Here is a 57528-nt window from a genome sequence, read left to right on the forward strand (position 1 = left end):
CGACTCCCGGGGCCGGGTCCGCTACCGGGTGCACACCCCGTCCGGCCCGCTCGACTTCGTCGCGTTCTCCTTCACACCCAAGCTGGAGGGCCGGACCAGCCGGATCGTCGGCACCGACTGGGACATGACCGGCGCGCTGTTCGACGGCACCGCCGACGACGCCGACCTCGACGTCACCCGGGCCGAGCTGCCCAAGCTGTACGGCGGCCGGGCCACGTCGCACACCCTGGTGTGGTGCCGGTCCAACCGGAGCCTGCGGCTGTTCGAGCACGTCGTCGAGAGCCTCGCCGCGGGCCGCCAGCCCGACGCAGGGCGGCTGTGGGACGTCGGCTACCTGATGCGCAACACCGGCCTGGACGGCAACGGCACCTTCGGCACCCGCTCCTACGCCGCGCTCCCCGACCGGCATCCGCTCGCCGCGCCGCTGCACGCGCAGATGCTGGCCGCCTACCTGATGCGCGAGTTCGCGGCGGACCTCGCCGAGCACCTGGCGCGCCACCGCGACCCGCGCGCCGTACGCCTGGATCCCGAGCTGCGCCGCTGCCTCGGGCTGGGCAACGCCTCGGCGCTGGGACTGGTGTTCTTCACCAACAACCATCCCCGGCTGATCGACCGCTGGCTGGAGCTGCGCGAGCAGGCCCTGGCGCGGGCCCTGGACGCGCGCCGCGGCGCCGGGCACCTGGCGGCGATCCGCGAACGGCTGCTGCGCACCGTCCGGTTCCACGAACAGGACCCCACCGTCTACGGCGTGTTCGACGCCCCGGAGCTGCTCGCCGGGTCGCTGCGGCAGGCGCTCGCGCTGCTCGACGAGGTGCCGGACCCGGACCGCGACGGGGCGCTGCCGCGGCTGTGGGCGCGCTGGAACGCGGAACTGGACGCCGCCGCCGTGGAGGCGCTGGCCGCCGTGCTGATCGACAGCGTGCCGGACCTCACCGACCCGCTGGTGGACCGGCAGCGCGTCGACGAGTACCTGCGCATCCGGCCCGAGGCGACGGCCGGCGAGCTGCTGGCGCATCTGGAGGACGCCTACGCCTGGGCCCTGGCGGTCGACCTGACCGCGCCGGACGCGCTGCGGCACGTCTGGTACAAGTCGCGGGCGGCCGAGGAGCCCCGGCGCGGCCCGCGCGAGGAGGTCGCCGAGGGCCTGGACTGGCAGGTGAACGTCCCGCGGTCGGTGCAGGCACTGGCCCGCGACCTGCGGGCGGTCGGCGATCCGGAGCTGCCCGTGGGCGTGTTCTGCGTGATCCGCCCCGAGCACCGCGACACCGTCGCCCGGGTGCAGGGACTGTCCGACCTCGCCCTGCACAGCCCGCACATGAACATCGCCGACGACCGGTTCGTGCCCGTGCACATCGTGCGGTTCATGAACTCGGCCGTACACGGCCTGGACAAGACCGCCGACTCCGCCGGCCGCAACGTCCTCGGCCTGCTGTTCCACGGCGCGCCGAGCCGCCACACCGTCCACGAGCACGGCGACGCGGACTGGGCGCTGCCCGCCCGCCCGGCCGCCGTGCGGCACGAGGAGGAACCCGCATGACCCGTCACCCCGCCCCCGCCCCTGCCCCCGTCGCCTCTCCCGGTGCGTCCGCGGAGGTGGTCCGGGTCTCGGTCCGCGAACTGCGGCTGATGACCGGCCGGGTGCTGCTCACCACGATGGTGCCGTTCGGCAGTGTGGCCGCCACCCGGGACGTGGTGGTCGCCGCCGAGACCCACGGCCTGTCCGGGCTCGCCGGCCTGCTCGACGCGCTGCCCGCGCTGCGCGCCCGGCACCTGCGCCCCACGCTGCGCGGCGCCGCGGCCGTCCTGCCCGGCGCCGCGGAGCAGCCGCCGCTGGCGACCGCGGCCGACCTGCTGGACCTCGCGGTCGCCTGCGCCCTCGGCCACGGCGAGGTCACCCTGGCCGCGGCCGGGGAGGACTGGTCCGTACGGGCGCTGGTCCCGGCGGCCCGGCGGCTCGGTGTCGCCCTCACCTGCGCGGCGGACCGGGTCACGGCCCGCCCGCTGCCCGGTGCGCCGGCCGACGGCCCGGACGCGGCCGACCTGCGGGCCCTGACCTACGGGGTCGCCGTGCCGCTCGCGCGGTGGCGGCGGGTGGTCGCCGAGGCCGAGACGGCCCTGACGCCGGACAGTCCGCTGTCGCGGACGCATGCCGGTGACTCCCTCTTCGGCCCCGGCGGGGAGATCCTCGCCGAGGCCGGCGAGGACGAGCCGGTGGAGGTGCCCGCGTGACCGCCCCTGCGCCCGCGCCTGTGTCCGCGCCTGTGTCCGCGCCGCCGGTCGTCGACGGCCTCCAGTGCGGCCCGTACGACCGCGAGGTGTTCCTCCAGCTCCGGGCCGGGGGCGTGGCCTGCGCGACCGCCACGGTGGCGTTCTGGGAGGACGCCGTGGAGACGATGGACGCGCTCGCCGCCTGGCACGACCTGCTGGCCGCCAACGCCGACCTCGTGGTCCGGGCGACGACGGCCGCCGACATCGAGCGGGCCCGGCGGGAGGGCCGTACGGCGATCCTGCTCGGCGCGCAGAACGCCAGCCCGCTCCAGGGCCGGCTCGGGTTCGTGCGGCTGTTCCACGCGATGGGGCTGCGGGTGATGCAGCTGACGTACAACAACAACAACGAGTTGGGCGGCTCCTGCTACGAGGAGCGCGATCCGGGGCTGACCCGGTTCGGCGCGGAGGTCGTGCGGGAGATGAACGCGGCCGGGATGCTGGTCGACCTCTCGCACTCCGGGGACCGCACCCGCCGCGAGGCCATCGACCGCTCGGCCGCCCCGGTGGCGATCACCCACGCCAACCCGCGCTCCCTGTACGACCACCCGCGCAACGCCGACGACGCGACACTGCGCGCGCTGGCCGAGCGCGACGGGGTGGTGGGGCTGGCCACCTACCGGTCGATCTCCGGCCGGTACGCGGCCTCCCTGGACGACTGGTGCGCGATGGTGACCCGCACCGTGGAGCTGATCGGGGTGCGGCACGTCGCGATCGGCACCGATCTCAGTCCCAAGGCGGGACCGGCCGAGTTCGCGTGGATGCGCAAGGGGCGCTGGACCCGCGGCGAGCAGCGCGGCGCCGACCTGGGCGGCCCGCCCCCGTCCGCGGGAGGCGAGTGGCTCGCGGACGCCTCCGGGCTCGCGCTGGTCGCCGACCGGCTCACCGCCCGCTTCGGTTTCTCCGCCGAGGAGGCGCGGGCCGTCGTGGGCGGCAACTGGCTGCGCCTGTACGAGACCGTGCTGACCGGCCCCGACGCCGGGTGAGGAGGGCCGGGCGGTCCGCATGGCGGAGCGCCCGGCCGGCAGGACCCGACCATCAGTGGCGGCCCCGTACCGTGGGAGGTCAGCGGGACCGCCCGTGAACCGAAAGGCCGACGGGCCATGACATATGAGCAGACCGAGAAGGGCTCGCGTACGGCGCCGTCGGGCGTCGCCGGGCCACCCACCACCGACGACCCGACGGCGGCGCGCGAGCGGGCCGCACGGCTCACCGCGCGCATCGACCGCCTGCCGATGACCTGGGTGCAGGGCCGCATCCTGACCCAGGGCGGGATCAGCACCACGCTGGACGGGCTGGACCTGGGCATCATGTCGTTCCTGCTGCCGTTGATCACGGCGGCGTTCGCGCTGACCGGCGCCCAGCAGGGACTGGTCGCCAGCGCCACCCTGGCGGGCGCCTTCGCGGGCGATCTCTCGCTGGCCGTGCTCGGCAACCGGATCGGCCGCAAGCCGCTGCTGCTGTGGTCGCTGGTGCTGTTCAGCGGCTGCACCCTGCTGTCGGCGGCGGCGCCCGACTTCGGCATGCTGCTGGTGCTGCGCTTCCTGGCCGGTGTCGGCGTCGGGGTCAACGTGAACATCGTGATCCCCTATCTCGCCGAGTTCGCGCCCCGCAGCGCCCGGTCCGCCTACGTGGGCTCGCTCGCCGGGTTCTTCGGGCTGGGCTATGTGCTGGCCGCGCTGATCGGCACGTTCGTGGTGGCGCGGGTGGACGACGGCTGGCGCTGGGGGCTGGTGCTGGTGGGCCTGCCGGTGGCGCTGGGGCTGTGGTGGCGCCGCAATCTGCCGGAGTCGCCGCGCTATCTGCTGCTCAAGGGCCGTGACGAGGAGGCCGAGGCCGTCGTCGCCGCCCTGGAGGAGGCCGTCCGGCTGCGCACGGGCGAGCCGCTGCCGGAGCCGGAGCCGCCGGCCCCGGCCGGCCGGGACGAGGACCTGGGGGCGCTGCGGCAGTTCGCGCAGCTGTGGCGGGGGCCGTACCTGCGGCAGACCGTCGTGGTGTGGACGATGTTCTTCGTCGCGAGCTTCGCGTACTACGGCTTCCTGACGTTCCTGCCGAGCATGCTGCTGGACCGGGGGCTGTCCATCACCGACAGCTTCGGGTACGCGCTGCTGGTCGAGGTCGCCCAGGTGGCCGGCTACTACCCGGCGGCCTGGCTGGCGGACCGCACCGACCGCAAGTGGAGCATCGTGGCCTGTCTGGCCGGTTCGGCGGTGTGCGCCTGGGCGCTGTCGCAGGCGGACGCGAACGGGCTGGTGCTGCTGCTGAGCGTGCTGCTGGGCTTCTTCCTCAACGGTCTGTACGCGCCGCTGTACACCTACCTCCCGGAGGTGTACCCGACGCGGCTGCGCTCGATGGCCGCCGCGACGTCGGACGCGTTCAGCCGGGTCGGCGGCATCGTCTCCCCGATGATCATCGGTACGGCGTACGCGTCGCTGCGGTTCGGCGGGGTCTTCACCCTGATCTGCGCCGTGCTGGCGGCGGGGTGCGTGCTCACCCTGGTGCTGTGCACGTCGACCCGGGGGAAGTCGCTGGAGAACCTGGCGTACTGAGCCGGGGTGGACGACGGCAGGTCCCCGCCCGGTCCGGGCGGGGACCTGCCGTCGGTTCGGTCAGGACGCGGCGGGCGGCAGCGTGGAACGGAAGGTCCAGTGGCCGGAGCCGGTCTCGTACACGGTCTCGGTGGCCGTGGCGCGGACCTGCCTGGCGCCCTCGGGTGCCGTCGCGCTTCCGTCGGCGGCGGGCACGTGGATCTCGGCCGTGCTGCCCGCGGGCACGTCGACCGTGAGCCGGAAGGCGTCGCCGTCCCGGGTCCAGCCGGTGCGGGCGAGGCCGTAGGGGGTGCGGTAGGAGCCGGACGCGGAGGTCAGGTCGCCCTCCACCGCCGGGTCGACGAGGAGTTCGCGGTAGCCCACCGAGTCCGCGCTCTGGCCGAGGCCGGCGATCCGCCCGGTGAACCAGGAGTCGATCGCGCCGAGCATGAAGTGGTTCTGCGACTGGCCGGGGCCGCCGTCCCAGGACTCGCCGAGGGTGGTGTTGCCGGCGAGCACCTGGTAGCCGTAGCTGGGGCTGGTGGTCCGGGTGGCGATCCGGTACACGATGTCGTCGCGGCCGGCCGCGGAGAGCACGCGGAACGCGGACGGCAGGGAGATCTCGCCGAGCTGGAGATGGTAGTCGGCGGCCTCGACGGACGAGGTGAAGTGGGCCAGGAGGCGGTCCTGCTCCCCGGCCGGGTAGGCGCCCATGTCGAGCGCGAGGGCCTCGGCGCCCTGGCCGCCGCCTCCGAAGGCGCCGGTGGCGCTGTCGTAGTACCTGGCCGCGAGGGCCTGGGCGGAGGTGTCGGCGTCGGCCCGGTAGCCGGCCGCGGCGGTGTCGTCGCCGAGGACGGCGGCGATCCGGGACAGGGCGTCCACGACGCGCCAGTAGCCGTAGGTGCCGGCGACCGCGCGGGGGAAGGTGCGGTCCGGGGTGAACCAGTCGCCGAGGCCGTAGTCGAGGATGCCGGCCGAGACCTGGGTCTTCAGGAAGGCCGCGTACTGGCGCATCCGCGGGTAGTAGGCGCGCAGGGTGTCCCGGTCGCCGTAGGTGGTGTAGAGCTGCCAGGGCACCAGGACGAAGGAGCCGCCCCAGTTGGCGTCGTTGCGGTAGGCGCCGGGCAGGCTGGTGTACTCGGGAACGGTGCTCGGGATCAGGCCGTCGGCGGTCTGGGCGTCGGCCATGTCACGGACGATCTTGCGCAGGTAGGCCTGCATGTCGTAGTTGGCGGCGAGCGCGGGGAAGACCAGCTGGTCCTGTTCGAGCCAGCCGAGCTTCTCGCGGCTCGGGCAGTCGGTGAGGACGCTCATCATGTTGCCCTCGATCGCCCGCCGGATGATCCCGTGGATGCCGTTGATCAGGGTGTCGGAGCTGGTGAAGCCGCCGGCGGAGGCGTTGTCGGTGCGCAGCACCTGGCCGCGTACCGAGACCGTCGCGCCGTCCGGCAGGCCCTTCAGCTCCAGGTAGCGGAAGCCGTGGTAGCCGAAGGTGGGGTGCCAGGTGGCGGTGCGGCCGTCGCGGGTGGTGTAGCTGTCCCACAGGGGGGCGCCGACGTTGCTGATGGACTGGAAGGCGTGTCCCTCCTTGAGGCTCTCCGCCGGGTAGATCCGGATCTCCGTGCCGGCGGGCGCGCTGACGGTGATCTCGGGCCGGCCGGCGATGTTGCGGCCGAGGTCGAAGACGCGGCTGCCGGCGGCGCCGTCGACCTCCTTGCCGGTGAGGGTCTCCACGACCCGGACCGGTTCGGTCTCACGGGCGCTGAGCGCGGCGGGGGCGTCGGTGGTCCCGGGCGCGGCGACGGTGACGGCGTGGTCCCAGCCGCGGCGGTCGCCCTGCGGGTCGTTCCAGTGCGGGATCTCGCGGCGGGCGTCGTAGTCCTCGCCGCCGTACCAGTTGCTGGAGGTGGTGGGGCCGAGCGTGGTGCGCCAGTCGTCGCCGCTCTTGACGACGCGGCGGCTGCCGTCGGCGAGGGTGATCTCCAGCTGGGCGACGAGCTCGGGGTCGCTGATGTTGCCGTAGAGCTTGCGGTAGCGGTCGGCGGTGCTGATCACGTTGGACATGCCGTTGCCGAGGGCGACGCCCAGGGTGTTGGCGCCGGTGCGCAGCCGGTCGGTGACGTCGTAGGTGGCGTACTGGACGCGTTCCCGGTAGTCGGTGTTGGCGGGTTCGAGTACCGCGTCCCCGACGGGTTCGCCGTTGAGGGTGGCGTCGTAGATGCCGAGTCCGGCGATGTAGAGGCGGGCGCTGCGGATGCCGCGCGGGAGGGTGAAGTCGTCGGCGAGCAGCGGGAGTCCGGCGGGCAGGTAGGGCTTGGGCGGCTGCTGGCCGGTGACCTGGGTGAGCATGGTGAAGGTTCCCGTGGCGTCGTCGGACGCCGAAAGGGCGTAGTCCACGGGGAAGTTCGGGACCCTGCCGTCGTCGGTGAGGACGTCGGCGCGCGGGTAGAGGGCCACCTGGTCGAAGGTCCTGGCCGACTTGAGGTCGAGGGTGAGGGTGACGGGGGCGGCCGAGGTGTCGGCGGAGGTGTGGGCGGCGCTGGAGTAGCCGGCGGCCGTCTGCAGGGCGCTGTTGGTCAGTCCGTCGACGGCGAGGGCGGGTTCGTAGGTCTTGCGGATCGTGTAGGTCTCGGAGGCGGTGACCGCGGCGCCCTTGGCGAGCCCGGTCGTCCCGGTCTGCGTGTCGCGTACGTCGATCTCGCCGAGCTGGAGGCGCCAGGTGCGGGCGTCGACGCTCTCCTTGAGGGGCAGGCCGAGGCGTGTGACGTCGAGGCGCAGGTAACGGGCCGTGGTGCGGGGCACCTTGACGACGACGGGTTCGATCTCCTTCTCGCCGAGCCGCCATTCGGGGTGGGTGATCCACCCGGCCTGCCAGTCGGCGGCCTTGGTGAGACCGGTCTCGAAGGCGGCCGGGGTGCTCCAGGCCGAGGCCCGGTGCGCGCCGGACCAGAGCTGGACGCGCCAGTAGACACGGGCGCGGGAGCCGAGCGCGCGGCCCGCGTACGTGGTCTCCGGTACGTCGGAGGCGACCTTCCCGGAGTCCCAGAGGTCGGGGCGGCCGGAGCGCAGGCGGGCGGGCGAGGTGGCGGCCTGCACGCGGTAGGCGCGCTGGAGGGTGTTCGCGGTGTCGGCGGTGGTGCCCCAGCTGAGGTCGGGGGTGGTGTCGTCGATGCCGAGCGCCTGGTCCAGGTGCTGGGTGCGCAGCTGGACGGGGGTGATGGTGCCGGTGGTCGCGGCGGTGGCCGGGACGGTGGCGGACACGGCGGTGACGAGGGCGGTCAGTGCGGCGGACAGCAGGGCGGCGAGGCGGCGGCGTCCGGCGCGGGGTCCGGGACGGGGCATGGCGGTCCTTCCTGGCGGGGCGGGATCGTCAGACGCGGTCGAGGGCGACGGTCACGCGGCGCTTGAAGCGCAGGGTGACCGGGCCGAGCAGGCCGGAGGGCAGGGGCTTGTTGCGTTCGTTGGAGAGGGTGTTGGCGACGCGTACGGCGATGCGGTTGCGTCCGGGGACCAGCAGGCCGGTGACGTCGGTGACGAAGGGCGCCCACAGCAGCGGGGCGAGCGCGGTGCCGTTGACGGTCACCTGGGCCACGTCCCGCACGTCCCCGAGGTCGAGCAGCACGCGCCGTCCGTCCAGGGCGGCCCCGTCGACGTCGAGGTCCTTGGTGTGGGTGCCGCTGCCGGAGAAGAGCGGGGCGTACGCCGTCCAGCTGCCGAGCGGTCCGGTGACGGGGGTGTCGCCGTCCCGTTCCAGGGTCAGCGTCCAGTCGCCGGTGACCGGGACCGGGGTGAGCGGGTCGTCGACGCGGACCGTGCCCCGGTAGGCGCGGCTCCCGTCGGTGCCGCCGACCGGGTGGCTGCCGGGCTCGGTCACCTCGACCGTGGCGCGCAGCGTGCGGCCGTGCCGCTCGACCGCGAGCACGTCGACCGGTGCGTCCGTGAGATGCGCCGGCTCCGTGCCGTGCGCGCGGACGACGACGATCCGCGTCTCGTACGGCGCGAAGGCCAGCGGCACGAGCAGGCCCCGCCTGGCCGCGCGGTACAGGGGGGCCGGGCCGGTCTCGCCGGTCGCCGGGTCCCACAGCTCAGGGACGCCGTCGGCGGGCAGTACCGCGGTGGTCGTCACGGCGCTGCCGCTCTCGTTGTTGAGGAGGAAGGCGGTGTCGTCGCCCCGGGTGACGCGCAGGACGCGGATCGCGTCCCGGGCGGGTTCGAGGACGGCCGCCGCGGCTCCGGCGTCGTGGGCGGCGGCGCCCAGTCCCGTGGTGTCGGCGACGCGCACGGCCCGGCCCCGGCCGAGGGCGCGGTTGCCCGAGGCGGTGCCGGGGAAGAGGTCGTCGAGGGCGCGGGTCAGGGAGCGGTCGTCGGTGTCGGCCTCGTCGGCGGGCAGGGTGCCCACCGCGACCACGGTGCCGCCCGCCCGGACGAAGGCGTTCAGCGCGCGGACGGTCGCGGTGTCCAGGGTCGGTGTCTCGGGCAGGACGACGAGGTCGTAGCCGGCCGCGCCGACGGCGAGCCGCCCGCCGCGCACCCGGGCGTGGGCCAGCAGGTCGGGGTCGCCGGTGAGGGCTCCCTCGTGGAGGAGGTCGAAGTCGACCTGGGCGCGCTCCAGCGCGTAGGCGGCGTCGCTGAGCGCGCCGTCGACGGTGCCCTGCCGGTCGGTGCCGGTCCACTGCTCGGCGGCCCGTTGCGGCTGGAGCAGCGCGGTGCGGGCGGCGGAGGTGCCGCGGCCCGCCTCCATGACCCGGCCGATCCACTCGGCCAGCGGGCGCATCGACCACCACCAGGGGGCGCGGGGCCCGAAGGGCGGCGGGAAGTAGACGACGGTCTCGTCGGTCCACAGGGCGTGCAGGACGGTCAGGTTGACGCCGCGGGCGGCCTGGGCGCCGACGGTCGCGTGCACGAAGCCGGGGGTGACCTGCCAGCCCATGTTGCCGAACATCTCCATCAGGGTCCGTTCCCGGCCCATCTGGTGGGCGACCGAGACCGGGTTGCGGGGCAGCATGGTCTGCTGGCCCGCCACGTACTCGGCGGTGATGATGTCGCCGCCGGGCACCTGGGCCCACTGGTTGACCTTGTGCAGGTCGCCGGTGCTGGGGATGCGTTTGGCGGGGGCCGTCTCGTCGTAGAGCGGGTTGGTGATGAGGGCGACGCCCCGCTGCTCGCACCACTGGGCCTGGGCGCGGAAGTAGCGGGCGAACCGGTTGGAGACGGCCTGCCAGTAACGGCCGCGCGCGACGCGGCCGGTGCGGCCGAGGTCGTCGAAGGCGCTGGAGTAGGCGGCGCCGGGCGCGACGCCGACGTCCCGCAGCGCCCGGTCGAGCGTCGGCGACCAGGGCAGCCGCTTGAAGTGGGCCTCGGCGGAGGCGAAGAAGGGCTCGTCGTCCCAGAAGCCGGGGATCACCGTCCCGAACCAGCGGTGGAAGCGGCGGTGGTACTCGCCGGGCACGATGTCGAGGAAGAGCCGCACGGGTTCGTCGTCGAGGAGGTCGACGTAGCTGCGGCTGTAGCCCTGGGTGTCGTCGACGAGCGGGACGCCACCGAACAGGTCGATCTGCCAGCGCCCTTCCGGGACCTGCCAGTCGCCGTCGGCCGTGAGCCGGTCGGTCAGGTCGACGACGTCGGCCGCGGCGGCGGCCCCCACCGGGCGCGCGGCGGCGGCCACGGCCTCGACGGGGAGCGACGCCCGCTCGGGGAAGTCGCCCGCGCCGGCCGCGTCGTCGAACGTCGTCGAGTAGAGCGTGGTGCCGTCGGGCGCGGTGACGGAGAGGCTGTCCCACAGGCCGCGTTCGTCGCCGACCGCGCGCACGCCGACCCCGCCGGACGGGCGCCCGTCGTCGGTGAGCGTGCCCTTGGCGCGGCCGTCGAGGGTGACGGTCAGGGACGCGCCGCTCAGGGTGACGACGAGCGTGTGGTACTTGGTCTTGTTGAAGCCGTCGGTGCGGGTGCTGCGCAGCAGTTCGACGGGGTTCTCGTCCCGGGCCAGGCGCAGCACGGTGACGACGCCTGTCTGGTCGAAGGTGACCGCGTAGCCGTCGAGGCCGTCGGCGGCGGCGCGCACGACCAGTGCGGCGGCGGTGTGGTCGGCCTTGGCGCTCGCGGTGACGGTGACATCGGTCCACTGGCCGCCGCCGCGCAGCACGGTGGCGCCGTTCAGGACGGCGGCGTCGGCGACCAGGTGACCGGCCTCCACCCCCACGCCGGTGGTGCGGCGCAGGTCGGCGCGGGCCGGGCCCTCGACGACCGTGGTGGACCGCCACAGCGCCTTCAGCCGCAGGTCGGGGCGGGGTTCGTAGGTGCGGCTGCCGACCGTGCCGCCCTTGACGACGAACTCGCCGGCCCGGCCGCTCGGGAAGTGGTCGTCGTTGAAGAGCCAGACGCGCATGCCGGTGGCCTCGGCCGTGCGCAGCACGTGCTCGACGATGTCGAACCATTCCTCGGTGAAGAAGACCGGCCGCATGGCGTCGTTGTCGAAGGAGAAGAGGATCACCTCGTGCATCCCCTTGTCCCTGAGGTCGGCCAGTTGCCGGTCGACCAGGTCGGGGGTGACGGGGCCGTTCCAGTACCAGTAGACGGTGGGGCGGCTGTCCTTGGGCGGGTCGGTGAAGCGGCGGGTGGTGAAGGCGGTGGGGGCCGCGGGGGCGGTGCCGGGGTGTCCGGGCGCGGCGGACGCCGGCGGCGGTACGGCGAGGCCGAGGCCGGTCAGTCCGGTCGCGAGGGCGGTACCGACCCCGGCCGCGGCGACGAAGCCGCGTCTGGACAGGGGCGCTTCGGGGGTGTGCTCGGGCATGCGGATGCTCCAGCGGGTGCTAGGAAAAAGGGGGATCAGGCGAGAAGGGGAAGACGGAAGAAGGGGGAGGGGGCGGGGGCGGGGCGGGCTTCGGCGGGGGCCGGTCAGCCTGCGGCGAGACGGGCCACCTCGGCCGCCGTGAGGGCGCGGTTGTGCACACGCAGGTCGCGGACGGCACCCTTCAGATACGGGTGGGTGGTGTTCTGCGAGCGGCCGAGGTAGGAGCGGTTGGTCACCCCGAGCAGCAGCGGGCTCGCGACCATCGCGGAGTTGCGGCCGGACTCGGCGCCGTCCAGGTAGAGCACACCGGTACCGCCGCCCAGGGTGAGCGCCACATGCGTCCAACCGCCCACCGGGAGCGGCCCGGTGGCGTCGACGAAGTCCTCGCGCTCCATGCCCATGATCTTCAGCGCGGCCCGGGCCCGGCCCGCTCCGGTGGTGGCGGCCAGGAAGAGATAGGTGTCCTTGTGGTAGCCGAAGTCGAAGACGCGGGCCGAGGCGGCGAGGGCGTCCACCCGCACCCGTACGCTGATCGTCACTTCGTCCAGGCCGCTCAACAGGCCCGGTGGCAGGGCGACATGAGCGCCGGTGCCGTCGAGCAGGACGGCCGGTCCGGTGCCGTCGTCGGCCCAGTCCGCCCCGCCGGCGAGGGCCGCGTCGGCGAACCGCCCGGTGGTGTCGGCCGGGACACCGGTGCCCTCGTCCAACGGGTAGTGGGCGACGTCCCGTTCGCGGCTCCGGCGCGGGGACACCGCCCAGTAGACGTTGTAGCGCTGGTGCTGGATCTCGTGGAACGGCCGCAGGGTGACGGGGAGGCCGTCGGCGAGCGCGGTGAACCGGGTGGCGGTGCCGGCGACCGGGCGCAGCGACCCGGGCACGACGGCGGGGATCGTGGCGAGCGCGGTGTCGCCGTACTCGCCGGCGAGCTGGAGCGGGCCGTAGGACACCGTTGTCACCTGCGGGTTGTCCGGGGCCGGGGTCCACACGGGCCGCCTGGGCAGGGCGAGTTCGACCGTGTCACCGGTCCGCCAGGTCCGCTCGACGGCCGTGTAGGCGCCGGGCCGGACGCGGGCGGTGACCGCTCGGCCGTTGACCTTCAGCACGGCGTCACCGCCGGTGTCGGCGACCCAGCCGGGGATCCTGAGGTGCAGCGCGAAGCGCCCCTCGCCGGAGGTGACGGTCAGGCGTGAGCGCCCCTCGTCCGGATACCGGGTCTCCTGCCGGAGCGTCACCCCCTGTTGCCTCCAGCGGACTTCGGAGGGGATGAAGAGGTTGACGTAGAGGGCGGGCGAACGCGGGTCGCGGGCACGGAAGTAGACGGAGTCGGCGAACTTGGTGTGCGTCTCCAGTCCGGTGCCGTGGTCGCAGGAGAAGTTGTCGTAGTCGCCGCTGTAGCTGCCGGGGGCGGAACCGAGCCCGCCCTTCGGCTCGCGCCGGGACCCGGCCCACAGCCCGGTGTAGTAGGTGACGAACCCGTGCGCGGAGTCCGGGTCCTGCTCCCCCAGCATCTGGTTGAGGAGGGTCCACTCGTAGTGGTCCATGTACGCGGACCGGTCGGGGCGGTGCAGGAAGAGGCCGCGGCCGAGCTTGAGCATGTTGTAGCTGTTGCAGTTCTCGCAGGTGACCGTGGAGAGCCTGCTGACGATCTCGTCGGGCGGTCCGAAGAGCTCCTGGTTGGAGTTGCCGCCGATGGCGTACGAGTGGTGGCGTACGACGGCCGTCCAGAAGGTGTCCGCGAGGTCCAGGTAGCGCGTCTCGCCGGTGGCCTCGTAGGAGGGCACGGCTCCGACGATCTTGGCTATCTCGGTGTTGGCGTGCCGCCCGGCCAGTTCGTCGCGCCCGGCGGCGAGCGGCGCGTACAGGTCCTCGTGGTCGAAGCGGCGGGCGGTGCGCAGGTGCGCCGGATCGCCGGTCTCCAGGTACAGCCGCATGAGCACGTCGTTCATGCCGCCGAACTCGACCTTGAGCAGGTTCTGCATCCGCTCGTAGGAGAGCGGCGCGGTGCGCGCGTCGGCCCAGGCGGCCATCTCCCGCAGGACGTCGAGGGCCTGTCCGTTCCCGCCGAGCCGGTACTTGTCGAGCAGCCCGGCCATGATCTTGTGCAGGGTGTAGTACGGCGCCCAGGGCTTGCCGCCCGCCTCCAGCTGGTCGAAGACCGACTCGGGGAAGGCCGAGAGGTAGCCGGGGGTGAACCCGGCCGCGGGGGCGGCGCGTTGGCACTCGGCGAGCGCGGCGACGAGGATGCGGCCCCGGTCCGCGTACGCGGTGTCGCCGGTGCTCGCGTGGGCCTGGGCGAGGGCGCTGAGCAGGTGGCCGGTGGTGTGGCCGCGCAGCTGGACGGTGGGGGCCTCCCAGCCGCCGCAGGGCTCGGCGCCGGACGGCAGGCCGACGGTGAGGCGGAAGGTGTGCAGCAGCCGGTCGAGGTCCACGAAGAGCAGGTAGGCGCAGGTGCGGCGCATGTTCGCGAGGAAGGGGCTCTCCAGGAGCCGGACGTCCGCGAGGTCGAAGGCGGCGAGGGCGGGCGCGGAGCCGGCGTGAGCGCCGGGGTGGGCGTCGGAACCGGTGTCGGTGCCGGCCGCGTGGGCGGTCGTCGCGGAGCCGAGCGTGGCGGATCCGACGGTGGTGACGGCTGCCGCGGCCGAGGCGGTGGCCAGGAGCCGGCGGCGGGACGGGCCGGAGGTGTCGCGAGGTGCGGGCAACGTACGGAACTCCCTTCGGCGGGAAATTGAATCGTTTTACGATGCAGGCGCCGACGCTAAGGCGGGACACCGCAAGCGTCAAGACTTTTCACAGGTGTTGATCGAAGCGCTTTCTACTGCGAGCATGAACTAGCAGGTGAGACAGTAGATTTCGACGATCCGACGCACGCACGGACGGAGTTGATGACACCGGGCACTTTGCGCTCGGGAAATTGAAACGTTCAATTCATGATGCGCCGGATGACCTCGGCCGCGCTCTCCTCGCCGGTCAGGGCCGACACCGCGCAGCGGACCTCGAACTCCATGTCCTTGGCCCTCGACCGAACGGCCCCGTCCCGGACCGGGTCGAGGAACGACGACCGGTGCGGAGCGAGGTACAGCGACGCGAGGTCCGTGTCCCAGTCGGTGGTGACCGTGACGATCCCGTGGTCGTCGTCGGCCATGTGGTCGGCGAGGCCGCGCAGCAGGGTGAACGCCCAGACCGTGCCGGGGAGCCGGAAGTCGACACGGGCGTCGAGGTCGACGGTGAGGGAGCCGCCGGCCGCGTCGTACCCGAGCGTCAGCCCGCCGTCCCCGTCGTCCAGCGCGAGCAGCGACCGGCCGTGGTCACCGTCGATCCACTCGTCGCACACCCGAACGGCGTCGGCCAGCCCGGCCCGACGCCCCGCACCACCGCCGGCCCCGTACATGCCGGCCCACTCCCCCGCCGACCACGCGGACGCCCGCACGGCCGGCGCCCGCAGCCACTCCCGCAGACGCCCCTGCGCGATCACCACCGCCGCACCGGCCGTGACCGACTCCGACATACACCCCTCCGAGCCCTCCGGGCTTCCCCCGAACCCCCTGCCCCGGACGCTAACAACCCCCACTGACACCACCCACCGCGACGCCGGCCGCACCCCGGATCGCCCGCGGCCGGAGGCCGCCTCGCGCACGCGGCCGGTGACCGCCCGCACCGCGGACTCCGGCTGCCGCAACGCGGGCATCGCGGCGGGTGGGGCCGGTGCCGTGCCGGTGGGCGCCCGTCGAGCGGCCCCGCGGACGTCACGGGCCCGCCCGGTTGCCGGTGGCCGGTCCCGGCACGCGAAAGGCAGGTCCTCGCAGGCCAGGACGGGGAGAGCGGGCGGCGGGCGGATCGGCGCGCCCGTTCCGTCATTCACTGACGGCACGTCACATCCCTTTGTGTGATGTGTAATTCAGGCCGGACGACTGGCGCCGTGCACCTCCCGGCGGGTATGTCATGGCTCTGTCACCATCGGCACCTCCCGTCACAGCGAAGGGATTTCCCGTGCGTCTGCGCACCCTGCGCGTCCTGTGCTGTTCCGCCGCACTGGCCCTGTCGGCGCCCGTCCTGCTCCCGGGCACCGCCTCGGCCGCGGTCCCGACCTTTTCGGTCTACCTCCAGAACTACGTCACCGGCCTCAACGCGGCCGACAGCGGCGGTACCGTCGCCGCGCACAACCCCAAGGGCAACGAGGACCACCAGCAGTGGACCGCCGTCGCGGTCAGCGGCGGTTACCAGCTCCAGAACGCCGACGAGTCCGGCACCTGCCTGGGGCGCAGCGGCACCGCCGCGGTCACCGCCGCCTGCGGTGCGGACGGCACCGTCTGGACGGTCACCGCCGGGGCCGACAGCACCTACACGGTCACCGCGCCCGGCACCTCGCAGTACCTGACCGGCTCCTCGTCGGACAGCGGCACCGTCCAGCTCGGTTCGTCGGGCGATCTCGCCCGCTGGTATCTGACCCCGGTCTCCTACGCCACCACGGCGATGCCCTCCGCCGACACCCGCACCCTCGACCAGGTCACGTTCCTGACCGCCCACAACGCCTTCGCCAACAGCTCCGACGGCAACTTCGCCTCGTTCCCGGTCAGTCTGTTCCCGAACCAGAACTACGGCATCAGCCGCCAGCTCTCGGACGGGGTGCGCGGGTTCATGCTCGACGACTACACCGTCTCCGGCCAGGCCGTGCTCTGCCACAACAGCTGCGACGGCGTCAGCAGCCCGGTCCCGCTCGCCACCGACCTCCAGCGGATCGTGGACTTCCTGAAGGCCGACCCGGGCCAGTTCGCGACGGTGTTCCTGGAGGACTACGCCTCCTCCGACGTGCTGAAGTCCTCGCTGGCCGCCGTCAGCGGACTGTCCGACGTGCTGTACCGGCCCGACCAGGAGGGCGTGGCCACCAAGGGCTGGCCGACCATGGCCGATCTCGCCGCGCGCGGCAAGCAGTTGCTGGTCTTCAGCGACCGGACCCGGGCGAGCGACACCGCCGCCGGCTGGGCCGCGCGGGACACGTTCGGTGTGATGTACCAGCGCGAGTGGACGGTGGAGAACTACTGGTCCATGGGCGCCGGTCTGGGCGACTCCGACTGGTCCTGCTACAGCCGGTGGGGCACCGGCAGGCCGCTCACCACGGACTCGTCCGCGTTCCACCCGCTGTTCGTGATGAACCACTTCCGGGACTACCCGATCGCCTCCACCGCCGCCACGGACAACGGCAAACTCCTCAACCGCGCGCAGAACTTCTGCACGCCGGCCGCCCGGAAGAAGCCCAACTACGTGGCCGTGGACCGCTACGACACCGGGTCGCCGACCGCGCTCAGCTCGGTGGGCACCCTGAACGGCTACATCCTGACGCCGGGCCAGTGACGGCCCGCCGGCCGGGGCGTCGCGACCGCCGCCCCGGCCGGTTCAGGCGCCGTCCCCGTCCCCGTGCCCGACCCTGCCCGCATCCCCATGCCCATGCCCGTCCCTGTCCCTGCCCATGTCCATGTCCATGTCCATGGAGAGAGTCGGTCCGGCGGCGACGATCGCGTGCACGGTCTGGGTGACGAGCTGGCGGTCCAGCGGTGCGTGGGCGAAGGCGCGGTGCATCGGCCAGCCCTCGATCAGCGCGTCGAGCGCGCGCGACACGCCGGGCGTGAAGTGCAGGGCGAGACTGTCCCGGCTGCGTTCGAGCCAGGTGCGGGTGGTGACGGAGACCGCCTCGTCGTGGTTGGCGTAGGCGTACATCTCGAAGATGAGCGTCATGTCGCGGTCCGTGGCGTAGGCCGGACCGCAGATCAGCTCCACGACGGCGGCCTCGGCGTCGGCCGTGGAGGCGGCGGACTGGAGGGTCCGCCGGTAGAGCTCGGACATGGTGTCCGACAGCCGCGCGAAGGCCTGGGCCAGCAGGTCCGACATGCCGTCGAAGTAGTACGTCAGGGAGCCGAGCGGGACCTCCGCGTGCGCCGCGATCTTCCGGTGGGTGGTTCTGTGCACACCGCCCTGCGCGATCACGTCGAGGGCCGCATCCAGAATGCGCTCCTTGCGTCCGGGATCGTTCGGGATCTCGCGTCGTGTGCCGCTCACGCCCTCAATGTGCCATGGGTTGACCGCCGCGGAGTGTGTACAGATGTACAGGTGAGTGTGTACGGTCGTACAGACTTTTGCACGGAACACCTCTGGAGCCACCGCCCATGACCGCCGACCTCGCCCGGCGCCGTACCGCCGTATTCGTCCTGTTCTTCGCCCCCGGCCTGACGATCTCCTCCTGGGTGACCCGCACCCCGGACGTACGCGACCTGCTCGGCGCCTCCACGGCGCAGATGGGCCTGATCCTCTTCGGGCTGTCGGTCGGCTCGATGATCGGCATCCTGTTCTCGGGCGGGCTGGTGGCCCGCTGGGGTGCCCGGCTCGTCGTCCTCGCCGGTACGTCGGTCATCGCGGCCGGTGCCGTGGTCGTCGGCGCCGGGGCCGCCACCGGTTCGGGACCGGCGGTCGCGGTGGGCCTGGGCCTGTTCGGGCTGGGCATGGGCGGCGGCGAGGTGGCGCTCAACGTCGAGGGCGCGGAGGTGGAGCGGCTGCTGGGCCGCTCGACGCTGCCCGCCATGCACGGCTTCTTCAGCCTCGGCACCGTTCTCGGCGCGGTCGTCGGGATGTGCCTGACGGCGGTCGGCTTCCCCGTCGTCGTCCATCTGGCCGTGGTCGCCGCCGTGGTGCTGGCCGCGCTGGCGCTGGTCATCCGGAACGTCCCCGCCGAGGTGGGCCGCCGGACCGCCGCCGCGAGCCGCGAGCCGGGGGCTGCGCGCACCGCGGTGTGGAAGGACCCCGCGCTGCTGCTGATCGGCTGCGTCATCCTCGCCCTCGCCATGGCCGAGGGCACCGCGAACGACTGGCTGCCGCTGGTGATGGTGGACGGGCACGGCTTCGACGCGGCGCTGGGGTCGGCCGTGTACGCCGTGTTCGCCGCCGCGATGACCCTCGGGCGGTTCGTCGGCGGGCGGTTCGTGGACCGGTTCGGGCGGGCCGCGGCGCTGTGCGGGAGCGCGCTGGTCGGGGCTGCCGGACTGGCCCTGGTGATCTTCGTGGACAACCAGGCGGTCGCGGCCGCCGCGGCCGTCCTGTGGGGTCTCGGGGCGTCGCTCGGGTTCCCCGTCGCGCTCTCCGCGGCCGGCGACTCCGGCGAGGACTCCGCCGCCCGCGTCGCGCTGGCCGCGACCGTCGGCTACGTCGCCTTCCTGGTCGGCCCGCCCTCGCTCGGTTACCTCGGCGAGCACTTCGGGCTGCGGCAGGCGCTGATCCTGGTGCTCGCCCTGGTGGTGGCCGCCGCGTTCGCCACGCCCGCCGCCCGTTCGCCCAAGGAGGTGCGGGACACGGAGCCCGTCCGCGGGTGACGTACACCGGTCGGCCCGGGGACGCGCGACGCCCTCGGCCGGCCGGACGCATGCCCGGGGCAGGCCCCGGGGCCCGGTGGAAGGCCTCGCTCACAGCCCTCGCGGACGCCCGGCCGTACACGGACGCCCGGCCGTACACGGGGGCGGCGGCCGTCACCGGGGTCCGGCCCGCGAGCGGGAGCGGCGCGTGACGCGGGCGCCGCCGGACGGGTCACCGCAGGAAGGGCACGCCGCGGCCGCCGCGGAAGAGCCGGCCCGGCGAGCGGCGGCCGCCGGGTGGGGCGGGGCGGGGCGCCAACCGCAGCTCAGGGCTCCCTGCCCGGCGCTCAGTGCTCCCCGTCCACCGAGGCCCGCAGCCGGGCGCTGGCCATGCGCATGTGTTCGGCCATGGCCGCGTCGGCCGCGGCGGGGTCGCGGCCCCGGACGGCCTTGAGGACCGCGTCGTGCTCGCAGAGGGTGCCGCTGACCGTGCCCTCGATGTCGCTGACCCGTTCCATCCACACCTGGAGCAGCGCCCGGATGCTGTGCAGGATGTCGCTCAGCACGGAGTTGCGGGCGATGCGCGCGCACTCCAGGTGGAAGGCGATGTCCGCGTCGATGAACGCCTTCACGTCCCCGCCCGCGTCGCGCATGTGCTGGAGGTGCCCCTCCAGCAGCGCCACGTCGTGGTCGGTGGCCCGCTCCGCGGCCAGCCGCGCGGAGACGCCCTCCAGGTAGGTGCGGACCTCCACCAGGTCCTGGGTGCGGCGCTGTCCGAGCATGAGGCCCCAGTTGATCGCCCGGGGCAGGAACTCCGAGGTGCCGGCCCGCACGTACGAGCCGGAGCCGGGGCGGATCTCGATGATGCCGAGGACGTCCAGGGCCGACAGCGCGCCGCGCACGCTGGACCGCGCCACGCCGAGCGCCTCGGCCAGCTGCCGTTCGGCCGGCAGCCGGGTGCCGGGGCGGATGTCGCCCGCCGACAGGTGGTCGAGGAGCCGCTTGGCGACCTCGCTGACGGAGGACTCGCGCACCACGGGACGCAGGAGCTGCGCGAGGTCGGGAGCGCCGTCGGAGGGCTGCTGATCAGGCTGACTGGTCACGGTCACCAGTCAACCAGATGCCGTCGGCACCCGACTGACCAGGCACTTCATGCGCCCCGAGGGTCCGAATTGTCAAGAGTCGGGAAGCGGTCGAATCCGTGACGGTCGCCACACTGGTAAATTGGTGACCAATTTGGGGTGGAGGCATAGCGTGAAGGAGAACCGGTCGGCAGCGTCCTGTCGCGGCCGCCGGTGTGACCCACCCCGGACGGAGTTGTCCGGGCGAGCCGAGGAGTCGCCCATGGGTGCCGACGCGCCTGCCATGGCAGTAGAGAGAACTGCCATCAAGAAGGTCTCAGTCCGCCTCGTACCGTTCGTGGCACTGATGTTCTTCGTGAACTATCTGGACCGTACGGCCGTGTCCTTCGCCGAACCCAACGGGATGGGGTCGGATCTGGGCCTGACGGCGGCCCAGTTCGGCTTCGCGTCCGGGATCTTCTTCCTCGGCTACATCGTGCTGGAAGTGCCCAGCAACATGGCCCTGCACCGCTTCGGCGCCCGCCGCTGGCTGGCCCGGATCATGGTGACCTGGGGCATCGTCTCCCTCCTGTTCACCTGGGTGAGCAGCAGCGACCAGCTCTACGGCCTGCGCTTCCTGCTCGGCGTCGCCGAGGCCGGGTTCTTCCCCGGCGCCATCCTCTACCTGAGCCAGTGGGTGCCCTCGCGCCACCGCACCAAGATCCTGGGCCTGTTCTACCTGGCCCAGCCCCTCACCACCGTCTTCGGCGCCCCGCTGGCGGGCTGGCTCATCGGCCGCCACGGCCTGTTCGGGCTGGAGGGCTGGCGGGTGATGTTCCTGTTCGTGTCGCTGCCCGCGATCGCGCTGGGCGTCATCGCCTGGTTCTACCTGATCGACAAGCCCGCCGACGCCAAGTGGCTGACCGCCTCCGAGCGGGAGTGGCTGACGGCCGAACTCGCCGCGGAGAACGCGGGCAAGACCGGCCACGAGGACCGGCACACCCGGGCGGACCTCAAGGCCGCCTTCGTCAACGGCCGGGTCTGGTTGCTGGCGCTGGTCTACTTCGGCTTCGTCTACGGCCTGTACGCGCTGGCGTTCTTCCTCCCGACGATCATCAACGGCTTCCAGGACCAGTACCACACCACGTTCAGCGTGATGGACAAGGCCTGGATCACGGCGATCCCGTACCTGCCCGCCGCCGTCGTGCTCTTCTTCTGGACCCGGCACGCCACCCGCAACGGCACCCGCACCTGGCACATCGCCGCCCCCGCGATCGTCGGCGGGATCAGCATCCCGCTCGCGCTCTACATGGGCTCGCCCGCGGCGACGGTCGCCGTGATCACCGTCACCGCCTGCTCGATCTTCGCCGCCCTGCCCGTCTTCTGGTCGGTGCCCTCCCGGTTCCTGACCGGAGCCGCCGCCGCGGCCGGCATCGCCCTCATCAACACCGCCGGGAACATCGCCGGTTTCGCGGCCGGCTACATCACCGGCTGGCTCAAGGACTGGACCGGCGGCTACTACGCCCCGCTCTACCTCGTCGGGTTCTTCATGCTGCTGTCGGCCGCGCTGATGTTCTGGCTCGCCGCCCGCGACCGCACCGCCGAACCGGCCCCCGGAACCGAGCACCAGCCCATGGAGGCCCTTCGATGACCCGCCTGTTCAACGACCCCGCCGCCTTCGCCGACGAGGCCCTGGAAGGCTTCGCCGCCGCCCACCGACGCTGGGTGCGTCCGGTCACCGGTGGCGTCGTACGGGCCGCCGGCACCCCGCGCGGCGAGGTGGCCGTGGTGATCGGCGGCGGCTCGGGCCACTACCCGGCGTTCTCCGGACTGGTCGGCCGGGGACTCGCGCACGGCGCCGCCGTCGGCAACGTCTTCGCCTCCCCGTCCGCCCGGCAGATCCGCAACGTGGCCCGCGCCGCCCACGCCGGGGCCGGTGTGCTGCTGATGTACGGCAACTACGCCGGTGACGTCCTGCACTTCGGCCAGGCCGCCGAGCGGCTCACCGCCGAGGGCGTCGAGACCCGCACCTTCGCGGTCACCGACGACATCTCCAGCGCGAGCCCGGCCGAGACCGCCAAGCGCCGCGGGATCGCCGGGGACCTCCCGGTCTTCAAGGCGGCGGCCGTGGCCGCCGAGCGCGGGCTCACCCTGGACGAGGTCGCCGCCGTCGCCGCCCGGGCCAACGACCGCACCCGGTCCTTCGGCATCGCCTTCTCCGGCTGCACCCTGCCGGGCGCCGACCACCCGCTGTTCACCGTGCCGGAGGCCCGGATGGCGGTCGGACTCGGCATCCACGGCGAGCCCGGCATCGGCGAGGAGCCGCTGCCCACCGCCGACGAGGCCGCCCGGCTGCTGGTGACGAGCCTGCTGCGCGAACTCCCCGGCGGGGTCGACGCGCCGGCCGGGCAGCGCGCCGCGGTGATCCTGAACGGGCTCGGCTCGGTCAAGTACGAGGAACTGTTCGTCGTCTACCGCAAGGTCGCCGAACTCCTCGGCGAGGCCGGGGTGGAGATCGTCGACCCGGAGGTCGGCGAGCTGGTCACCAGCTTCGACATGGCGGGCGTCTCCCTGACCCTGACCTGGCTGGACGAGGAGCTGGCGGCGCTGTGGCAGGCCCCGGCCGACGCGCCCGCGTTCCGCAAGGGCGCGCTCGACGCGCCGGAGCAGGCCGGGCCGGACACCGCCCTCCAGCAGCACGACGACCAGGACGACCTCCTGATCCCGGCGGCCTCCGACGCCTCCCGCGAGGTGGCCGCCGTGGTGCTCAGGGCCCTGGACGCCGTCGCCGACACGGTCGACGCGCACGTCGAGGAGCTGGGCCGGATCGACGCGGTCGCCGGTGACGGCGACCACGGCATCGGCATGCAGCGCGGCTCCACCGCCGCCCGCCTGGCCGCGGCCGACGCCCATGCCCTGGGCGCGGGCGCCGGCACGGTCCTCACCCGGGCCGGCGACGCCTGGGCCGACAAGGCGGGCGGCACCTCCGGCGCCCTGTGGGGCAGCATCCTGCGCGCCCTCGGCACCACGATCGGGGACCGGGAGAAGCCGGCCGCGGCCGTCGTCTCCGGCGGGGTGACACGTGCCAAGGACGGGGTGGTCCGGCTCGGCGGCGCCGAGGTCGGCGACAAGACCATGGTCGACGTCCTCGTCCCGTTCGCCGCCGCCCTCGCCGCCGCGACGGCCGCCGGCGCCCCGCTCGCCGACGCCTGGGGACAGGCCGCCGGCACCGCCGAGGCGGCCGCCGCCTCCACCGCCGGACTCCTCCCCCGCAAGGGCCGGGCCCGGCCGCACGCCGAGAAGTCCCTCGGCACCCCCGACGCGGGCGCGCACTCCCTCGCCCTCATCACCCGCGCCGTCCACGGCGTCCTGACCGACCGGCACTGACCGGCACTGACCGGCGCACCCGCACCGACCAGCACCGCCCCGCACCGCCCCGCACCTACCTGCACCTACCTGCACCTACCTGCACCTACCTGCACCTACCTGCACCGAGGAAAGACACATGACCGACAAGCTCCGTATCGTCGTCGGCTCCGACGACGCCGGCTACCAGTACAAGGAAGCGCTCAAGCTGGACCTCCAGGGCAGCGGCCTGGTCGCCGAGGTCACCGACGTGGGTGTCGACTCCGACGGGCACACCGCCTACCCGAAGGTGGCCATCGCGGCCGCCGAGATGGTCGCCCGGGGCGAGGCCGACCGCGCGCTGCTGGTGTGCGGAACCGGGCTCGGTGTGGCGATCGCCGCCAACAAGGTGAAGGGCGTCCGCGCCGTCACCGCCCACGACTCGTTCTCCGTCGAGCGCGCCGTCCTCTCCAACAACGCCCAGATCCTGACCTTCGGGCAGCGCGTCATCGGCCTGGAGCTGGCCCGCCGGCTCGCCGCCGAGTGGCTCACCTACCGCTTCGACGAGAGCTCGGCCTCCGCGGCCAAGGTGCAGCTGATGAGCGACTACGAGAACGCCGACGGCGAGGCGGCGGCCTGATGTCCGTCCCCGCCTCACGGCCCGTGCTGCTGGGGGTGAGCCTGAAGATGTACTTCGGCCACCACGAGACCCTCAACTGGGCCCGCAGGATCGCCGACCTGGCCGACCGGCACCCGGCGGTCGTCTCCGGCGCCGCCCGGCTGTTCGTGCTGCCGGCCTACCCCGCGCTGGTCCCGGCGGCCGGGATCCTCACGCCGTACGGCATCGCCGTCGGCGCCCAGGACCTGGCCGCCGAGGACACCGGGCCGTACACCGGCGAGGTCGGCGGCCCGGTCCTGAAGGAGATCGGCTGCCGTTACGCCGAGGTCGGTCACGCCGAACGGCGCCGGCTGTACGGCGAGGGCGACACGGTCGTGGCCGCCAAGACGGCCGCCGCGCTGCGCAACGGGCTCACCCCCGTCCTGTGCGTGGGCGAACTCAACCGGGGCACCCCGGCGCAGGCCGCCGAGCGCACGGTCGCCGAGGCGGACCGGCTGCTGCAGAACCTCTGCGGCCCGGTGGTCCTCGCCTACGAGCCGCAGTGGGCCATCGGCGCGCCGGAACCCGCCTCCGCCGAGCACATCACGACCGTCTGCGCGGCGCTGCGCGCCTGGCTGGACACCCGCCCGCAGCACCCCGACTCGGCGGTGATCTACGGCGGCAGCGCCGGCCCCGGCCTGCTGACCCGTCTGTCGGGCGCGGTCGACGGGCTGTTCCTGGGCCGGTTCGCGCACGACCCGGCGAACGTCGCGGCGATCCTCGACGAGATCCGCACCCCGGCGGGGGTGGCGTGATGGCCTACGGCATCAGCACCTACGCGTACTTCTGGCGGATCTCGGAGCGCGCGCCGCGGCCGATGGCGCTGACCGAGATGCTGCGGGACACCGCGGAACTCGGCGGCCGGGTCTTCCAGATCTGCGACTACCCGGCGATCGAGTCCTACGACCGGGCGCAGCTGGCCGACGTCCGCGCCACCGCCCGCGACCTGGGCCTGACCCTGGAGCTCGGCACCCGGGGCGTGGGCACCGCGCATCTGCTCGCCTACCTGGAGCTGGCCCGGCAGCTGGACGTCACCCTGGTGCGGTCCATGCTGAACACGGCCGGCCACCGGCCGGACCCGGCCGAGGCGACCGCCCTGCTGAAGGAGAGCGTGCCGTCGTACGCCGACGCGGGGGTGACGCTGGGCCTGGAGACCTACGAGCAGGTCTCCACCGACGACCTGCTGACCGTCGTGCGCGGCGTGGACAGCGAGCGGCTCGGGGTCGTGCTCGACCCCGGCAACAGCGTGGCCCGGCTGGAACGCCCGGTGGACGTGGTGGCGGCGACCGCCCCGTACGTGGTCAACATCCACGTCAAGGACTTCGCCTTCACCCGCCGGGACGGCTGGGTCGGCTTCACCTACGCGGGCTGCCCGCTCGGCGAGGGCCTCCTCGACCACGCGGGCATGATCGCCGCCGTACGGCCCGGGGAGCGCGGCATCAACCAGATCGTGGAGCACTGGCTCCCGTGGCAGGACGAGGGCTTCGAGGCCACCGCCCGGCTCGAACACCAGTGGACGCAGCACAGCATCGACACCCTTCTGAGGAGCGAGTAATGGCCACCGAGATCCAGACCCAGGTCGACGTCAGCACCGTCGCCGTGATCGGGGCCGCCGGCAAGATGGGCCAGCGAGTCTCCAACAACCTGGTCAAGAGCGACTTCCGCGTGCTGTTCAGCGAGGCCTCCCCCAAGGGCCAGGAGCTGGTCCGCGGTCTGGGCCGCGAGCTGACCGAGTCCGCCGCCGCGGCCGCCGAGGCCGACGTGGTGATCCTGGCCGTCCCGGACGTCGTGCTCGGCAAGGTCTCCGAGGAACTCGTCCCGCTGATGAAGCCGGGCGCGGTGGTCCTCACCCTGGACCCGGCCGCCGCCTACGCCGGGCTGCTCTTCGCCCGCGAGGACGTCCACTACGCGTGCGCCCACCCCTGCCACCCGTCGGTGTTCCTGGAGCGCACCACCAAGGAGGAGTGGCAGGACACCTTCGGCGGCATCGCCGCCCCGCAGGAGGTCGTCGCCGCGTACGAGGGCGGCGACCAGGCCAGGCAGGACCTGGCGGAGTCCGTGATCCGCGTGATGTACGCGCCGGTCGTCGACGTCCACTGGGTGACCGTCAAGCAGCTGGCCGTGCTGGAGCCGACCCTCGTCGAGACCATCGCCTGCATGGTCGGTGCCCTGCTGACCGAGGCGCTGCACGAGACCGTGCACACCGTCGGCGTGCCGGAGAAGGCCGCCCGCGCGATGCTGCTCGGCCACACCCAGGTCGCCCTCGCCAACACCCTCAAGGGCTCCAACCCGTTCTCGGACGCCTGCCTGATCGCCATGGACTACGGCCGTGAGTCGATCGTCCGCGACGACTGGAAGAAGGTCTTCGACGACGCCGAGCTGGACAAGGTCATCACGCGCATGCTGAAGATCAAGGAGATCAAGCGCTGAACCGTCCCCCGAGAATTCGGTGAGCGTTACACCGACCCGCCCTCCGTCCGGCGGGCGGCCGGTGGGATGATCACCGTGTGGGGTCCGGAAGAACTCGTTCGGCGCCGGACGCGCCGATCCGTCACGCCGCAACCCGGCGTCCCTGACCACCGAGTGGAACGTCCGTACCCCGGAAGAAGGGGAAGAAGAGTGTCCGTGTTTCAGCGCATCCTGGTCGCCGTGGATCCCAGCCCCGCCCGTGTCGCCGCCGTACGGCTGGCCGGCGAGCTGGCGCGGCTGACCGACGCAGAGGTCCGCGTCGTGCACGTCGTCGCCTCCGCCGCCTCCGTCGCGACGGTGGTCCCGCTGGAGGACGACGCCGACGCGAGGGCCGTGCTCGACGCGGCGCTGGCGGCCCTGCGCGGCCAGGGCGTCAAGGCCGAGGGCACCCTCCTGCGGGGGCTCACCACCCAGGTCGCGGGCGCCGTCTGCGACACCGCCGAGGAGTTCGGCGCCGACCTGATCGTGCTGAGCCCGCATCACCGGGGCGGCATCGAGGCGCTGTTCGACCCGCGGGTCAGCGACGCGGTCGCCCACCGGGCCCGCGCCGCGGTCCTGCTGGCCCCGGCCGACGCCGAGCAGGCCTGACCACGACGCACCCCGGGCCCGCCGCGGATCGCCGTCCGCGGCGGGCCCGGGGTGTTGCGCGTCCGCAGGCGCCCCGGCGCGGCGGCCGTCGTCAGGCGGTCCAGACGCGGTCGGCGTAGTCGAGGAAGTTGCGGCCGAGGATCTTCTCGATGCGTTCGCGGCGGTAGCCGCGCTTCTCCAGGAGCCGGACCAGGTCGCGGAACTGGTCGACGCCGCGCAGGTCCACGACGAAGGGGTAGGTGTCGGCGCGTTCGCCGGCCGCGCCGACGCCGGCCGCCTGCCGGGCGGCGACGTGTTCGGCGAGGGCGGTGCGGTAGGCGTCGAGGTCGTCGACGGCGGTGACGGTGCCGTCGGTGCCGATGCCGACGTGGTCCTCGCCGCAGACGTCGACCGCGTGGACGATGTGGTCGACGACGTCGGCCGCGCTCGCGTGCCCGGTGGGGCTGAGGAACGGCATGAAGTAGATGCCGACGAACCCGCCCCGGTCGGCGACCAGGCGCAGTTCCTCGTCGGTCTTGTTGCGGGGCAGGTCGGCCAGGGCGCGGCAGCCGGTGTGGTTGACGGAGACGGGCTGCCGGGAGTGACGGGCCGCGTCCAGGCAGGTGCGCTCGCCGCTGTGGGAGAGGTCGACCATCAGGCGGTGGTCGTTGAGGGCCTCGACGACCCGGCGGCCGAAGGGGGTCAGAGCGCGGTTGGCGGCGGCCATGGAGCCGTCGCCGAGGTGGTTGGCCTGGTTGTAGGTGAGCTGGACGACGCGGACGCCCGCCGCGGCGAAGCCGGCGACACGGCTGTCCACGAGGTCGGGGTCCGTGCCGACGGCGACGGCGTTCTGGAAGCCGTAGACGACCCCGATCCGCCGCTCCCGGTGGGCCCGGCGGATGTCGGCGGTGGTGCGGACCTTGAGGAGGTCGGCGGGGTGCTCGCCGATGATCCGGTCCCAGACCGCGATCTCGTCGAGGGTGTGCTCGTACGGCGGCAGGTCGCCCATCGTGTAGCCGAGGGTGATGTTGACGGCGGTCAGGCCGCTGGCGTGGGCGTCGGCGAGCGCGCGGGCGTCCACGGCGAGCTGGCCGCTGGCGGGGTTGAGCTGGGTGGCGGCGGCGAGCGCGGCGGGGGCGTTGGGGTTGTCGAGCTGCCCCAGGGCGTTGACGATCACCGGGCGGTCGGCGGGGTCGGTCACTGCGGGTCCTTCTCGAAGTCGGCGCGGTCGAAACGGTGTCCGCGTCTGACGGTGAACACGATGGAGCGCAGGTGCGCGATGTCGTGGAGCGGGTTCTCCTCCAGGACGGCGAAGTTGGCGAGCTTGCCCGGTTCGACGCTGCCCATGTCCGCCTCGGTACCGGCGGCCCGGGCGCCGACCAGGGTGGCCGAGCGCAGCACGTCGGCGGCGGGGATGCCGCAGCGCCGTACGAGGAAGGCGAGTTCGCCGTGGAGCGCGGGGAACGGGTCGCCGGGGTCGGTCTCGTGGTCGGTGCCGGTGCTGACGTCCACCCCTGCGCGGTACGCCTGGGCGGTGACGGCGGCGGCGAACTCGGCGTTGCGGGCGGCCCGTTCGGCGGACTCGGGGGTGTCGCCGCGGAGTTCGTCGCTGGTCCACATGGAGGCGGTGGCGTCGAGGACGGTGCCGCGGCGGCGCATCTCGGCGAAGAGTGCCTCCAGTTCCGGGGCGTCGCCGGCGGTGAAGCGGTCGTGGTCGACGGGCGGCTTGGTCTTGTAGCTGCTCAGCGGTGCGGTGGGGTTCTCGAAGGCGAGCAGGGTGACGTGGGAGACGCTGTCCACGCCCGCGGCGACCACCTCGCCGGGGGCGGCGGGGAAGACGGCGGCGTGCGCCCAGACGGCGATGCCCTGGCGGTGGGCCTCGGCGGTGACGGCGGCGACGGTCGCGGCGTCCAGGTCGGCGTAGACCTTGACGGCGGCGGCGTGGGTGCCGCGGGCCAGGGCGACGGCGATCGGCAGGTCGGTGCCGGGGGTGACGGCCTGCATCCAGGGGACGGCGCCGGGTACGGCGCCCCGGGAGACCTCGTGGGTGCGGGGGTCGTCGAAGAAGGTGGGCCCGGCCATGAGGGCGGCGTAGCGGATGTCGGGGCCGGGGATCTCGCCGACCAGGGTGGCCCGGGCGAGGTCGCCGACGTGGCGCAGGTCGTCGGCCATGTCACGGACGGCGGTGACCCCGCCGTACACCAGGCGCCGGAGCACCGCCTCGGCGACCGGCCGGTCGGGCGGGGTGGCCAGGTGCTGGTGGGTGTCGATCAGGCCGGGGACGACGAAGCGGCCGTCGAGGTCGACGCGCGGGGCGTCGGCGGCGGGCGGGGGCAGCGGGTCGCCGTCGCCGGTGACGGCGACCAGGCGGGCGCCGTCGGTGACGATCGTGGTGTTCGGCCGGAGCGGGCCGCCGGTGCCGTCGAAGAGGGTGGCGCCGCGGTAGACGGTGACGGTTCCGGCGGGCGGTGCGGCCCAGGGTGTCGGGGCGCCGGGGGGCAGGTCGGTCATGGTCACCTTCGGTCCGCGGAACTCTGATCGCCATGACGGGCGTTGTTACGGTGTACGTAACAGCTGTATCGTGTGGCGAGAACGCAGGCCACTGTACCCGGCAGCCGGCGGACCACCGCAAGGGCCCGGACCGGACAGCGCGCGCCGGGCCGAGAGAGAAGAGCCGCCGCATGCCCGACGCACCTCCCGCCGGAGCACCGCCCCGGTCGGCCGTGGACAAGGCCCTCGACCTGGTCGAGGCCGTCTCGCGCGCGCCGCACCCGGTGCGGCTCACCGAACTGGCCGCCGAGGTCGGCCTGCACCGCGCGACCGCCTACCGCATCCTGCTGGACCTGGTCCGGCGGGGCTGGGTGCTGCGTGCCGGTGACCGCTATCTGCCCGGCGCCGCGGTGCTGCGGATGTCCGCGTCGGCCGCGGGCAACTCCCTGACCGCGCTGGCCCGTCCGGTCCTGGACCGGCTGTCGGCGGCGACCTCGATGATGGTCAACCTCCAGGTGCTGGAGGAGGGCGGCGCCCGGGTGGTCGACGTGGTCCGGCCCGAACGGCTCGCCATGATCAGCCACTTGCGGGGCGAACTGCTGCCGGTACGGCGGTTCGCCGGGCCGCTGGTCCTGGTGGCCGCGCTCGAACCGGAGGCGAGGAAGCGGTGGCTGGGCAGGCTGCCCGAGGACGACGCCGATGTGGCACGGGAGCTGGCCGAGGTGGAGCGGACCGGTGTCGCCGTGGAGCACGGCCGCAACGACAAGCTGGTCGCCTCCGTGAGCCGGGCCGTGGTGCCCGTCGCGGGTGCGCCGGTGTGCGCGCTGACGGTCGTGGGACCGGACGCCGAGTTCGACGGGCCGCGACTGGCGCTCCTGGAGCGGGAGTTGCGGGCGGCCGCCGACGAGCTGGTGCGGGCGCTCACCACCGGCACGGCGGCGGGCCGGTGAGCGGCGTGCTGGTGCTGGACCGTCTGCAGACGGCCGCCGCGCTGGAACCGGCCGCGGTCCTCGACGCGGTGGCCCGGGCCCTGGTCGCCGTGGCCCGTGACGAGGTCTGCGTACCGCCGCGCATCGCCGCGCTCACCCCGTCCGGCCTGCTGGGCGCGATGCCCGGTTACGTCCCCGGGTTCGGGCCGGCCGCCAAGCTGGTGACCGTCACCGCCGACCCCGGGCATCCCGGACGCAGCTTCCACCGGGGGCTGGTGGCGCTCTTCGACGAGCACGACGGACGGCCGCTCGCCCTGGTGGACGCCGAGTCGCTGACCGCGGTCCGCACGGCGGCGTCGGCCACGCACGGCGCGCTGGCGCTGGCGGCCCGTCCCGGTCTCGGCCGGGTGGCGGTGGTCGGCACAGGGGCCCAGGCCCGGGCGCAGCTGGCGCTGCTCGCCGCCGTCCGGCCCGGGGCCGAGGTGACCGTGGCCGGCCGTGACCCGGTGCGGGCCGGCGAGGCGGCCGCGCTGTGTCCCGGTGCGCGGGTGGCCACCGCCATCGAGGCCGCCGTACGCCGGGCCGACGTGGTGTTCTGCTGCACCGGGGCCACCGCTCCCGTGATCCGCCGGGAGTGGCTCTCCCCCGGGGTGCATGTCTCCTCGGTCGGCGGCTCCCACGGGCCCGAGCTCGATGCGGACACGGTCCGGGACGCGGTCCTGTTCGCCGAGTGGGCGGGCGCGGCCGCGTCCCCGCCGCCCGCGGGCGCCCACGAACTCCAGGGCCTCTCCCCCGGCCGGCCGGTCACCCTCCTCGGCTCCGTCCTCGCCGGCGAGCATCCCGGACGCGGCGGCGACACCGGGAGCCTCACCGTCTTCAAGTCCACCGGGCACGCCGCCCTGGACGTCGCGGCGGTCCGGGTGGCCCATGACGTGGCACGGGCCAGGGGGTGGGGGGTGTGCGTGGACCTGTGACCGGGGGACGGCGCCGCACGCCCTCGGGCGCGCCCTACTCGGGGCGGCTGAAGCGGCGGGCGGCCAGGACCAGGGCCACGATGCCGCAGACCAGCAGGACGGCGCCCTCCAGGAGCAGGGGCGGCCGCCAGCCGAACCACTCGATGCCCGGGGTGGCCACCTGGTCCGTCACCCGCAGCGCGATGCAGCGGCGCAGCAGGTCCACCCCGTAGGCGAGCGGGTTGACGGCGACCAGGGCGTGGGTCCAGCCGGGCAGGTTCTGCAACGGGAAGAAGCCGCCGGAGAGGAACAGCAGCGGCATCATCACCAGGCCGAGCAGCATGTGGAAGAACTCGGGCCGCTCCAGGCTCACGGCCGGCAGCAGGGACAGGGCCGTGATCGCGAAGGAGGCCAGCACCATGCCGGCCAGGAGCAGCGCCAGCAGGGGCGGGTCGTAGGGCAGGCCGACGGCGCCGGCCAGGCCGAGCAGGACGGTGCCCTGGACCGTGGAGACGATGGTCCCGCCGGCGCAGCAGCCGAGCAGGAGGGTGGGCCGGCTGACCGGGGCCATCAGCAGTTCCCGCAGGTAGCCGCTCTGCCGGTCGGTGATCAGACGGATGCCGACGATGATGGCCGGTGCCTGCACCGTCATCATCAGCATGCCCGGGAAGAGGTAGGCCTGGTAGCCGACGCCCAGCGAGGAGTCGGGGATCAGGGCGGCCAGGCCGCCGCCCAGCACGAAGAGGTAGAGCACCGGCTGGACGAGCATCAGGCCGGTGTGGACGGGCTGGGACGCCAGGCGCAGCAGATCGCGGTGGACCAGGGCGTGCACCGCGCGCAGTTCGTGGCGCAGCGGCGGCCTCGGTTCCCGGCCCGCGCCGCCGGGGGCGGCGGGGTCGTCGGACGTGCCGGTGGTGTCCGGGGCCGGGAGGGCGGGTGCGGTCATGGGGCCTCCTCGGCCGCCGCGGCGGGCCCGTCCGGAACCGGGGAGCCCGGCGCGTGGATGCTGCGGCCGGTGTGGTGGAAGAAGACGTCGTCGAGGGTCGGCGGGGTCGCGGACGCGGCGTGCACGGCGATGCCGTGGGCCTCGAGTGCCGCGCACAGGCGGGGAATCCAGGCGCTGCCGCCCGGCACCCGCAGGGAGATCCCCTCGGTGTCCAGGGTGACGGCGACGCCGGGCGGCGCGGTCCGGCCGACGACCTGCCGGGCCTTCGGGTCGTCGCCGGTCCGCAGCACCACCCGGTCGTCGCCGATCGCGGCCTTCAGCGCGTGGGGCGTGCCCTGGGCGACGAGGCGGCCCTGGTCGAGGATGCCGAGGCGGTCGCAGTGCTCCGCCTCCTCCAGGTAGTGGGTGGTGACGAAGAGGGTGCTGCCGTGCCGGTCGCGCAGCAGCCGCAGATGCTCCCAGACCTGGGCGCGGGCGTGCGGGTCGAGTCCGGTGGTCGGTTCGTCCAGGAACAGCACCTGGGGCGCGTGCAGCAGGCCACGGGCGAGCTCCAGACGGCGGCGCATGCCTCCGGACAGGGCGCGCACCGGGGAACGCCGCCGGTCGGCAAGTCCGACCGTGTCGAGGGTCTCGGTGACGCGCACGCGGGCGGGGCGGCGGCGCAGTCCGTAGAGGCGGGCGTGGATGTAGAGGTTCTGTTCGGCCGTCAGGTCCGGGTCCAGGGCGCTGTGCTGGAAGAGCATCCCGACCACTCTGCGTACCTGGTCAGGCCGGGTGAGCACGTCGACGCCCGCCACCGTGGCCTGTCCGGCGGTGGGGCGGGCCAGGGCGCACAGCAGGGCGAGCGTGGTGGACTTCCCGGCGCCGTTGGGGCCGAGGAAGGCGAAGGTCTCGCCCCTGAGGACGTCCAGGTCGAGGCCGCGGACGGCGTCGGTGGTGGTGCCGTCCGGGCCCGCGTAGCTCTTGACCAGGCCGCGGGTGCTGATCGCGTACTGCGGCCGGGCGGCGGACGGGGTGCGGGCCGGGCCCGCGGGGGCGGTGGTCGGGGAGGTCGCCCGGGTGCGGGCGCCGTCGGCGGCGGGTGGCTGCATGGTCGGGTCCTCGTCCACGGGGGTGTCTTCCACGGGCCTGCCGGCCGCAGCGGCCTGTGCTCCGGCCGGTGGCAGCGCGGGGGCAGCCACCGGCCGGAGGTCTGTCGGCTAGGCGCAGCTGACGCCCACGCAGACGGTGTTGAGCAGCGTCAGCAGGCCGACGCACGCACACGTACCGCTGAACTGCGCTCCGTCGACGCCGACCGGGTCGGTCTCCGGAAGGGCGTGCAGGTGGGCCAGCAGCTCGAGAGCCTGGTTCTCCATGACATTCTCCTTCTCTGTGCGGTGGCGGCAGGGAGGTCCCTGTCGCTCAGCCCGGCTGCTGGACGGTCCAGTGCCGGGGGTCTGTGTGGCGTGTCCTCAGGAGGAACGCCAGGATTCCTGCGGCGCCGTCGCTCCAGCTGGTCGAGACGTCCCCGTACTCGTTGGGGAGGACGACGTGGCTGCCGCGGCGGGCGCTTTCGGAGACGATCAGGCGGGCCACGTCCTCGGCCATCGCCAGGTAGGACGGGTCCCCGGTGGCCTCGGCCATGTCGAGGAGGAAGTCGCCGTTGCCCGCCAGTCCGTGGCACTGGGCGACGGCGGCCCGGGAGGAGCGCTCCACGACGGCGTGGGCGGCGCCGCGGGCGAGGTCGCCGAACCGTTTGTCCCCGGTCCGCCGCCAGAGCCGGACCAGGAAGGATCCGATGCCGGCCGAGCCGTGGCACCAGTACGGGGCCGTGGGCAGGTCGGTGGCCTGGGCGGGCCACTGGGCGGCCCGGCCGACCATCACGGCGTTGGCCACCAGGTGTTCACCCGCCGCCAGGGCCAGTTCCAGGTACTCCAGCCGGTGGGAGACGTCGGCGGCGGCGAGGAGGAAGCAGCCGATGCCGGCGCTGCCGTGGGCGAAGCCCAGGTAGCGTTTGCCGGCCTCCTCGGAGACGGCCTCGGCGGGGACGGGCCAGCTCACGCCCGACGGTTCCGGCTGTGCGGCGGCGGCCAGCAGGTCGGCCGCGTCGACGACCCGTTCGGCCAGGCGCGGGTCACCGGTGCGGTGCCACAGGTGGGCGGCGGCGAGTCCGCCGCCCGCGCTGCCGTGGGTGATGTCGTGACTGAGCGTCGACTCCAGCGGGGCCAGTGCCAGGGCCACCGCGTGGTCCGTGAGGGCGCGGTCGTCTACGGCGCGTCCGGCGTCGTACAGCGCCCAGGCGATCCCGCGGCCGCCGAAGTGCAGGCCCGGGCGGATGGAGCCGGTGTCGGTGCGCGCGGCGATCCAGTGGCCCGCGGTGGAGATCAGCTCCGGCAGCCGCGGGTCGCCGCTGAGCTCGAAGTACCGGGTCAGGACCGCGAGTACGCCCGCCGCGCCCTGCTGCACGGTGCAGGGGTCGGTCTCGCCGGCCAGGGTGGAGACCGGCCACAGCCGCGGTCCGCCGTCCGGGGTCATCGATTCGACGAGGTGGTTCACCATCCCGGTGACCGCGTCCTGCGTACCGGTGCCCGGCGGGCCGGTCCGCGCGGGTCCGGCGGGCCGCCCGGGTGGCGCGGGGTCCGTGCGGCGCAGGGCCTCACGGGCTCTGGCGGGGTCCCAGCGCTCGGCGGGATCGTCCCTGGTCAGCCCGAGGATCATCGCCGTCAGCCCGTCCGGCAGGCGCAGCGTCCCGGCGCAGGCGGTCAGCCATTCGGCGAACCGCTGCTCCGCGGTTCTGGCGGCCGGCTCCTCGGCCAGCAGGTTCGGTACCTTGCCGGCGAGCACGAAGCACACGGTGGCGCCGAGGCTGTAGTAGTCGGCCGTCGGGGAGACGGGAGCGTCCGCCAGGCGCTCGGGGGCGCTGAAGCCGGGTGTGCCCACCTGGGTCGGGAGCGTGGCGTCGCCCTCCAGGGCGGCGAGCTCCAGGTCGATCAGGCGCAGTTCGCCGTCGGGGCGGACCATCACGTTGCCGGGTGTGAAGTCCCTCAGTACGCAGCCGCGTTCGTGTGCGGCCGCGACCAGCTCCACCAGGCGTGCGACCTGGGCGAGCGCGTCCGCCCGGTAGCGTTCGGCGCCGACGTCGCGGAAGCGTTCGGCGACCCAGTTGCGCAGCGGGACGCCCGGCACCTCCTCCTGGGCGAGGAACAGGTGCCCGCCGGTCTCGAACATGGCGAGCGGCTCGGGTGCCAGTCCGCTGTCCTTGAGTTTCTCCAGCGTCCTGGCCTCGGCCCGCAGCCAGTCGCGGACGTCGGAGCCGGCGGCGTCGCCCTCGACGTGCGGGCGGGCCTCCTTGATGACCACGGGTGCGCCGGTGGTGACGTCGGTGCCCCGGTAGACACCGCCCTTGTTGGTGTGCCGGATCGCCTCCCGGACCGAGAACCGGCCGCCGAGCAGTACCGGCCGGCTCGCGGCCTTCTCCTGCTGCGGTGGCAGCGGCACCGAGGCGGGGAACGGGCTGACGGCCCAGGGGGGCGGGGAGTACTGCCCGGTCCGCTTGTCCTCCACGGGATTGCCGTCGGGGTCCTCGATGAACCAGACCAGCAGGCCCTGGTCCGAGAGCCGCCGCCGGCCGACGAAGGCGCCGTAGCGGTAGTGCACCAGGCTGTTGGGGGCGTAGGGCTGGTCGGACAGGATCCGCGGGCCGGCCAGTCCCTTGGTGGCCCGGTGCAGCTCCAGCGCGATACGGGCCGCGTCGCCGTCGGAGGGCGGGTAGACGGTGATGAACTTGCCCGAACTTCCCCGCGGAGTGGCACGGGAGTTGAGCGCGCTCACCTGGTCGAGGGAGCGGACGAACTTGAATCCCGCCTCCTCGCGCAGCAGTACGTCCAATGCCTTCACGAGGACTTCCGGTGCGGAGCCGGACGTCGCGGACACGTGCAGTTTCCAGCCCTGCCGGAGTCGAATTCCGGACTGGGAGGTGAGGCGGCACCACATGTCGTCCGCGTCGGTCGTCCAACGCTCACTCGTACCCGTTGCCTGTAACTTGTCGCGTAGCAGACTTTCGAGGTCGACTTCCGTCGCGTGGCTCGTCATACGTGTCCCTCTCAACGGTGAGAACCGCCGGCTGGAATTTCCTTTCAGCAAGAAGGAATGTACCGCCCGCACTCGACGAGCGTCACTTGATTCGGCGAGCGCACGGTGTCGTCCGGAAGATTAACGGCGCATTACGGCGCGAATAGAGGCGCACAAGTCCGCAGGTCAGAATACTTCGCCTGTTCGATGACGCGCCTTCCGGCACCCGAGAAGGATAAACAACCGAATTGATGCATTCCGAATAATGGATTCACGAAAAGGCGAATCATCACTTTCGATCAGGGACTCGATTGGTACCGCGCCACACACGGTCGAGAAATCACCACAGAGAAACAAAATCGGTCGCCCCCCGCGACCGCCCCCGCGGACCGCGGTCGCCGGACCCATTGTTTCACGGTACACCTAGATGCATAATGCCGTTATGGACAAGTGGTTCGAAGGCCGGGACGGCGGTGCCACGGCGGCCGGCGTGCAGGATCCCCCGGGGTCGCCGGAGCAACTGATGCTCGCCGTCGAGCAGTTGGTGCGGCATGTCCGGCAGAGCGCCACCGCCGGCGGCCTGAGCACCGCCGCCTCCTCGGCGCTCGCCCGGCTGGGCCGGGAGGGCCCGCTGCGGCTGACCGAACTCGCCCGTGCCGAGGGCGTGTCGCAGCCGGGCATGACCCAGCTGGTCGGCCGGCTGGAGCGGGCCGGACTGGTGGCCCGCACCGCCGACAGCACCGACGGCCGCGGTGTCCTCGTGGAGATCACCGGGACCGGCCTCGACGTCTTCCGCCGCAGACGGGCCGAACGGACCCTCGCCCTGCACGACCTGGTCGAGGAGCTGACCGGGCCCGAACAGCGGGCCGTACGGCTCGCCCTGCCCGCCCTGGCCCGCGTCATCGAGGAACGCCGGAGCCGCGGCTGAGCCGTCCCCCGCTCGCTCTCCCCGCACGGCCTCCCCCGTCGAGGACCGCCCGCTCTCCTGTCCGTCCGCATCCGGAAAGAGGACCGCTGATGAGTGCACCGCATCCCAGGGCCGCGAGCCCCTTCAGGCAGCCGAAGGCCGTGTGGGCCGTGGCGTTCGCCTGCGTGATCTCGTTCATGGGCATCGGCCTGGTGGACCCGATCCTGCCCGCGCTGGCCGACAGCCTGCACGCCACGCCCAGCCAGGTCTCGCTCCTGTTCAGCAGCTATCTCATCGTGACCGCGGTCGCCATGCTGGTCGTCGGCTGGGTGTCCAGCCGGATCGGCGCCAAGCGCACGCTGGTCACCGGCCTCGCGGTCATCGTCGTGTTCGCCGCGCTCGCCGGCGCCTCCGGCTCCATCGACGGCATCGTCGGCTTCCGCGCCGGCTGGGGACTGGGCAACGCCCTGTTCATCGCCACCTCGCTGGCCGTCATCGTCGCCTCGGCGAGCGGCGGGTTCGGCGGCGCGATCATCCTCTACGAGACCGCCCTCGGCCTCGGGATAGCCGTCGGCCCCCTGCTGGGCGGCGAGCTGGGGGCCATCAGCTGGCGCGGGCCGTTCTTCGGGGTCGCCGTCCTCATGGCCGTCGCCCTCGTCGCGACGCTGGCCTTCGTGCCCGCGCCGCCCCGGCCCGAGCGCCGCACCTCGCCCCTCGCCCCGATCGCGGCGCTGCGCCACCGCGGTCTGCTGACCATGGGCCTCATGGCCCTGCTCTACAACTGGGGCTTCTTCACCATGCTCGGCTACGCGCCCTACCCGATGGAGCTCGACGCCCGCCGACTGGGCCTGGTCTTCACCGCCTGGGGCCTGCTGGTCGCCGCGTTCAGCGTGTTCTTCGCGCCCCGGCTCCAGGCCCGCTTCGGCACCGCGCCGGTCCTGTACGCGAACCTCGTCGGCCTCGGCGCGGTGATGGCCGTCATCGCCGCCGGGGTCGGCACGCCCTCGGTGGTGATCGTCGCGGTGATCGTGAGCGGCGTCTTCATCGGCGTCAACAACACCCTCACCACACAGGCGGTGATGGTGGTCTCGCCGGTCGAACGCCCCGTGGCCTCCTCGGCGTACGGCTTCCTGCGCTTCATCGGCGGCGGCCTGGCCCCGTACGTCGCCGGGAAGCTCGCCGACGCCACCGACCTGAGCGTCCCGTTCTACCTGGGTGCCGGTACCTTCCTGCTGGCGATCCCGGTACTGGCCGGCGGGCACCGGCTGCTGCGCGACGCGGAGGCCCGCCTCGGCGGCGGACCGGCCGTCCCGAGCCTGACCCCGGTCGGACGGCGGGCCGCGCCCGGCACGGGCCCGGTCGTCGTGGCCGTCGGGGCGCACGAGCGGGCCGCGGCCGTCATCGACGCCGCCGCCCGGCTCGCCCGGGACACCGGAAGCCCGCTGGAGGTGGTCCACGTCCAGCGGACCGCCGTGGTGGAGGAGCAGGCCGCGGAGACCGAGAGCGCCGCCGAGGCCCGGGCCGCCGTCACCGCCCACCTCGACCGGCTCGCCGCCCGGGGCCTCGCCGCCACCGGCCAGATCCTGGACAGCGTCGGCGACCACGCCGCCGCCGGGCGGGTGCTGGCCCGGCACGCGGCCGAGGTACAGGCCCGTGCCGTGGCCGTCGGACGCTCACCGCGCGGACCGCTCGCCCAGTTCGCCGACGGCAGTCTCACCACCGCCCTGGCGCACGCCGCGACCTGCACGGTCGTCCTCGTCGACCCGGCCGACGAGCCGCTGCGGCTGACCGCGTCCACGCTCGTCGAACTGCGCGACAGCCCGGCCTGACCGTCGCGAACCCCCTGTATTTGACTCGGATTTCAGGTTGTGGGTTCGGTAAGGGAATCTCATTCAACCCACAACTCCCTTCTTGAATCGCGCTCCTTCAGCCCCCGTATTCACCGGCGTACCGCGTTCGGTCGAATGGGAAAGGAGGCGCGGCCGTGTCCTTCGCGAAGATCACACTGGCCAAGAAGGCCAAGAAGAAGGAAGTGGGGTGTGCCGCCAAGGAGGCGCACCACAAGCACCACCACAAGAAGCACCACCGCAAGCACAAGAAGCACGGCAAGTAACGCCACCGCCGGACGGCGCCGGGGCCGGACCGCTCTCCCTCGGGAGCGGACGGCCCCGGTCCGCCCCTGGAGCCAGGGAGTACCGGCCGGCCATGGCCACCGCCGCACCGCTCGACCCGTCCGCCCCCGCGCACCCGGCCGCCGCCGCGGGGCGTACGCGGCACGCCCGGCTCTCGCCGTGGGCCGCGTTCCGTACGTTCTGGCCGCTGGTCAGCGGCAACCGCACCGCCGTCCTGGTCTCGGCGCTGCTGCTGGTGGTGTCGGCGGGCTGCGACGCGGGCGCGATCGGCATCGCGGGCCGCCTCACCGACGAGGTGCTCGCCCCCGGCGACCTCGCCCGGTTCTGGGACCCCGCGGCCCTGTGGCTCGCGCTGGCGGCGGTCGGCGCGCTCGCCGCCGCGGCCGGCGGCGCTCTGGCCGGCTGGACGAGCGAGCACTTCCTCCTCGGGCTGCGCGACCGCCTCTTCGACCACCTCCAGCGGCTGCCGCCGGACGGCCTGGACCGCTACGGCACGGGCGACCTCGTCTCCCGTCTCACCGGGGACGTCGAGGTCGTCGAGACCCTGGTGGCCTCCGCCCCCGTCGAACTGCTCACCTCGGCCGTCGCCGCGCTCGTCTTCGCCGCGGCGGCCCTGCGCACGAGCTGGCGGCTGGCCCTGATCACGTTCGCCGCGGCCCCGCTGATCTGGATCGGCGCCCGGGTGTTCGGCAGGCTGATGCGCGGCGCGACCCGCGCGGAACGCGACAGCAACGGCCGGCTGGCCTCGCTGCTGGAGGAGAGCCTCGCCAACATGCCCCTGGTGCAGGCGTACGGCCGCCAGCGGGCCGAGCGGGCCAAGGTGCACCGCGAGGGGCGGGACTGGATGCGGGCCGGGCTCCGGCAGATCCGGCTGTCGTCGGTGTACGGCCCGCTCGGCGAACTCCTGGAGACGGTGAGCGTGCTGACGGTGCTCGGGGCCGGCGCCTGGCAGATCTCCGCGCACCGGCTGAGCGTCGGCGGGCTGCTCGCCTTCGCCGCCTACCTCGGGTATCTCCACCCCCGGCTGGAGGAACTCGGTGAACTGGTCGTCGGCGCCTCCTCCGCGACCGCCGCCTGCGAACGGCTCGTCGAGGTCCTGCGCACCGCCCCCGCGCACGTGAGCACCCCGCGCCCCGATCTGCCGCCGCTCGTCGGTCCGGTGCGCGGCGCGGTCGCCTTCGAGGACGTCGGTTTCACCTATCCCGGCGGGCGGCGGCCCGTCCTGGACCGGGTGCGTCTCGACGTACCGCCGGGTCTCCTGGTCGCGGTGACCGGGCCCAGCGGCGCGGGCAAGTCGACCCTGGCCGCGCTGCTGCTGCGCTTCCACGAGCCCTCGCGGGGCCGCATCCTGCTCGACGGCCGGGACCTCGCCGCGCTCCCGGTCGACGAGGTGCGCCGGCACATCACCCTGCTGCCGCAGGAGAGCATGCTCTTCGACGGCACGGTCCGCGAGAACATCGCCTACGGGCGGCCCGACGCCACCGACGCGGAGATCCGCGCCGCCACCGTCGCGGCCGACGCGCACGACTTCGTGGCCGCGCTTCCCGACGGCTACGACGCCCCCGTCGGCCGACGCGGCAGCCGCCTCTCCGGCGGACAGCGCCGCAGGATCGCGCTGGCCCGGGCGATGCTGCGCGACGCGCCGGTGCTCGTGCTCGACGAACCGACGGCGGGCCTGGACGACGCGGCGACGGCCCGCATCATGGCGCCCCTGCGCCGTCTTGCCGCGGGCCGCACGACGTTCCTCATCACCCACGACCTGCGCCTGACCGCCCACGCCGACCTCGTCCTCCACCTGTCCGGCACCACCGCGACCTGCACACCCCCGGGCTGGGAGGCGGCGTGAACGGCACGGCGGCCGGAGCCGGGTGCCGTCGGTCGCATCAGGTGGTGCCGGATTGGTGCCGGACCGGTCCGGCGGCGGGTCCTACGGGAACGGGTCCTGCGGGAGCCGGTCCGGCGGCGGGTCCTTCGGGGGCGGCAGGCGGAGGGTGAAGACGGCGCCGCCCTCCGGGCCTCGGGGGCGGGGGGTCAGGGTGGCGTCCAGGCGGGTGGCCAGGCGGTAAGCAATGGCGAGGCCCAGGCCGGTGCCGACCGGGCGCAGTCCCCGGTACCGCTCGTGCAGGGCGCCCCGGTCGAACGCGACCGCCATGTCGTCCTCCGTCAGGCCCGGTCCCCCGTCGCGCACCTCCACCGCCGCGCCGCCGTCACCACCGCCACCGCCACCGCCGTCACCCTCACCGGAGCGCAGGGCGAGCACGACGGGAGCGCCCTCTGGGGTGAGCCGCAGGGCGTTGGCGAGCAGACAGTCCGTCAGCTGCCGGACCCGGAAGCCGTCGGTGCGCACCGGCACGGGCCCGCCGGGACGCTCCAGCCGGAACTCGACGCCGTGCCGGGCGCACCGCTCCCGCCAGGTCGTCGCGGCCTGAGTCACCAGCGCGTCGAGGTCGGTGTCCGTGACGTCGAGCCGGAAGTCGTCGGCCTCCAGCGCGGCCAGGTCGAGGAGGTCGGCGAGGAAGCGGTCGAGGCGCAGGGCCTCGGCGTGCAGGATGCGGCCGACCTCGGGCAGCCGCCCGGCCGGTACGACGTCGTCGGCGAGTGCCTCCGCGTAGCCGAGGACGCTGGTCAGCGGGGTGCGGATCTCGTGGGAGACGGACAGCAGGAAGTCCCGCTGCCTGCGTTCCCCGTTCGCCAGCGCCGAGTCCAGGACGCCCAGGGCCCGCCCCAGTTCGACCGCCTCGGCCGGGCCGGGCGCGGCCGTCGGGTCGGGGTCGGCCACGCCCCGTTCCCCGGCGGCGAGCCGGGCGGCGACGTCCACGGCGTGCCCGAGCGGCCGGGCCAGCCGCCGGGCCGGCGCGATCCCGGCCGCGACCGCGCCCGCGAGGCCCGCGGCGAGCGGGAGCAGCAGGTCGCGGCGCATCCGGGCGGCCGCCGAGTCGACGTCGGTGAGCGGTCGGGTGAGGACGACGGCGCCGCCCCGGCGGGCCGGGACGCCCTCCACGAGGACCTCGGTGCCCCGCAGTTCCACGGTCGCGGAGAGCGTCCGGCCGGACAGGAGAACATCCCGGCGCGCGGTGTCGAGGGCCGGGGCTGCGGGGCCGCTCACGACCCCGGCCGCGTCGACGACGGCGATCTCGACGCCGTTCGCGCCGGCGATCCGCTGCTCACCCTCGTACAGGAGCGTCGACAGGGCGGGCACCCGGCTGAGCACCTTGGCCTGCCGGGCGAGCTGGTCGCGTTCCTGGGACTCGGCGGTGCCCCGCAGGGTGTGCCAGGCGACCAGCCCGGTCAGCAGGACGGTCAGCGTGGTCACGACACCGGCGAGCAGGACGAGTTCACCGGCGAGGCCGGTCCTGCGGCGCGGCCCGCCGGTGCCTCGGGGGCGGGTCATCCGGCCGGGTCCGTGGCGCCGTAGCCCACCCCGCGGACCGTGCGGACGGGGCTCGCGTCGCCGAGCTTGGCGCGCAGCTGCGACACGTAGACGTCGACCACGCGCGGGTCGCGGTAGGCCGACTCCTCGCCCCACACCTGCGCCAGCAGCTCCCGCCGGGTGAAGACGCGGCCGCGCCGGTCGAGGAGGTGGACGAGGAGGTTGAACTCGGTCGCGGTCAGCTCGACCGCCGCGCCGTCCCGGTGCGCGGTGCGCCGGGCGGTGTCCACGCGCAGGGCGCCGACCACGTGGGTACGGCCGCCGGGCGGGCCCTGGGTGCGGCGCAGCACGGTGTTGACCCGGGCGACGAGTTCGCCCGGGGAGAAGGGTTTCGTGATGTAGTCGTCGGCGCCGAGTTCGAGGCCGAGGATGCGGTCGGACTCGTCGGCGCGCGCGGTGACCATCAGGACGGGGGTCCAGTCGTCGCGTTCGCGCAGGCGCCGGCAGAAGGTCACGCCGTCCAGTCCGGGGAGCGCCACGTCCAGCACGATCGCCACGGGCCGGAGCCGCGCGACCGCGTCCAGGCCCAGCAGGCCGTCGGTCTCGACGTGGGTGCCGAAGCCGTCGCGGGCCAGGTACAGCTCCTGGAGGGAGGCGATGTTCCGGTCGTCCTCGACGATCAGCACCAGTCCGCTGCCCCGGCTCATGCCCGCCTCCGCCCCCACTCGGGTACCGGCCCCCGGGTACCGATGGGCCCACGGTGATCCTAAGCCGGTCCTTCGGCCTCTTGACCGCCGAGGCTGTCGCGAGCGGTCGGCGGCCTCGGGGCGCATCCGCCCCGGCGCCTGGGCCGGGAGGCCGTCGAGGAGACAAGCCCTGCGCGGGGCGTCGTGGCCGGCGCCGAGGGCAGCGGACTCACCTTCGCGGCCTTCGTCGTCGTCATCTGCGTCCCTGGCCGGAGCACATGATCAGACGCACGGTCGGCCTGGCGGTAGCGTGACCGGCATGACGGCTGAGGGCGGGACGCCAGAGGGCGAGGCCCTGATCGGCGGGATGGCGAACGCGGGCGCGGTCACCCGCCACGGCGCCCTGGTGGAACGCCCGGCGCCGCGCACCGCGCGCGCCCTCCACGCCCATCTCCTCGCGCTCGAAGAGCAGGGGTTCGACGCGGCTCCGAGGCCGGTCCGCCTCACCGCGGACGGCCGCGAGCAGCTGACCTTCGTCCCCGGCGACGTCGCTCTCCCGCCGTTCCCGCGCTGGGCGATGACCGAGACCGCGCTGAGATCGGTGGGAAGCCTGTTGAGGCGCCTGCACGACGCGGGCGCGGCCATCGCGGTGGACGCGTCCGCCGAGTGGCCCCGGTCCCTGGCCGACCCGGCGGGAGGAACGATGCTGTGCCACAACGATGTGTGCCCGGAGAACGTCGTCTTCCGCGACGGCCGTGCCACAGCACTGATCGATTTCGACCTGGCGGCCCCCGGCCGAGCGGTGTGGGACGTCGCCATGACCGCCCGCTACTGGGTTCCCATGCTTGATCCCACGTCCGCGGCAGTTCTCTATCCCGCGGGGCTGGATGCCCCGGCACGGCTGCGGATCCTCGCCGACGGCTACGGCCTCTCCCCCCAGGAACGCGGTGCACTGCCCGGCGTCGTCGAGCAGGCCACCGCGACCTGCCGGGCCTTCGTCGCCGGTCGAGTGGCCGACGGTGACCCCGCCTACACCCGGGCGCTGTCCGAGCACGGTGGCTGGCGGCGCTGGGACCGTATCCAGGAATGGCTGGCGGCCCATCACGAGACGTTCACGGCCGCCCTGTTGGGATGACCGGCCGAGAGGTAGGGCGTTGAAGGGCTCGTGGGGTTCTCGTAGGGTCCGCGCATGGACTGGCAGAAGTGGCAGGACCGGTACGACCTTGCTGACTCGCCCCTCGCTCGTCGGCTGGTCACCGTGCAGGAGCGCATTCGTCTGGCGCTGGAGGACTGCCCTCCCGGGCCCTTGCAGGTGGTGAGCCTCTGCGCGGGTCAGGGCCGCGACCTGCTGGGGGTGCTGCCCGGTCACCCACGTGGTCAGGACGTACGTGCGCGTCTGGTGGAGCTCGACCCGCGCAACGTGGAGGTGGCGGCCGAGGCGGCCGGATCCGCTGAGCTGCACGGTGTCGAGGCCGTTGCCGCGGACGCCGCGCTGCTCGATCACTACGACGGGGTGGTGCCGGCGGACGTGGTGCTGATCTGCGGGGTCTTCGGCAACATCGTGGACCGGGACATCGAGCGCACCGTCGACGCGTGCAGACAGCTGTGCAAGACCGGAGGCCGGGTCATCTGGACACGCAATCGCAAGACACCCGACCGAGTGCCGTCGATCTGCGACTGGTTCGAAGCGCGCGGCTTCGAGCGCGAGTGGGTCACCGGCCCGGACGAGCTCCAGGCCGTGGGAGTGCACCGTTTCACCGGCCGGCCCCAGTCCCTCCGGCGGGGCACACGGCTCTTCACCTTCGTGGGGTACGACAAGCTGCGGTCGGCGACCTGAGCGTGTGGAGACACGCACCGGGCAGCGCGGGTGGTGCGGCCGGTGTCCTGGGCCGGGGCGGCCTAACAGTCCCCTAACACTGCGCCAATGATCCCCTCTTGTTCGCCGGGCCATGATCGGGGCCGAACTCCGGGGCGGTCTGCCGCCGGCCGGGTGCGGGGCGGCGCCGTGCGGTGCCCGTCCGCCCCGGGCGCGGCCGGCTCCCCTTCCACGACCTCGGGAAGAAGGCATGCGACTCTCCGGCCGAACCAGCGTGACACCCGTGACGGACACCGGCCCGCCCCGGCGCGGGCTGCTCCACGGCGTGGGCCGCGCCTGCGCGCGCCACCCCTGGCGGGTGATCGGTGCGTGGCTCCTCGTGCTGCTGGCCGCCGTGGCCGCCGACCACACCTGGGGCGGCTCCTACGCCGACGACCTCGACCTGTCGGGCACCCCGTCCCGTACCGGTTCCGACCTGCTGAACGCCCATGGCGCGGCGGGCTCGCGGGGTGTGGCCGCGCAGGTGGTCGTCCGCTCGGACGACGGACCGCTCACCGCGCACCGCGACACGCTCACCGCGGCCGGCAAGCGGCTCGCCGCGCTGCCCGACGTGGTCTCGGTCGCGGCCCCGCTCGACACGGCGGGCGCGGTCGCGGACGACGGCCGTACCGGCTACTACACGGTCAGGTTCCGGGAGAACCCGGCTCAGTTCGAGAAGTCCTACGTCGACCGGGTGGACGGCGCCGTGCGCGCGCTGCGCTCCGACGACGTCACGGTGGAGTACGGCGGACCGCTCGGCCAGCTGGCCCGGCCGGCGGCGGCCGACCGCGCGTCGGAGGCCATCGGCATCGGCACCGCCGTACTGGTGCTGCTGCTGGGGTTCGGCAGTGTGGCGGCGGCCGGGTTCCCGCTGCTCACCGCGATCATCGGGCTGCTCGCCGGGCTGAGCGCGCTCGGGCTGCTCGCGGCGCGGTACTCGTTCGCGGCGGCCTCGCCCACGCTGGCGACGATGATGGGGCTGGGCGTCGGCCTGGACTACTCGCTGTTCCTCGTCACCCGGCACCGCAAGCTGCTGCACACCGCGGACGATCCCGTGGCGGCGGCCGCGCGGACCGTCGCCACCAGCGGGCGGGCCGTGCTGGTGGCCGCGCTCACCGTGACCGCGGCGCTGGCCGGGCTGTTCGCCTCCGGGGTCGATTTCATCGGCATGCTGGGCGTGGCGGCCGGCACCACCGTGCTCATCGGCGCCCTGGCCGCGCTCACCCTGACCCCCGCGCTGCTGGGCCTGGCCGGGCGGCGGATCGACCGCTGGCGTGTGCGCACCCCGGTGGACGAGCCCGACGACAGCGGCGACGTCTGGCACCGGTGGGCCGCGACGGTCCGCCGGCGCCCGTGGACGTTCCTGCTGCTGGGTCTGGTGGTGCTGGGCGTGCTCGGGGCGCCCGCGCTGTCGCTGCGGCTGGGCCATGTCGACGCCGGTGCCTCCCCGTCCTCGTACACCGAGCGGCGCGCCTACGACCTGGTCGCGCAGGGTTTCGGGCCGGGCACCGACGGTCCGCTGACCGTCGTGGTCACCCTCGACAAGGACCACGCCACGACCGGTGCGGAGCGGGACGCGCTCGCCGACGCGCTGCGGGACGCGCTGACCGGCACCCCCGGGGTCGCCTCCGTCACCCGGCCGGCGTCCACCGCCGACGGCGCGCTGCTCACGGCGACGGTCACGCCGGACACCGGGCCGCAGGAGGAGGCCACCACGGACCTGGTGCACCGGCTGGCGGACGACGTGCTGCCGGACGTGCTCTCCCCCGAGGGGGCGACCGGGTATCTGACCGGTACCACCGCGGCCCAGCAGGACTTCCGGGACATCCTGGCCGACCGGCTGCCCGTGGTCGTCGGGGTCGTGGTCGCGGCGGCCTTCGTGCTGCTGCTCGCGGTCTTCCGCAGTCCGCTGGTGGCGTTGAAGGCGGCGGTGCTCAACCTGCTGTCGATCACCGCGTCGTTCGGTGTGGTGGTGGCGGTCTTCCAGTGGGGCTGGGGCGCGGCGCTGCTCGGCATCGACGAGAGCGTGCCGGTGGAGTCGTACGTGCCGATGATGATGTTCGCGATCGTCTTCGGCCTCTCGATGGACTACGAGATCTTCCTGCTGTCCCGGGTGCGGGAGAGCTGGCTGGAGACGCGCGACAACCACCGCGGTGTGGCCGTCGGGCTGGCGGGCACGGCCCGGGTGATCACCTGTGCCGCGCTGATCATGACCAGCGTGTTCCTCGCCTTCCTGCTGTCGACGAGCGTCGTCATCAAGATGCTGGCGCTGGGGCTGGGCGTCAGCGTGGTCCTGGACGCCACGGTGGTACGGCTGTTGCTGGTACCGGCCGCCATGTACCTGCTCGGCGACGCCAACTGGTGGATCCCCCGCCGGCTGGACCGGATCCTGCCGCGACTGGACCCGGAGGGCTCCGGGGACGCGCCCAGGCCCAAGCCGACGACTCCGTCCGCGCCGACGCCCCGGTGACGGCCCGGACGGGCCGAGCAGCCCGAACAGCCCGAGCAGGCCGAACAGGCCGAACAGGCCCAACAGGCCGAACAGAGGGCGGGGGCGCAGTGGCTTCGTCGGTCGTTCGCGGCCGACGGCCGCTGGTGGTCGCCGCGGTCCCGCTGGTGCTGCTGGTGCTGCTCGCCTGCTGCGCCGAACCCCTCGCGCGCGGGCTCGTCGCCGGGCGGCTCTCCGGCCGGCTGCGGGCCCGGATCGGCGACAACCGGGTGCATCTCGGCGGGTCCGCGCTCCTCGGCCTCGCCCGGGGCAGGTTCGACCGGGTGACGGTCACCGGCGAGGACGCGCGGCTCGGCCGGCTCACCGGGGCCTCGGTGGACCTGCGGCTGACGGACGTCGAGGTGCGGGGCACACCGCGCGTCGGGCGGCTGCGCGGCCGGATCACCGTGCCGGCCGACGCGGTCGCGCGCTCCCTGGGGCAGAACGCGCCGGGCCTGGCCGTCTCCGGGGTGAGCACCGATCCGGGGCACGGCACCCTCGTGGTCTCGGTGCGCGGCGGGCTGGGCACCGTCACGCTCCGGCCGGCGCTCAGGGACGGGCGGGTCTCCCTCACCCTGGTGACGGCCCGCGTCCTCGGCCGGCCCGCGCCCGCCGGGATCGTCGACGCGATCGAGCGGGCGCTGCGCGAACAGTCCGCGAAGCAGCCCGGCACCGGTCCGGTGCGGCTGACCGCGCTCGACGTCACCGCGGCCGGGCTGACGGGCACGGTCCGCGCGGACGACGTCGCCCTCGGCTCCGCCGACGGCTGAACCGGGCCCGCCGGAGCAGCACTTCGCACCGCTCCGGCGGGCCCCGCCCCGACCGCCCAGGACCCGGCATGTTCTCCGGGGTCCGCTTCACACGGCTTTAACCGCGGGGACACGAGAGGGAATCGGGAGCCACTGAGCATGTTTTTGGATCCAATCCAGCGCAGATTAAATCCATTCTCAGGATCGGTGCCCAAGGAGGCCCCATGCCGGACCAAACATCTGGATCGCCCTCGACCGCCGCCGCCACCCCCTCGTCGGTGCCGGCGACCGCGTCGCGGGACGTCTCGCGCCGGACGATGCTCCGGGGGGCCGGACTGCTCGGCGTGGGCGTGGGGTTCGGACTGCCCGCCCTGCTCACCGCGTGCGGCGCGGCGGCCCAGGACGGGGGCGGCAGCGGCGGGGGCGGCACGCTCACCCTGGCCATCGACGCCACCAGCGCCGTCAACGACCCGGCCTTCTACACCTCCCTGGGCGACTGGATGGCCGTCGACTGCGTCTGCCGCGGTCTGACGTTCATCTCCTTCGAGACCAACGAGCCCACACCCGACCTGGCGGAGAAGTGGACCGTGTCCGATGACAAGCTCACCTACACCTTCACCCTGCGCAAGGGCGTGAAGTTCCACGACGGGACCACGCTCGGCTCCGCCGACGTGCTCGCCAGTCTCGGCCGGCAGTTCGACCCCGAGGACAAGACGCTGCCCAAGGGCGCGACCCGCCCGCTGGCGAGCATGGGCGCCAACGTCGCCTCGCTCACCGCGCCCGACGACCTGACCGTGAGGATGGTCCTCAAGAAGCCCGACCGGACCGTGCTCGGCAAGCTCTCCGACATCGGCGGCCGGATCATCTCCAAGGCCGCGCTGGAGAAGTACGGCGCCGACATCGGCAAGCACCTCGTGGGCACCGGGCCGTTCGCCTTCTCCGCCGCCACCTCCGGGCAGTCCGTCACGCTCAAGGCCTTCGACGGCTTCCGGCTGGGCAAGCCGCCCATAGACCGGCTGGTGCTGCGTCAGGTCCAGGACCCCTCCACCATCGTCAGCTCGCTGCTCAGCGGCGACGTGTCCGCGACCCAGTTCGCCCCGTACTCCGCCGTCTCGCAGTTGCGCAAGGACAGCGCGGTGAAGGTGTACGACACCCCGCACAACGCCAACGCCATCATGATGATCGACGCCCGCCGGGTCCCCGAGCTCAAGGTGCGCAAGGCCATCAACCTGGCCGTCAACCGCAAGGCCATCCTCCAGCAGGCGTTCTACGGCGTCGGCGCCGAGCCCCGCGGCTACGCCATCCCGCCGGCCCAGACCGGTTACGACACCGCCCTCGCCGACCTGAGCACCCAGGACACCGCGCAGGCCAAGCGGCTGGTCGAGGAGGCCGGGGCGAAGGGGCGCACCGTCCGGCTGATGGCCGCCAGCGACTCCTGGCACCCCAAGGCGGCCCAGATCATCGCCCAGAACCTCACCGACGTCGGCTTCAAGGTGGCCACCACCTCGGTGGACCCGGCGACCTACTTCAGCCGGCTGCTGGACGGCGAGGACGACTACCACGACCTGATGATCTGGGAGCGCAACACCTACGTGCCGGACCCCGACGACATGGTCGGCGCGATGGCGAGCCCCACCAGCATCTACGGCTCCAAGCTCTCCGGGATGGACACCCTGAAGGGTGCCGCCTCGCTGGCCGACGACCTCTACACGGCCAAGAACCTCACCGACAGCAGGAAGCGCACCGCCGCCTACACGAAGATCCAGCGCAGGTGGGCCGAGGAGTACATGGTCCTGTCGATGCTGGCCTGCTTCAGCAACCTGGTCGTCAGCGGTTCGGACGTGAAGGGCATGAACACCGACGCGCTGGCCAACCACCGCTGTTACATGGAGAAGGCCAGTGTCTGAGACCGGCGCCGCGGTCGACGCCGTGGCCGTGGAGCAGGCGGCCCCGGCCGCCGCGGCCCGCCCGCCCCGGCCCGGGACCGCCCGGCGGCCGGCGGCCGCGCTGGGCCGACGCCGGGTGGCCCGCTCCTGGCCCGCCCTGCTCGCCTGGCTGCTGCTGGCCGCCACGGTCCTGATCGCCCTGCTGGGCCCGCTGTTCGTGACGGCCGACCCGCTGCGCCAGACCTCCTCGGCGCTGCTGGCGCCCGGGGCGCCGGGGCACCCGCTGGGCACCGACGACCTGGGCCGCGACGAGCTGGCCCGGCTGGTGCACGGGGCCCGGCCGCTGCTGCTGGTGTCCTTCGCGGCGACCGCGCTCGCGGCCGGGGCGGGCACCCTGGTCGGGCTGGTCGCGGGGTACGCGGGCGGCGCGGTGGAACAGGCGCTGATGCGGCTGGTGGACCTGGCGCTGGCCTTCCCGTCGATCCTGCTGGTGATCCTGCTGGTGGCGGCGGCCGGACCGGGCACGGTCAGTCTGGTCCTCGGCATCGGTGTGTCACTGGCGCCGGGACTGGCCCGGCTGGCCCGCACCCTGACCGCGCGCGAGGCCGCCAAGGACTACGTGGTGGCCTGCCGGCTCGGCGGCACGGGAGCACCGCGCATCCTGCTGCGCGAGGTGCTCCCCAACATCGGCGGTCCGCTGCTCGCCCAGGTCGTCATGACGCTGTCGGTGGCGGCCGGGTTCGCGGCCGGGCTCTCCTACCTCGGCCTCGGCATCCAGCCGCCGCGGCCGGACTGGGGCTACATGGTGCAGGCCGGGCAGGAGTTCCTGTACACCGCTCCCCGGCTGGTGGTGCTGCCCGCGGCCCTCACCCTGCTGTTCGTCGTGGCGTGCAACTTCGCCGGCGACGACCTGCGCGACGCCCTCGACCCGCGGGGCGCGGCATGAGCGCGGCCACCGGGGTATCGGCCCGGGTGCGCCTGCCCCGGCCGACGGGCGCGGCCTGGGTGTTCCTGCGCAGGCTGGCCGTGATCCCCGTGGTGCTGTTCGCGCTGGCGTCCCTGGTGTTCGTGGCGATACGGCTGCTGCCGGGCTCCCCGGCGACCTCCCTGGCGGCGGGCGGCAACACCGCCTCCGCCGCGGAGTTCAGCGCCAACGAGGAACGGGTCACCAAGGCCCTCGGCCTGGACCAGCCGCTGCTTACCCAGTACGGCCACTTCCTCGACGACCTGGTCCACCTGCGGCTCGGCACCTCGTTCTACGGCTCCAACAGCGTCCTCGGGCTGCTCGGCGACGCGCTGCCCGCGACCGTGGAGCTCACCCTCGCGGCCATGACCGTCGCGGTGCTGCTCGGTGTCGTCAGCGGAGTCGTCGCGGCGCTGCGCCGGGGCAGCTGGATCGACACCTCGACCCGGGCCGTGGCGACCGTCAGCTTCTCGCTGCCCTGGTTCGCGCTCGGTGTGCTCGCCATCGTGGTGTTCGGCGTGTGGCTGCGCTGGCTGCCGGTCCTCGGCCGGCTGCCCGGCGCCCTCGACTACCGGCCCACCACCGGCTTCGTGCTGCTCGACGCGATCCTCCAGGACCGGCCCGAACTGGTGGGGCCGTGGTTGAAGCACCTGGTCCTGCCCGCGGTGACGCTCGCGCTGTCGATGGCCGGGTTCATCACCCGGATCGTGCGCGCCTCCGTCCTGGAGGTGCTCGGCGACGACTTCGTGCGCACCGCCCGGATGAAGGGCCTGGGCGAGGGCGCGGTGGTGCGCCGGCACGTACTGCGCAACGCCTGGCTGCCCATCGTCACCGTCCTCGGGCTCCAGTTCGGATCCCTGCTGGGCGGTTCGGTGGTCACCGAGACCGTCTTCTCCTACCCGGGCGTCGGACGCCTGCTCGTGCAGGGCGTGCTCCAGCGCGACTACCCGGTCGTGCAGGGCGCCGCGCTCGCGATCGCCCTGCTGTTCACCCTCGTCAACCACGCGGTCGACCTGCTCTACACGGTCCTCGACCCGCGTCTACGCAAAGGATGATCCCGATGGACATCGTGCTGGTCCACGGTGCCGGCGGACGGCCCACCACCTGGTCGGCGGTCCAGCCGCTGCTCGCCGCCCTCGGCCACCGGCCGGTCACGGTCACCAACCCGATGACCTCGCTCGCCGATGACATCGCCGAGACCACCGCCGCGCTCGCGGGCACCGCGGGCCCGGTGCTGCTGGCCGGGCACTCCTACGGCGGCGCGGTGATCACGAACGTGGGACGCGACCCGCGGGTGGCGGGCCTGGTCTACATCGCCGCGTTCGGGCCGGACGAGGGCGAGACCGTCAACGGCATCGTCGAGCGCTACGAGCCCGCGGAGATCTCCAAGTACATGCGGCGCGGCCCGAACGGCGAGTGGAAGTCCGAGCCGAGCGCGGAGTTCTGGGCGGAGATCGGCCCGGACCTGTCGGCCGGGCAGCGGGCGGTCGTCGAGGCGGAGGGCCGCAAGGCCGAGAACCTGGTCTTCACCCAGGCGACCGGTGTCCCGGCCTGGCGGACGCTGCCCAGCTGGTACCTGGTCGCCGACGACGACCGCACCCTGCGCCCGGAGATCCAGGACTTCATGGCCGAGCGGATGAAGGCCACCGTCGAGCACGTGCCGGGCAGCCACTACACCACCCTGGTGTGGCCCGAGCGGGTCGCCGAGCTGATCCACCGGGCCGCGCTGGCCGTGGGCGGTGCCGGATGACCGCCCCCGAGGCGGTGCTCGAAGTCCGCGGCCTGAGCGTGCGGTTCGACGTGCCCGCGGGGCGGCTGCCCGCCGTGGACGGGGTGGACCTGACGCTGCGCAGGGGCGAGATCCTCGCGCTGGTCGGCGAGTCCGGGTCGGGCAAGTCGGCGCTGTCGATGAGCCTGGTCGGCCTCAACCGCGGCCCCCGCACCCACGTCGAGGGGTCCGTGACCTTCCGGGGCCGGGAGCTGGTGGGGGCGTCCGAGCGGGAGCTGCGCCGGGTGCGCGGCAAGGACGTGGCGGTGGTCTTCCAGGACGCGCTGGCCGCGCTCAACCCGCTGCACCGGGCGGGCGCCCAGGTCGCGGAGACGGTCCGCGCCCACGGCGACGTCCCGCGCGCCACGGCCGCGCGCCGGGCCGTCGAACTGCTCGGCGAGGTCGGCATCGCGGGCCCGGCCCGGGCCGCCCGCGCCTATCCGCACCAGCTCTCCGGCGGTATGCGCCAGCGCGTGATGATCGCGATGGGTCTGGCCAACGACCCTGCGGTGCTGATCGCGGACGAACCGACCACCGCGCTGGACGTCACCATCCAGGCCCAGGTGCTGGCGCTGCTGAAGCGGGTGCAGCGCGAGCACGGCACGTCCGTGCTGCTGATCACCCACGACCTGGGGGTGGTCGCGGAGGTCGCGGACCGGGTGGCGGTGATGTACGCGGGCCGGATCGTGGAGCAGGGCACCCGTGACGAGGTGCTGTTCGACCCGCAGCACCCGTACACGATGGGCCTGCTCGGCTCGGTGCCGCCGCTGCGCGGGCCGGTGCCCGAGCGGCTGCCGGCCGTCCCCGGCAGCCCGCCCGCCGGCGTGGAGCGGCCGCCCGGCTGCGGGTTCCGGCCGCGCTGCGCGTTCGCCCACGACGACTGCGACAGCCGCCCGGAGCTGCGGCGGCGCCACGGCGGCCCGGCCCACCTGGACGCCTGTGTGCTGCCCGGTCCGGCCCGGGTGCGGGCCCGCGCGGCGGGAGCCGCCGTATGAGCGAGGTCCTGATGAGCGCCCGCGGACTGCGGGTCGACTACGCGGGCCGGGCCGGCGGCCGGGTGCGGGCGCTGCGGGACGTCGACCTGGACATCGCCCGGGGCGAGACGCTGGGCCTGGTCGGCGAGTCGGGGTGCGGCAAGTCCACGCTCGGGCGGGCGCTGCTGCGCGTGGTGGAACCGTCGGCGGGCCGGATCGACTTCCTCGGCACCGATCTGACCCGGCTGCGCGGCCGGCGGCTGCGGCGGACCCGGGCCGAACTCCAGATGGTCTTCCAGGACCCCTTCGGCTCGCTGAACCCGCGCCGCACGGTCGCCGACATCGTCGCCGAGCCGCTGCTGCGCTCCCGGGGCGCGAGCCGGGGCGAGGCGGACCTCGCCGTCGCCGGACTCCTCGAACTGGTCGGGCTGGGGGCCGAGGCCGGCGGGCGCAAGCCGCACGAGTTCTCCGGCGGCCAGCGCCAGCGCATCGGCATCGCCCGCGCCCTCGCGTCCTCGCCGCAGTTCGTGGTGGCCGACGAGGCGGTGTCCGCGCTGGACGTGTCCATCCAGGCCCAGGTGCTGAACCTGCTGTCGGAACTGGTGCGCGACCGGGGTCTGACGATGCTGTTCATCTCCCACGACCTCGGTGTGGTGCGGCACATCGCCGACCGGGTCGCCGTGATGTACCTGGGCGAGATCATCGAGACCGCCCCCCGGGACGGCTTCTTCGCCGGCCCGGCCCATCCCTACAGCGCCGCGCTGCTGGCCAGCGTGCCGGAGCTGCGGCCCGGCCCGCCCGTCGAACGGCAGCCGCTGGAGGGCGAGCTGCCGGACCCGGCGGACCCTCCGCAGGGCTGCCTGTTCCGGACCCGCTGTCCGTTCGCCACCGACCTCTGCCGCACCCGGCATCCGGAACTGCGCGAGATCGCGCCCGGCCGCCGCGTCCGCTGCCATCTGCCCCTCGGCCCCGTGAGTGAGGACCAGTCTTGATCATCGACGCCTACAACACCACCCAGGACGTGCGCGGCCGTTCCGACTACCTGACCGGCGCCCGCAAGGGCGAGGCGCCGCCGCCGTACCGGCCCTTCGAGCCGCGCCGCATCCTCGACCGGATGGACGCCGCCGGGGTGGACATGGCGATGGTGTGCTCGCTCGCACAGCGCATCGAGAACGACTTCATCGCCTCCCTGGTGACCGCGCACCCCGACCGGTTCTTCGGCTTCGGCCAGGTGCTGCCCCAGGCGGACGACGCCGTCGAGGAGATCGACCGGATGGCCGACGCCGGTCTGGTCGGGCTGAAGCTGCACCCGAGTCTGCACGGCTACCACGTCGCCGACCACGGGCTCCTCGACCCGGTGTTCGAGGCCTGTGCGCGGCGCGGGCTGCTGGTGCTGGTCAACGCGCTGGACGACGCCTTCTGCGCACCGCTGGCCATCGAGGAGATAGCCCGGGACCACCCGGGGGTGCCCACGATCATCGCGCACATGGGCGCGGTGTGGAACGTGCCGGAGGCGATCATCGTGGCCGAACGGCGGCCGCACATCTACCTGGAGACCTCCGCGACGCTGATGAGCGACGTGAGGCGGGCCTACGCCCGGCTCGGCCCCGGGCAGATCCTGATGGGCAGCGAGTGGCCCGGCTCGGACTTCGACCTGGAGCGTATGAAGATCGCCAAGGCGATCGAGGACGAGAAGGACCGGGCCCTGGTCGAGGGCGGCAACATGGCCCGGCTGCTGGGGCTCGGCGCATGACCGCCGCGCCCGTGGCCGTCCCGCCGGAGATGAGCGGGCAGGACGCCGAACTCCTCTCCGTGGCGCAGGCGTTGCTCGACCGGGTGTGGCAGCGGGACCGGCACGAGGTGGCCACCGCCCTGCGCACCGCCGACGGCCGGATCCACACCGGCGTGCATGTCGAGGGCTCCTGCCGGCGCAGTTCGGTCTGCGCGGAGGGCGTCGCCCTCGGCACCGCGCGCGGCGCGCTCGCGCCCGGTGCGCCGCTGGCGGTGACCTCGGTGGTGTCGGTGCAGATCAAGCCCGCCGACCGGTTCCGGATCATCGCGCCGTGCGGGGTGTGCCGCGAACTCATCAGCGACTACTGCCCCGACGCCGTCGTGTGGATCACCACCGTCGACGGCGACCGTCCCGTCCCGGCCCGCGCCCTGGACCTGCTGCCGGAGAAGAGCCGGCGCCGCTGGTGACCCCGAGCCGGACCCACCTACCCCCCGAGGACAGGAGAGACATGTCGTCCGTCATCACAGGGCCCAACGGCCTGAGCGTCCCCACCGGGCTCGACGTGCCCGCACTCGCCGCGCAACTGGGCGGCTCCGGCACACCGTTGCCGTGGGAGGAGCTGACCTGGCCGGAGGCCGGGACCACGGTCGCCGGCGGTGACGCGGTGATCGTCCCGGTGGGCGCCACCGAACAGCACGGCCCCCATCTGCCGCTGGCCGTGGACACCCGGATCTGCGAGGCGGTCGCCCTCGGCGTGTCCGCGCTGACCGGCGTACCGGTGCTGCCCCCGCTGGCCTTCGGCGTGTCCGCCTCGCACGGCGGCTTCGCCGGGACGGTGGCGCTGCGCCCCGAGACGCTGATCGCCGTCGTCGAGGACGTCATCGACTCCCTGTACGCCAGCGGTGTGCGGCAGTTCGTCCTGCTCAACGGCCACATCTGGAACAACGGCGCGCTCGACGTGTCCGCCGAGAAACTGAGGGTGCGTCACCGGGACGCCCGGGTGCGGGCGTTGGGGTACGTGACGATGTACCCGGGGCCCGAGGTCGACGGCCATGTCACCTACGGGCGTGCGCTGATGCACGCCAACCACTTCGAGACGTCGGTGATGCTGCACCTGGCGCCCGACCTGGTGCGGATGGAGCGGGCCACCTCGCACGTCGACGTCGACTCCTTCTGGGACTACCGCATGGACCAGGTCAGCGAGACCGGCGTGTGGGGCAGGGACGTCACCGAGGCGAACGCGGACCACGGGCGGGCGGAGTTCGACCGCTGTGTGCTCACCACCGCCCGCGCGGTCTCCGCGGCCGTGCGCGAGCCCTGGCCCAGCGCGGCCCACCGGCCCGGCGCTCCGGCGTGAGCCACGTCGGGCCCCGGGAACCGCGCCGCCCGTTGCACGAACGACAAGGAGAACCCCCCTTGGACCCCAGCATCACCCTGCCCGGGCTGCCCGAGTGCGAGCCCATGCTCATCGGCGGCACCTGGACCACGGGCGCCTCGGACCGGCTCATCCCGGTCCTCGACCCGGCCACCCGCGAACCGCTGACCACCGTCGTCCAGGCGGACGCCGACGACGTGGCCGCGGCGGTGGCCGCCGCCTCCGCGGCGCACCGCGACGGCCGCTGGCGCGCGCTG

General features: G+C 73.8%; 47 protein-coding genes (2 of these 47 cut by a window edge). 33 read left to right on the forward strand and 14 right to left on the reverse strand.

The features are described from left to right. From ACZ619_RS06795 to ACZ619_RS06810, 4 genes are all read left to right on the forward strand, one after another. On the forward strand, positions 1 to 1537 hold the 3' portion of the coding sequence (locus tag ACZ619_RS06795) for a hypothetical protein (protein WP_469595025.1). Its footprint begins 182 nt before the window's first position; the window shows 1537 of its 1719 coding nt (coding positions 183-1719); the start codon falls outside the window, past its left edge; its stop codon occupies positions 1535 to 1537. Continuing rightward, complete coding sequence (locus tag ACZ619_RS06800; protein WP_469595027.1) at positions 1534 to 2229, forward strand: hypothetical protein; 696 nt, start codon at positions 1534 to 1536, stop codon at positions 2227 to 2229. The genes ACZ619_RS06795 and ACZ619_RS06800 overlap by 4 nt, the downstream gene beginning before the upstream one ends. Continuing rightward, the gene (locus tag ACZ619_RS06805) at positions 2226 to 3251 is read left to right on the forward strand and encodes a dipeptidase (RefSeq protein WP_469595028.1); all 1026 of its coding nucleotides are present in this window, start codon (positions 2226 to 2228) and stop codon (positions 3249 to 3251) included. Before ACZ619_RS06800 ends, ACZ619_RS06805 begins: the two co-directional genes overlap by 4 nt. 117 nt (positions 3252 to 3368) lie before the next feature. Next, entirely contained in the window at positions 3369 to 4814 is a 1446-nt protein-coding gene (locus ACZ619_RS06810) for an MFS transporter (protein WP_469595030.1), read from the forward strand. Between the two features lie 60 nt (positions 4815 to 4874). Here the strand turns inward: ACZ619_RS06810 and ACZ619_RS06815 are convergent, their stop codons facing one another. The 4 genes from ACZ619_RS06815 to ACZ619_RS06830 form a co-directional block, all read right to left on the reverse strand. After that, positions 4875 to 8135: a family 78 glycoside hydrolase catalytic domain gene (locus ACZ619_RS06815; RefSeq protein ID WP_469595032.1), complete on the reverse strand. Its 3261-nt coding sequence runs from the start codon at positions 8133 to 8135 to the stop codon at positions 4875 to 4877. Between the two features lie 28 nt (positions 8136 to 8163). Beyond that, entirely contained in the window at positions 8164 to 11583 is a 3420-nt protein-coding gene (locus tag ACZ619_RS06820; RefSeq protein WP_469595035.1) for a glycosyl hydrolase, read from the reverse strand. Positions 11584 to 11687: 104 nt separating this feature from the next. Further along, positions 11688 to 14282, reverse strand: coding sequence for a glycoside hydrolase family 127 protein (locus tag ACZ619_RS06825; protein ID WP_469595037.1), 2595 nt, complete (start codon positions 14280 to 14282; stop codon positions 11688 to 11690). A gap of 221 nt (positions 14283 to 14503) precedes the next feature. After that, the gene (locus ACZ619_RS06830) at positions 14504 to 15088 is read right to left on the reverse strand and encodes a hypothetical protein (RefSeq protein WP_469595039.1); all 585 of its coding nucleotides are present in this window, start codon (positions 15086 to 15088) and stop codon (positions 14504 to 14506) included. Between the two features lie 488 nt (positions 15089 to 15576). On the opposite strand from ACZ619_RS06830, the gene ACZ619_RS06835 reads away from it, so the two are divergent. Beyond that, positions 15577 to 16932, forward strand: a complete 1356-nt coding sequence (locus tag ACZ619_RS06835; RefSeq protein ID WP_469595283.1) for an RICIN domain-containing protein — start codon at positions 15577 to 15579, stop codon at positions 16930 to 16932. Positions 16933 to 16974: 42 nt separating this feature from the next. On the opposite strand, the gene ACZ619_RS06840 is transcribed toward ACZ619_RS06835, so the two are convergent. Next, positions 16975 to 17634: a TetR/AcrR family transcriptional regulator gene (locus ACZ619_RS06840; protein ID WP_469595041.1), complete on the reverse strand. Its 660-nt coding sequence runs from the start codon at positions 17632 to 17634 to the stop codon at positions 16975 to 16977. Positions 17635 to 17741: 107 nt separating this feature from the next. Between ACZ619_RS06840 and ACZ619_RS06845 the strand changes: the two genes are divergently transcribed. After that, entirely contained in the window at positions 17742 to 18938 is a 1197-nt protein-coding gene (locus tag ACZ619_RS06845) for an MFS transporter (RefSeq protein WP_469595044.1), read from the forward strand. Positions 18939 to 19264: 326 nt separating this feature from the next. Here the strand turns inward: ACZ619_RS06845 and ACZ619_RS06850 are convergent, their stop codons facing one another. Further along, complete coding sequence (locus ACZ619_RS06850) at positions 19265 to 20026, reverse strand: FadR/GntR family transcriptional regulator (protein WP_469595046.1); 762 nt, start codon at positions 20024 to 20026, stop codon at positions 19265 to 19267. A gap of 235 nt (positions 20027 to 20261) precedes the next feature. Between ACZ619_RS06850 and ACZ619_RS06855 the strand changes: the two genes are divergently transcribed. From ACZ619_RS06855 to ACZ619_RS06885, 7 genes are all read left to right on the forward strand, one after another. Beyond that, complete coding sequence (locus tag ACZ619_RS06855; protein WP_469595047.1) at positions 20262 to 21629, forward strand: MFS transporter; 1368 nt, start codon at positions 20262 to 20264, stop codon at positions 21627 to 21629. After that, positions 21626 to 23365 (forward strand): dihydroxyacetone kinase family protein, encoded by a 1740-nt coding sequence (locus ACZ619_RS06860; protein WP_469595049.1) that lies wholly within the window; start codon positions 21626 to 21628, stop codon positions 23363 to 23365. The genes ACZ619_RS06855 and ACZ619_RS06860 overlap by 4 nt, the downstream gene beginning before the upstream one ends. A gap of 118 nt (positions 23366 to 23483) precedes the next feature. Beyond that, positions 23484 to 23963 (forward strand): ribose-5-phosphate isomerase, encoded by a 480-nt coding sequence (locus tag ACZ619_RS06865; protein WP_469595051.1) that lies wholly within the window; start codon positions 23484 to 23486, stop codon positions 23961 to 23963. Continuing rightward, positions 23963 to 24736, forward strand: a complete 774-nt coding sequence (locus ACZ619_RS06870) for a triose-phosphate isomerase (RefSeq protein ID WP_469595053.1) — start codon at positions 23963 to 23965, stop codon at positions 24734 to 24736. The genes ACZ619_RS06865 and ACZ619_RS06870 overlap by 1 nt, the downstream gene beginning before the upstream one ends. Beyond that, positions 24736 to 25536: a sugar phosphate isomerase/epimerase family protein gene (locus ACZ619_RS06875; protein WP_469595055.1), complete on the forward strand. Its 801-nt coding sequence runs from the start codon at positions 24736 to 24738 to the stop codon at positions 25534 to 25536. Before ACZ619_RS06870 ends, ACZ619_RS06875 begins: the two co-directional genes overlap by 1 nt. Further along, positions 25536 to 26411 (forward strand): phosphogluconate dehydrogenase C-terminal domain-containing protein, encoded by an 876-nt coding sequence (locus ACZ619_RS06880; protein WP_469595058.1) that lies wholly within the window; start codon positions 25536 to 25538, stop codon positions 26409 to 26411. The genes ACZ619_RS06875 and ACZ619_RS06880 overlap by 1 nt, the downstream gene beginning before the upstream one ends. 195 nt (positions 26412 to 26606) lie before the next feature. After that, positions 26607 to 27038: a universal stress protein gene (locus tag ACZ619_RS06885; protein ID WP_469595061.1), complete on the forward strand. Its 432-nt coding sequence runs from the start codon at positions 26607 to 26609 to the stop codon at positions 27036 to 27038. Positions 27039 to 27129: 91 nt separating this feature from the next. On the opposite strand, the gene ACZ619_RS06890 is transcribed toward ACZ619_RS06885, so the two are convergent. Together ACZ619_RS06890 and ACZ619_RS06895 are read right to left on the reverse strand one after the other, a co-directional pair. Further along, a complete protein-coding gene (locus ACZ619_RS06890; protein WP_469595064.1) occupies positions 27130 to 28218 on the reverse strand; it encodes a dipeptidase in 1089 nt (362 codons plus the stop codon). Beyond that, a complete protein-coding gene (locus ACZ619_RS06895) occupies positions 28215 to 29528 on the reverse strand; it encodes an amidohydrolase family protein (RefSeq protein ID WP_469595065.1) in 1314 nt (437 codons plus the stop codon). The genes ACZ619_RS06890 and ACZ619_RS06895 overlap by 4 nt, the downstream gene beginning before the upstream one ends. A 170-nt stretch (positions 29529 to 29698) precedes the next feature. Here ACZ619_RS06895 and ACZ619_RS06900 point away from each other — a divergent pair, with 170 nt between their 5' ends. After that, the gene (locus tag ACZ619_RS06900) at positions 29699 to 30457 is read left to right on the forward strand and encodes an IclR family transcriptional regulator (protein ID WP_469595068.1); all 759 of its coding nucleotides are present in this window, start codon (positions 29699 to 29701) and stop codon (positions 30455 to 30457) included. Then, positions 30454 to 31410, forward strand: coding sequence for an ornithine cyclodeaminase family protein (locus ACZ619_RS06905; RefSeq protein WP_469595070.1), 957 nt, complete (start codon positions 30454 to 30456; stop codon positions 31408 to 31410). Before ACZ619_RS06900 ends, ACZ619_RS06905 begins: the two co-directional genes overlap by 4 nt. 34 nt (positions 31411 to 31444) lie before the next feature. Here ACZ619_RS06905 and ACZ619_RS06910 read toward each other — a convergent pair whose 3' ends face one another. The 4 genes from ACZ619_RS06910 to lanL all read right to left on the reverse strand — a co-directional run bounded on the left by ACZ619_RS06910 (position 31445) and on the right by lanL (position 36406). Further along, positions 31445 to 32335 (reverse strand): ABC transporter permease, encoded by an 891-nt coding sequence (locus tag ACZ619_RS06910; protein WP_469595072.1) that lies wholly within the window; start codon positions 32333 to 32335, stop codon positions 31445 to 31447. Next, positions 32332 to 33426 (reverse strand): ATP-binding cassette domain-containing protein, encoded by a 1095-nt coding sequence (locus tag ACZ619_RS06915; RefSeq protein ID WP_469595075.1) that lies wholly within the window; start codon positions 33424 to 33426, stop codon positions 32332 to 32334. Before ACZ619_RS06915 ends, ACZ619_RS06910 begins: the two co-directional genes overlap by 4 nt. A gap of 108 nt (positions 33427 to 33534) precedes the next feature. Further along, positions 33535 to 33690, reverse strand: coding sequence for a VenA family class IV lanthipeptide (locus tag ACZ619_RS06920; RefSeq protein ID WP_469595078.1), 156 nt, complete (start codon positions 33688 to 33690; stop codon positions 33535 to 33537). Between the two features lie 46 nt (positions 33691 to 33736). After that, positions 33737 to 36406: a class IV lanthionine synthetase LanL gene (lanL, locus tag ACZ619_RS06925; RefSeq protein WP_469595080.1), complete on the reverse strand. Its 2670-nt coding sequence runs from the start codon at positions 36404 to 36406 to the stop codon at positions 33737 to 33739. Between the two features lie 502 nt (positions 36407 to 36908). Here lanL and ACZ619_RS06930 point away from each other — a divergent pair. The 4 genes from ACZ619_RS06930 to ACZ619_RS06945 all read left to right on the forward strand — a co-directional run bounded on the left by ACZ619_RS06930 (position 36909) and on the right by ACZ619_RS06945 (position 41270). Beyond that, positions 36909 to 37313, forward strand: coding sequence for a MarR family winged helix-turn-helix transcriptional regulator (locus tag ACZ619_RS06930; RefSeq protein ID WP_469595285.1), 405 nt, complete (start codon positions 36909 to 36911; stop codon positions 37311 to 37313). 89 nt (positions 37314 to 37402) lie between these two features. Beyond that, positions 37403 to 39121 (forward strand): MFS transporter, encoded by a 1719-nt coding sequence (locus ACZ619_RS06935; protein WP_469595083.1) that lies wholly within the window; start codon positions 37403 to 37405, stop codon positions 39119 to 39121. Positions 39122 to 39276: 155 nt separating this feature from the next. Beyond that, positions 39277 to 39405, forward strand: coding sequence for a hypothetical protein (locus tag ACZ619_RS06940; protein WP_469595086.1), 129 nt, complete (start codon positions 39277 to 39279; stop codon positions 39403 to 39405). A 92-nt stretch (positions 39406 to 39497) separates the two neighbouring features. After that, entirely contained in the window at positions 39498 to 41270 is a 1773-nt protein-coding gene (locus ACZ619_RS06945) for an ABC transporter ATP-binding protein (RefSeq protein WP_469595088.1), read from the forward strand. Between the two features lie 81 nt (positions 41271 to 41351). On the opposite strand, the gene ACZ619_RS06950 is transcribed toward ACZ619_RS06945, so the two are convergent. Further along, positions 41352 to 42815: a sensor histidine kinase gene (locus ACZ619_RS06950; protein ID WP_469595090.1), complete on the reverse strand. Its 1464-nt coding sequence runs from the start codon at positions 42813 to 42815 to the stop codon at positions 41352 to 41354. After that, on the reverse strand, positions 42812 to 43501 hold the full coding sequence (locus ACZ619_RS06955; RefSeq protein WP_469595093.1) for a response regulator transcription factor: 690 nt from the start codon (positions 43499 to 43501) through the stop codon (positions 42812 to 42814). The genes ACZ619_RS06950 and ACZ619_RS06955 overlap by 4 nt, the downstream gene beginning before the upstream one ends. Positions 43502 to 43799: 298 nt before the next feature. Between ACZ619_RS06955 and ACZ619_RS06960 the strand changes: the two genes are divergently transcribed. The 14 genes from ACZ619_RS06960 to ACZ619_RS07025 form a co-directional block, all read left to right on the forward strand. Next, positions 43800 to 44615 carry a phosphotransferase enzyme family protein gene (locus ACZ619_RS06960; protein ID WP_469595096.1) on the forward strand — a complete coding sequence of 272 codons (816 nt, stop codon included), beginning with the start codon at positions 43800 to 43802 and terminating at the stop codon, positions 44613 to 44615. 54 nt (positions 44616 to 44669) lie between these two features. Continuing rightward, positions 44670 to 45317 (forward strand): methyltransferase, encoded by a 648-nt coding sequence (locus ACZ619_RS06965; protein ID WP_469595099.1) that lies wholly within the window; start codon positions 44670 to 44672, stop codon positions 45315 to 45317. A gap of 262 nt (positions 45318 to 45579) precedes the next feature. Next, positions 45580 to 47805, forward strand: a complete 2226-nt coding sequence (locus tag ACZ619_RS06970) for an MMPL family transporter (RefSeq protein WP_469595101.1) — start codon at positions 45580 to 45582, stop codon at positions 47803 to 47805. Positions 47806 to 47894: 89 nt separating this feature from the next. Continuing rightward, positions 47895 to 48593: an LmeA family phospholipid-binding protein gene (locus tag ACZ619_RS06975; protein WP_469595103.1), complete on the forward strand. Its 699-nt coding sequence runs from the start codon at positions 47895 to 47897 to the stop codon at positions 48591 to 48593. Positions 48594 to 48796: 203 nt separating this feature from the next. Continuing rightward, positions 48797 to 50479 carry an ABC transporter substrate-binding protein gene (locus tag ACZ619_RS06980; RefSeq protein ID WP_469595105.1) on the forward strand — a complete coding sequence of 561 codons (1683 nt, stop codon included), beginning with the start codon at positions 48797 to 48799 and terminating at the stop codon, positions 50477 to 50479. After that, on the forward strand, positions 50472 to 51404 hold the full coding sequence (locus ACZ619_RS06985; protein ID WP_469595107.1) for an ABC transporter permease: 933 nt from the start codon (positions 50472 to 50474) through the stop codon (positions 51402 to 51404). The genes ACZ619_RS06980 and ACZ619_RS06985 overlap by 8 nt, the downstream gene beginning before the upstream one ends. Beyond that, on the forward strand, positions 51401 to 52477 hold the full coding sequence (locus ACZ619_RS06990) for an ABC transporter permease (RefSeq protein WP_469595110.1): 1077 nt from the start codon (positions 51401 to 51403) through the stop codon (positions 52475 to 52477). Before ACZ619_RS06985 ends, ACZ619_RS06990 begins: the two co-directional genes overlap by 4 nt. Before the next feature lie 5 nt (positions 52478 to 52482). Next, entirely contained in the window at positions 52483 to 53172 is a 690-nt protein-coding gene (locus ACZ619_RS06995) for an alpha/beta hydrolase (RefSeq protein ID WP_469595113.1), read from the forward strand. Beyond that, entirely contained in the window at positions 53169 to 54185 is a 1017-nt protein-coding gene (locus ACZ619_RS07000; protein ID WP_469595115.1) for an ABC transporter ATP-binding protein, read from the forward strand. The genes ACZ619_RS06995 and ACZ619_RS07000 overlap by 4 nt, the downstream gene beginning before the upstream one ends. Beyond that, entirely contained in the window at positions 54182 to 55156 is a 975-nt protein-coding gene (locus ACZ619_RS07005) for an ABC transporter ATP-binding protein (RefSeq protein ID WP_469595118.1), read from the forward strand. The genes ACZ619_RS07000 and ACZ619_RS07005 overlap by 4 nt, the downstream gene beginning before the upstream one ends. Then, the gene (locus tag ACZ619_RS07010) at positions 55153 to 55917 is read left to right on the forward strand and encodes an amidohydrolase family protein (protein WP_469595120.1); all 765 of its coding nucleotides are present in this window, start codon (positions 55153 to 55155) and stop codon (positions 55915 to 55917) included. The genes ACZ619_RS07005 and ACZ619_RS07010 overlap by 4 nt, the downstream gene beginning before the upstream one ends. After that, positions 55914 to 56363 (forward strand): cytidine/deoxycytidylate deaminase family protein, encoded by a 450-nt coding sequence (locus ACZ619_RS07015; RefSeq protein ID WP_469595122.1) that lies wholly within the window; start codon positions 55914 to 55916, stop codon positions 56361 to 56363. The genes ACZ619_RS07010 and ACZ619_RS07015 overlap by 4 nt, the downstream gene beginning before the upstream one ends. Before the next feature lie 41 nt (positions 56364 to 56404). Further along, complete coding sequence (locus ACZ619_RS07020; protein WP_469595124.1) at positions 56405 to 57253, forward strand: creatininase family protein; 849 nt, start codon at positions 56405 to 56407, stop codon at positions 57251 to 57253. Positions 57254 to 57312: 59 nt separating this feature from the next. Beyond that, on the forward strand, positions 57313 to 57528 hold the 5' end (the start) of the coding sequence (locus ACZ619_RS07025) for an aldehyde dehydrogenase family protein (protein ID WP_469595126.1). It continues 1242 nt past the right edge of the window; only the first 216 of its 1458 coding nucleotides appear in the window; the start codon lies at positions 57313 to 57315; its stop codon lies beyond the right edge, outside the window.

The organism is Streptomyces sp. NPDC104367 (genome assembly GCF_055583825.1).

Bases quoted from the DNA above. Each gene is read 5' to 3' on its own strand.
- ACZ619_RS06930 (WP_469595285.1), top strand. From the start codon at position 36,909: ATGCTCGCCGTCGAGCAGTTGGTGCGGCATGTCCGGCAGAGCGCCACC.
- ACZ619_RS06900 (WP_469595068.1), top strand. From the start codon at position 29,699: ATGCCCGACGCACCTCCCGCCGGAGCACCGCCCCGGTCGGCCGTGGAC.
- ACZ619_RS06965 (WP_469595099.1), top strand. From the start codon at position 44,670: ATGGACTGGCAGAAGTGGCAGGACCGGTACGACCTTGCTGACTCGCCC.
- ACZ619_RS06895 (WP_469595065.1), bottom strand. From the start codon at position 29,528: ATGACCGACCTGCCCCCCGGCGCCCCGACACCCTGGGCCGCACCGCCC.
- lanL (WP_469595080.1), bottom strand. From the start codon at position 36,406: ATGACGAGCCACGCGACGGAAGTCGACCTCGAAAGTCTGCTACGCGAC.
- ACZ619_RS06820 (WP_469595035.1), bottom strand. From the start codon at position 11,583: ATGCCCGAGCACACCCCCGAAGCGCCCCTGTCCAGACGCGGCTTCGTC.
- ACZ619_RS06810 (WP_469595030.1), top strand. From the start codon at position 3,369: ATGACATATGAGCAGACCGAGAAGGGCTCGCGTACGGCGCCGTCGGGC.
- ACZ619_RS06945 (WP_469595088.1), top strand. From the start codon at position 39,498: ATGGCCACCGCCGCACCGCTCGACCCGTCCGCCCCCGCGCACCCGGCC.
- ACZ619_RS06995 (WP_469595113.1), top strand. From the start codon at position 52,483: ATGGACATCGTGCTGGTCCACGGTGCCGGCGGACGGCCCACCACCTGG.
- ACZ619_RS06910 (WP_469595072.1), bottom strand. From the start codon at position 32,335: ATGACCGCACCCGCCCTCCCGGCCCCGGACACCACCGGCACGTCCGAC.
- ACZ619_RS06870 (WP_469595053.1), top strand. From the start codon at position 23,963: ATGTCCGTCCCCGCCTCACGGCCCGTGCTGCTGGGGGTGAGCCTGAAG.
- ACZ619_RS06915 (WP_469595075.1), bottom strand. From the start codon at position 33,426: ATGCAGCCACCCGCCGCCGACGGCGCCCGCACCCGGGCGACCTCCCCG.
- ACZ619_RS06955 (WP_469595093.1), bottom strand. From the start codon at position 43,501: ATGAGCCGGGGCAGCGGACTGGTGCTGATCGTCGAGGACGACCGGAAC.
- ACZ619_RS06875 (WP_469595055.1), top strand. From the start codon at position 24,736: ATGGCCTACGGCATCAGCACCTACGCGTACTTCTGGCGGATCTCGGAG.
- ACZ619_RS06935 (WP_469595083.1), top strand. From the start codon at position 37,403: ATGAGTGCACCGCATCCCAGGGCCGCGAGCCCCTTCAGGCAGCCGAAG.
- ACZ619_RS06960 (WP_469595096.1), top strand. From the start codon at position 43,800: ATGACGGCTGAGGGCGGGACGCCAGAGGGCGAGGCCCTGATCGGCGGG.
- ACZ619_RS06845 (WP_469595044.1), top strand. From the start codon at position 17,742: ATGACCGCCGACCTCGCCCGGCGCCGTACCGCCGTATTCGTCCTGTTC.
- ACZ619_RS06880 (WP_469595058.1), top strand. From the start codon at position 25,536: ATGGCCACCGAGATCCAGACCCAGGTCGACGTCAGCACCGTCGCCGTG.
- ACZ619_RS07000 (WP_469595115.1), top strand. From the start codon at position 53,169: ATGACCGCCCCCGAGGCGGTGCTCGAAGTCCGCGGCCTGAGCGTGCGG.
- ACZ619_RS06865 (WP_469595051.1), top strand. From the start codon at position 23,484: ATGACCGACAAGCTCCGTATCGTCGTCGGCTCCGACGACGCCGGCTAC.
- ACZ619_RS06980 (WP_469595105.1), top strand. From the start codon at position 48,797: ATGCCGGACCAAACATCTGGATCGCCCTCGACCGCCGCCGCCACCCCC.
- ACZ619_RS07005 (WP_469595118.1), top strand. From the start codon at position 54,182: ATGAGCGAGGTCCTGATGAGCGCCCGCGGACTGCGGGTCGACTACGCG.
- ACZ619_RS06920 (WP_469595078.1), bottom strand. From the start codon at position 33,690: ATGGAGAACCAGGCTCTCGAGCTGCTGGCCCACCTGCACGCCCTTCCG.
- ACZ619_RS06815 (WP_469595032.1), bottom strand. From the start codon at position 8,135: ATGCCCCGTCCCGGACCCCGCGCCGGACGCCGCCGCCTCGCCGCCCTG.
- ACZ619_RS06950 (WP_469595090.1), bottom strand. From the start codon at position 42,815: ATGACCCGCCCCCGAGGCACCGGCGGGCCGCGCCGCAGGACCGGCCTC.
- ACZ619_RS06800 (WP_469595027.1), top strand. From the start codon at position 1,534: ATGACCCGTCACCCCGCCCCCGCCCCTGCCCCCGTCGCCTCTCCCGGT.
- ACZ619_RS06990 (WP_469595110.1), top strand. From the start codon at position 51,401: ATGAGCGCGGCCACCGGGGTATCGGCCCGGGTGCGCCTGCCCCGGCCG.
- ACZ619_RS06860 (WP_469595049.1), top strand. From the start codon at position 21,626: ATGACCCGCCTGTTCAACGACCCCGCCGCCTTCGCCGACGAGGCCCTG.
- ACZ619_RS07015 (WP_469595122.1), top strand. From the start codon at position 55,914: ATGACCGCCGCGCCCGTGGCCGTCCCGCCGGAGATGAGCGGGCAGGAC.
- ACZ619_RS06830 (WP_469595039.1), bottom strand. From the start codon at position 15,088: ATGTCGGAGTCGGTCACGGCCGGTGCGGCGGTGGTGATCGCGCAGGGG.
- ACZ619_RS06855 (WP_469595047.1), top strand. From the start codon at position 20,262: ATGGGTGCCGACGCGCCTGCCATGGCAGTAGAGAGAACTGCCATCAAG.
- ACZ619_RS07020 (WP_469595124.1), top strand. From the start codon at position 56,405: ATGTCGTCCGTCATCACAGGGCCCAACGGCCTGAGCGTCCCCACCGGG.